Source organism: Solidesulfovibrio alcoholivorans DSM 5433, assembly GCF_000702665.1.
In the GTDB taxonomy this organism is placed as follows: domain Bacteria; phylum Desulfobacterota; class Desulfovibrionia; order Desulfovibrionales; family Desulfovibrionaceae; genus Solidesulfovibrio; species Solidesulfovibrio alcoholivorans.
This window is the reverse complement of the sequence record NZ_JNJA01000005.1, coordinates 52,982-110,652: the sequence shown is the minus strand read 5'-3', so window position 1 is coordinate 110,652 and position 57,671 is coordinate 52,982. Positions and strand designations below refer to the sequence as shown.

The following is a 57,671-nucleotide window of genomic DNA, read 5'->3' as shown; positions in this document are numbered from 1 at the left end:
GCCCTGCGCGGGGAGCTCGCCGCCGTGGCCGCGGATTTCGCCGCCGCCGTCACGGACAAGACCCTGGCCCGGTTCGGCCGCAAACACGCGCACCGCCGCACCGACCTGCTCGCCGCGCCGCCCCAGGAATACCGCGACCGCATCCGCGCCGACGCCCTGGCCAAGCTGCTCGGGGCGGGCATGGACCCGGCCCTGGATCAGTATTTCGTCTATGCCGACCGCAACCCCGCAACGCAAATCCTTTTTCTCGCCTATTACGACGCGGGCAACCGCCGCGTGGTCCTGCTCGGGACGGACTTCATCTCCTCGGGCAAGCTGCGCCCGGGCGACGACTCGTTCCTCACGCCGCTTGGCGCATTCGAGCATCTGCCCGACCACTGGGGCTACCGTGCGGAGGGCACGAAAAACGCCAAAGGCTGGCGCGGGCTCGGGGCCAAGGGCAGCCGGGTCTGGGATTTCGGCTACCAGCAGGCCCCGCGGCAGTTCCGCCAGGGCGTCTACGACAGCCAGATGCGCCTGCTCATGCACGCGACCGACCCGGACAACGGCGAGCCGCGCCTGGGCGGGCCGGACTCCAAGGGCTGCGTGCGGGTGTCGGCGGCGGCCAACGCCTTTCTCGACCGCCGCGCCATCCTCGACCGCCACTACGAAAAGATCGCGGCCGAGGAAAAAGACCGCGACATGTGGCTGCTGCGCGCCGACCGCTCTCCCGTCGCCCACCTGGGCAGCTACCTCGTGGTCGGCGATTCGGCCATTTTAAGCGCGGCGCGCGCCGAACCGCAAACGGCCCCTACGCCGCAATGACCGCGCCGGGCTCGGGCAGCGCCGCCGCCGCCAGGCCGCAGTCCCGAAGCATCCGGCGAATCTCCTCGCCCCGCTCCCGGCGCAGTTCGCGGCGCACGTGGACCACGGCGAGCGCCGCGGCCCCGGCTTCGCGGGCAAAGGCGATCGCCTCCTCCACCGAACCATGCCCCGGCACGCCCGCGCGGATGCCGTAGGCCTCCTGGATAAGCACGTCGCAGCCCCTGGCCAGTTCCCGACAGTCCACCGTCGGCGCGCCGTCGCCGCCGTAGTAGAGCGCCTTCTCGCTGACGCAAAGACGCAGTGCCAGACACGGCGCGCCATGCCCGGTCAAGGCCGCCAGCGCCGGGAAGCCGGCCAGGGAAAAGCCTTCGCCCGGGGAGACGCTCGTGGTTTCCACGGCGAAACGGAGCTTGGCGCGCAGGTTCGGATAGGCCATGTCCAGCACCGCGCCGTACTTCGCTTCCGTTCCCGGGCCGCCGCAAACGGCCAGGGGGCGCGTGCGGCCGGACTCGTGCAGCCGCGCCAGAAGATAGGGCAGGCCGAAATAATGATCGCCGTGGAAATGGGAAATCCACACCGCGTCCGGTCCGGCCTCCCGGTCCGAGGCGGCTACGCCCGGACAGGCGAAAAAGGCGGCCGCCGCGGTGAAGCCGCAATCGAGCAGCACACTGGTGCGCCGCGCCGGGCCGCGCCCTTCCACGAACAGGCTCGTATTGGGCAGGGTTTCGTCAAAGGCCTCGCCCACGCCGACAAAGGTTACGCGCACGGCCGTCCCCCTTCTTGCCTATTATCGGGTTTTGCGACAGATTCCAGGCTCGTAGCACAATACCCCATCTTCAAGCGCAAGGAGCGGCCATGCAGCGGCGCGTCACGCAGATCGAAAGCATCCGGGTGCTGGCCATGGCCGGCATCTTCTTCTACCACCTGTGGACCGTGCTGCCCGAGGGCGGCGCGCAAAACCCCTTCGGGCCGCTGCTCGGCGACGTCATGAGCCAGGGCTACCTCGGCGTGGTGGTGTTCAACGCCATCACGGGCTTCGTGCTGACCCTGCCCCACGCCGACCCCGGCGGCAAGCCGCCCCTGGCTTTTTTCGACTTCTTCCGCCGCCGCTTCGGACGCATCGTGCCCCAGTACTACATTTCCCTGGCCCTGTGGAGCCTCGTCGCGCTCGTGGCCGGGACCATGCCCTTCGCGGCCCTTTGCGCCTGCGTCGGCGAAAAGATCTTCTTCGTCCAGACCTTCGACCCGGCCCGGTTTTTCTGCCTGGTGCCGGCGCTTTGGTGGATGGGGCTGCTCGCCCAGTTCTACCTTGCCTTTCCCCTGCTGCTGCGGCTGTTTTGCGCCTGGGGGCCGCGCCGTGCCGCCGTCGCCTGCCTCTGCGGCTCCTGGGGGCTGTGGCTCGTGCTGGCGCTTGCGGCCAAGGCAAACCACACCGCCGCGCTCTTCGACTACATGTTCTACTTCAACCTGCCCTACCGGCTGCCGGAATTCGTCCTGGGCATGGCCTTCGCCATGGCCTGGAAGGCGCGCGCCGCCTCGGGCGAAGGCGTCGAACCGGCCACGGGCGTGCCGGCGTCCTGGCGCATGGCGTTCGCCGCCCTGGCCTATTTCTCCCTGCCCCTGGCCATCCTGTTCAAAAGCGCCCTGCCCATGCCCTTTGCCCACATCCTGCTGACGGCCGCCTGCGTGGGCGTGGCCGGGACGCTTTTTTCCTGGCCGCGCATGGCCGCCTGGGGGGCGAAGCCGGCAATGGCCGCTACCGCCGCCGCGTCCTACAGCTTCTATCTGCTGCACCAGCCGCTGCTCGGCTACGGCGCGGACGCGCTGCGCACGCACATGGCCCCGTTTGCGGGCATGGTTGTTTTGTGCTGTGCGAGCCTGCCGCTCTCGGCCGCGCTCGCGCGCTGGCAGGACAGGCTGGTGGCGTATCTGGAATCGCGGGGCAAGGCGCGCGAGGGGCGCTAGAAAGGACTGGAAGCGAAAACCTGCACGTAATTCGGCGAGGGAGGATTCCCGCTCGTCGGCCCGAAACAGGCCACGAGCGCCAGGGAGCCCATGTCCAGCACATAGGATTGATAGGTGGGATAGTCGCTCGTGGCGCGATAGATGGCTCCCGAACCGCTCGCGCTCCCATCCGTGCCGGAGTAGGAGATGATGTCCTGGACATCGCGCATATCGAGCATGTTGTTTGCCGTCAGCTTGGACTCGAACAGGGTTTCGTAGCTGGCGAACCGCTTTTCGTTGGAAGCCGCCCCGGTAAAATTGTCCGTCGTTCCCGGCAGCATGAAGGCATTCACGGCCACCAGGGTACCCGGATAGTCCCAGGTCGTGCCGTCGCGCAGGACCGAATCGTCATGGCGAAGCCCCTTGGCCTCGGGATGTTCCAGGTCGTTTTCCAGGACGGCGGCAGTGTTTTCATCGGCGAGAAACCCGATGTAGGAATGGGTGTTCTGCTGGTTGAGAAGATAATAGGCCACGCCATCCAGCGTGTCGCAGTGTTCCAGCGCATAGCGCATGTCGGCAAGGTATGAAGTGGCCCCTTCCGTCGTAAAATATCCCTGTTGCATATCGCTGTCGAGCACCGCCCCGGAGATGTGCTTTTCGCTGAAGGCCGAGATGGGGAAAAACTGGCCGAGAATCCCGATCCCCACGATATCGTACGTCGCATCGGCATTGTCATACAACTGCACGTTGTGCAGCTCCGAGACGCCGGGCATGTCGTACCAATCCAGATTGCGCCCGACAAGCGTCGCCCCCGTGGCCGAGACGTCGGCAGAGACGGCCGTCGCCGAGCAGCTGCCAGGATCGATGACGTCATGCACGACCTCGAACAACAACAACTCGTTGGACGACAAAATGCCGTCGCCCAACTTGTCGATGGGATAATTGAAGACGGTCGTCATGCCGAGCAGCTCTTGAACATACTGTTGCGGCATGTCCGCAATGAGATTTTTCGCCTGGGAAACAAGCGTCGCGAGCTGCGGGTGATCCGGCGCGGATTCCACGGAAAGAAGCAGAAAATTGTCGATGATGGCACCGTAGGTCGGCTTGCTTTCAACAATCGCTTGCGCGTACGCCTGTCCTACCTCAAAATGGCTGCCGCTTGTGAAGTCAAGTGTCGTCTTGAAATAAAGACCATCCACGTCCTCAATCGTGACGAGCGAGGAATCTTGAGACATGGCTCCCCTCCATGAAACTTGCAGCACCGCCTACATGTGATAGTATGAATATCCTGCGATACTTGAGGAGAAAACGCAAGACTGAACGCACGAACAAGACTCTCCATGCGTCCGAAAAGCCCCAACCAGGCGGATTTGCGTAGGATTCACATCGGAACTGCATGACCGCGCACTCACGCTCCCGGTGGTGCACAGGGAGCCGCAGCCCCACGCCCCTTATCCCCTCGTCGGGGAAGGTCCGGGAGGGGATCATCCCCTCCCGGCCGCCGGAGGCATCTTTTTCCTTCTTCCCCCTCTCCCCTGGCATCCTCCCGTCAGACGTCGCGCATGGACGCGGCCTCGGCCGCGCGCGTCTTGGCGGGCGCGGCGGCGTCGCGGGGGTATTCCCGACCGAAGAGCTTGCGATAGAGTTTGCGCCCTTCTTCGAAGCCGGGATTGATGGCCAGGGCCTTGTCCACGCTGACCTTGGCCCGTTCCGTGTCGCCCATGAAGTAATAGGCCTTGGACATGTTGAAGTGGATGTTCTCGTCGTCCGGGGTCAGGGACAGGGCCTGCTCGTAGGCGTGCAGCGCCCCGGCCAGGTCGCCGCTCTTGCGCAGCTTGACGCCGAGGGAGTTGAAGGGGTTGGGCGTGTTGGCGTCGTACTTCAGGATCTCGATGAAAAGTTCCTTGGTCTCTTCCATGTGGTTGAACTGGGCATGGATTTCGGCCGCCTTTTGCAGGTAGCGCTTGAATTCTTCCAGCTCGCCCTTGCCCTTGTAGGCATCGGCCAGGCCCTTGTAGGCCTCGGCGAAAAGGTCGTTGATCTTGATGGCTTTTTTAAACGCGATGATGGCTTGGCCGTACTTCTGGCGCACGAGGCAGCGGCAGCCCATGTCGTAGTACTTCTGGGCCATGTTCTGTTCGGAGATGATCTCCTCGAAAGCCTCGATGGCGTCGTCGAAGTTGCCCATGGCCACCATTTCCCGGGCGTCCTCGATCTGCTGGCGCTCGATCTCGGTCACGCGCTCCACCTGGCAACCGCGCAGCACGTGCTTGGCAAATGTCTCCTCGGAATAGGGGCGCAGGATGTAGCCGGCGCAGCCCACGGCGATGGCGTCGAGCACCTTGTCCCGCTGGCTCTCGGCCGTGACCATGACGATGGGCACGTCCTTGAGGCGCAGGTCGCGGCGGGTCAGGCGCAGAAACTGGATGCCCTCCATGTCCTCGAGCTGGCTGTCGAGGAGCACCACATCCACGCGGTTGGCGACGAGGAATTCCATGGCCTTTTCGCCCGAGGCGAACTGCTCCACGCGCCGGGGCCGGAAAGAGGCCAGGGTGCGGCGGTCGCGGCGGGCGTTTTCCTCGTTCTTGCTGACGATGACCACGGTGTCGAACAGGATGGGGGAAAAATCCATGGCGCGCCTCGTTGCCCGGTCAGGAGGCCCCGGGGGCATAGCGGTCGTGATACCACGCGGTGAATTCGCGCATGGGGGGGGTGTCGGGAAGATGGGCGAAGAGCTCCCGGACATGGCCGCGCCGGAAAAAGAGCCGCATGGTGCGCGCGTGGTACATGTCGTTGACCCAGCTTAAAAGAAGCAGGACGAAGTCGTTGACCGTCTCCATGTCGCCGTAATCGCCGATGCGCCCGGCCCGGATGTCGGCGACGATGGCCGGGTTGTAGCGCTCCGGCGCGTCGGGCAGGCCGAAGACCACCACGTCGTCCTTCTCGCCCGGCGTTTTGAAATGCTCGAGCATGACGCGCACGATGTCGATCTTGTCGGCGTCGCGCACGATGCGCGCGAGCGCGAGCCCCTCGGCGTCGTCGCCGCGCAGGAGCGTCCTGGGGAGCGAACGGCGGTTGTGCGCCACGATGGCCATGCGCACGAGACGGCGGTCCCGCGCGTCGAGGCCGTCCAGGCCGCCGCCCAGGCGCAGGGCGATGGTCCCGAGGATCGCGTGGTTGGCGCTTTTCGCGTCGCGAAACGTCTTCCAGCGACGGTACTGGGGAAAGCGCCCCGTGTCGTGGACGAGCCCTGCCACGGTGGCCAGATCGGTCAGGCGCGGCGAAAGCCCGAGTTCGCGGGCCTGTTCCCGGGCCTCGGCCATGACCAGCAGGCAGTGCTGCCGCTTGAGCTCCAGCCGGGCCGCGTCCAGGGGATCGTCCATGTCTCCCTGGCGGACGAAATCCTCGAACCAGTCAAGGGTCCGCGCGATCATGGTTCGCGCCGCCCGTCGCCTTCCCGGTCGTCCGGAGCGCCGGGGCGCGTCGGGTCTTCGGGATCGGGCTCGTCGAACTCCTTGTCGCGAAGCGGCCCCCCCGGCCCGAACAGATACCGCAAAAGCCAGGCCATGCCGCCGAGGATGGCGAGGATGAAAAGCCCCTTGAGGACCACGGAGAGCAGCCCCTCCTCCAGGCCGGGGCCGAACGGCCATGTCTCGTGCCAACGCGGCGCGACGTTGCTCGCGGCGAAAAAGACGTAATCAAGTCCCAAACCCATGTATTCGCTCCGTGACGCGCGAGGTGCGCAAACCGTTTTTTTACGCGCCTTCCCGCCTCGTGGCAAGCCGCGCTCCGGCTTGCCGGCCGACGCATTGCCTTTTCCCGCCGTTGGGCCTAGAAAAAGGCGTATTGGCGGCCGCGCCGGCAGGACCGCCGACAACGGCCCGCCACGCGGGTAACGGCGCCCCAAGCGTTCCAGGGAGGCTTTGATGCGTGTGCTCGTAGTCGAGGATGACTTCACCAGTCGCAAGATCCTCCAGAAGATTCTCGGCCCCTACGGCGAAGTGGACATTGCGGTCAACGGACTCGAAGCCGTCCAGGCCTTCACCCAGTCCCTGGACGACGCCAACCCCTACGACCTTGTCTGCATGGACATCATGATGCCGGAGATGGACGGCCAGACGGCCCTGCGCTCCATCCGCGCCATCGAAAAGGAGCGCGGCATCGTGCCGGCCAACGAAGCCAAGGTCATCATGACCACGGCCCTGGACGACCCGAAAAACGTCGTGGAAGCCTACTACAAGGGCGGGGCCACCTCCTACGTGCCCAAGCCCATCGACAAGCACATGCTGCTGCACCTGCTCAAGAACCTCGGCCTGGTCGAATAGCAGCGGCGTTCCTGGCGCAAAAAGACGAAGCCCCGGACCGCGCGCGCGGTCCGGGGCTTCGCGTTTATGGAGGAGCGCGGGGTTTACGCTTCCTTCTTGATCTTGGACTTGCTCATGGAGAGCCCAATCCCGTTGAAGATGTCGAAGATGCCGAAGCCGTACCACATGGTGTAGACCACGTAGAACACCAGCAGGGCGGTGACCGTGGGGATCTTGGTCATGATGCTCTCGGCCGGGATGCCGTAGAAGTTGTAGGCCGGTTCGATGGCCCGCTGGTTGACCGTGTTGAGCATGTTGGCTTCTTCGATCAGCTTGGCGCGCTGCATGGGCTTGATCATGGCCGAAAGCGTCGCCCACCAGCCCTTCATGGCCTTCTTGCCGTCCATGCCGTAAAAAGCCTGAAGTTGGGTATCCTGGTCCTTGTAGAGTTCGTCCGCACCTTCGAGGATCTTGGCCAACATGGCACCGAGGTCGCCGCTGATGGCCAAGGCTTCGCCCTTGGGCACGGCCGTGCCACCGACCTTGGCGATAAGGACTTGGGCCAACTTCGCGTCTTCGGGCGTTTTAAACTTCACGTCCACACTGAACGGCTTGCCATCGAACTTCTTGGCTTCGGCAGCGACGTTGGGGATGAAGTAGGACGAACCCTTGGACAACTTGTTGAAGAGGTCGTCGGAGAAGTGCAGGCCGTTGACCCCGCCCGGAAAGATCGGCGAGAAGATCAGCAGGAGCACCACCGCGAAGGTCGCCAGCAGCACCATGCCCTTGGCGAAGAGTTTCTTGTCCGTGATCAGCATGCCGTTATCCCTCCTGGCGCAGGGCGCCGATATTGACGATGAACTTGCCGATGACCCAGGCGCCGAAGAGCGCCACCACGATCCAGAACACGATGTTGCCCACGAATTCGATGCCCGACACCAATTCCTTGGACATGTTGATGTACTCGAGCTCCACGAACTTCTTGGGCAGCGTCGCGGCGCGGTTGATGAAGCCCGCGATGATGGACATGGCGTAGAAGCCGCGGATGTGGATGCCCTTGACCACCTTGGTGGTCAGTGCGCCGACCTGGATGCCGAGCAGCGATCCGAGCAGCATGCCGATGGCCAGGGTGTAGAACACGTAGCCGTAGATGGCGTACTGGGCGATGGCGCCGAGGCCCGCAGTGAAGATGATCTGGAGGATATCCGTGCCGACCGTGGTCATGGAGGACACGCCGAAGACGTAGACGAACATGGGAAAGGTGACGAAGCCGCCGCCCACGCCCATGAGTGCCGCCAGGATGCCGACGATCATGCCGCCCGCGGCCACGATCCAGCCGGAGATGCGCTTGCCGCCGGGAACGAAGTCCTCGTCGAAGGTGATCATGGGAGCGACATTGAGGTTTTGCAGCTTAAGCGCCATGCCGGTGGTGCCGGCGGCCGCGCCGCCATGGCCGCCGCCATGGGCGTCACCACCGGAGTCCTTGCGGCTGGCCTTGATATAGTCGAACAGGGCGTAAAAGCCGAGGAAGCCCAGCAGAACCGCGTAGATGGTGCTGATGAAGAACTCGGAGAGCAGCGGGTCCTTGTTGTAGAGGCCCTTGTTGATGGCGCCTCCGACGAAGGTGCCCGCGCCCGAGCCGACCAGGAAGGCGATGGCCAGCTTGACCGAGACGTTGCCGAGCTTTTTGTGCACGGCCGTGCCCATGATGGCCTTGGCGAAGATGTGGAAAAGGTCGGTGCCGACGGCCAGGATGCCCTTGACGCCCGCGGCCATGAGCGCCGGGGTGATGATGAAGCCGCCGCCCGCGCCGATGCAGCCCGTAATGAGCCCGGCCGCGAGGCCGACGGCGATGGAGACCAGGAAGATCTGCGTGGAATAGAACGCCGGCCCGTAGGCGTGCTTGCTTCCGATGAAGTCGCTCGCCTCGACGAAGGACACCGCCAGGATGGGCAGGGCCAGGATCAAAAGGAAAAGGAGCTTCTTTCTGTTTTTGATGATGGACGTGGACACTTCCAGGTCCCACTGGGCATGCGCGACCGACGCCGCTTTCAGGAACTCAAAGACTTGCCTGCCGAACCCCATTTTCACTTCCTCCATGTTTGCGTAGCGCTTCCCGGCCCGCCCGCACGGCGTCGCGCCGCGCCGGTCCGAACCCCTTTCCCCTTGCCGCCCCTGTCCCGTCAGCCGTTGCCGTCCCGAGGCCGCAACACTTCGCGCACCGTGCTTTTGAGGCGCTCGAAATCGCCGCCCTTCTCCACCCGGGCCACGCCGCCCTGCCCCGCCTCGAAACCGGCGAAGCCGTGCAGCACCACGGGCACCTGGGGAAAGGACCGCTCCAGTTGCGGCACAAGGGCCGAGCCGTCGGGACCGCCCATCTCGGCGTCGAGCACGAGAATGTCCACCTTCTCCGCCAGGGACAGGTGCGACAGGACTTCGGCGCCAGAGCCCGCCGTCAAGACGGCGAAGCCCTCGCGTCCGAATTCCCGGCGCAGAAGCTCCCGGATGTTGGCGTTTCTCTCGGCGATGACCAGCGTTGCCCTTGGACGATCCACCACGGTCTCCTGACAAGGTTTGCCCCTGCCATCGCAACTCCCGTGCCAGAAAACCGCAGCGGCAACTCCGTGACAACACGCGGATATCACATGGGAAAAAATGAACTTGCAAGAAAACCCGACACCTCCCTGCCGCAGGGCATGTCAGCATTTTTTACAGTGCGTAAAAACGGAAAGGCGGCAGTGGGGAATCAGTCGGCCTGGCGCACGCGGGACTCGATGCGCAAGCCGTATTTCTCGATCTTGGCCAAAAGCGTGGGACGCGAGAGTCCAAGCAGCCGGGCGGCCTGGCTGCGGTTGCCGCCCGTGGCCGTCAGGGCCTCGCGAATGACCTGCTGGCCGAAGCGGTCCATGAGGTCCTCGAACAGGCTCTCCCGCCCCGAAGCCAGTTCGCGGCGGATGAGCAGCGACACGCTTTCCTCCGGGTCGCCGCCGGAGACGGCGCCGTTGCGCATCGGCTCGTCCAGGGCCTTCTTCACCTCATCGAGCCCAAGCGGCGCGCCGAGGTTGAAGATCAGCGCCTTTTTCACCGTGTTGCCCAGTTCCCGGACATTGCCCGGCCAGGGCTGGGCCCTCAGGAACTCCACGGCGGCCTCGGACGCGCCCGGGTCGGGCTGGCCCATGTCGCGCGCGAAACGGTCGAGGAAGTAGCGCACGAGCAGCGGGATGTCGCCCGGCCGCTCGCGCAGGGGGGGCAGGGAGAGCGTCACCACCTTCAGACGGTAGTAGAGGTCTTCGCGGAAAAGCCCCTGGCGCACGGCGTCTTCGAGGTCGCGGTTGGTGGCGGCGATGATGCGCACGTCCACGGGAATGACCTGCCGCCCGCCCAGGCGCTCCACGTTGCGCTCCTGGAGCAGGCGCAGGAGCTTGGCCTGGATGGTCAGCGGCATGTCGCCGATCTCGTCGAGAAAGACCGTGCCGTGGTCGGCCTGCTCGATCTTGCCCACCTTGCGCCCGGCCGCGCCGGTGAACGCGCCTTTTTCGTAGCCGAACAGCTCGGATTCGAGCAGGGATTCGGGAATGGCCACGCAGTTGATGACCAGAAACGGCTTTCCGGCGCGCTGGGAGTGCTGGTAGAGCGCGCGGGCCACGAGCTCCTTGCCGGTGCCGGATTCGCCGCGCACGAGCACGGTGGCGTCTGTCGGGGCCGCGCGGCCGATGGCCTTGTAGAGCTCCTGCATGGCCGGGCTTCTGCCGACGATGGCCTCGGCCGCGGCTGCGGCGCCCTCCTCGCCCACGGCCACCCGGGCGCGCATGGCCCGGCCGGCGGCCACGGCCTTGTCGATCAGGCGCAGGGTCTCGGGGATGTCGAAGGGCTTCAATATATAGTCGTAGGCCCCCATCTTGGTGGCCTCGATGGCGATGTCCGTGGTGCCGAAGGCGGTCATGATGATCACGGGCAGGCGCGGTTCGATCTCGCGCATGGCGGCGTAGGCCTCGAGCCCCAAAATGCCGGGCATGCGCACGTCCATGACCACCACGTCGGGCAGGGCCTCGCGTACGGCGGCGATGCCGGCCTCGCCCGAGGAGGCGGTGCGCACGTCGTAGCCCTCGGCGGCGAGCAGCCGCTCGAAGCTCATGCGCAACTGGTGGTCGTCGTCCACGATCAGGACCTGTGCCATCCCCGCTCCCCTTCGCACGGAAAAACCATGGTGAACGTCGTCCCGTCGCCGGGCGGGGACTGGATGGTGATCCAGCCGCCGTGTTCCTCGACGATGCGCTTGACGATGGGCAGCCCCAGGCCCGATCCCTCGCCCTTGGTCGTGAAAAACGGCTGGAACACGCTCTCGAACAGGGCCGGGTCCACGCCCGGGCCGCTGTCCGTCACGCGTAGCGCCACGATGCGGCCGTGCGGTTCGAGCACGCCCGACTCTTCGCGGATGCGCAGCCGCCCGCCCTCGACCATGGCCTCGCAGGCGTTGAGCACGAGGTTGACCAGGGCCTCCTTGAGCTGGTCGGGATCGGCGTTTATTTCCGGCAAGGCCCTGGCCCGCTCCACGGTCACCGCCACGTTGTAGGATTCCAGGCGGTGCTTGAGCAGGTTGAGCGTGGTGTCCACCACGGCCGAGAGGCTCACGGGCTGGGCCGTGAGCTTGGGCGGCCGGGCGAACTCCAGAAAATTGCGCACGATGGTGTCGATGTGGCCGATCTCCTCGGCGATGACCTCGAAGTCCTCCTTCTGGGAGGGGTCGAGCTTGAGGCCGCGTTCCAGGGAGAAAAGCCGCATCTTGACCGAGGTCAGGGGGTTGCGGATGGTATGGGCCACGCCCGCGGCCAGCCGGCCGGCCATGGCCAGCTTCTCGGACTGCATGAGGTGGCCCCGGCTCTGCTCCAGGTCCATCTGCGCCTTGTCCACGTCCTTTTCCAGGTCGCGGAACATCTGGCCGATGGCCTTGACCTCGTCGGAAAACCCGGCCAGCGGCTCCTTGCCCCGCTCGCCCCGGGCCAGGCGGCGGATGGGGTCGAGGATCTGCCCGACCAGGACATAGGCCAGAAAAAAGCCCAGGGTGGCGTTAATCAGCACGCCGATCACGGCCACGCCCATGACCATGTTCGTGCGTTCGATGTACACCTCGCCCGTCTCGCGCATGCGCGCCCGGAAGAACTCCTTGAAGCGGTCGCACAGCTCGCGGACGCCGTCGAAATCGTCGCGCACGGCCCAGTGCTGTCCCTTGGCCGCCTCCACCCGCCCCTGCTGATAGAGGCTTATGACGTTGTCCTTGGCCGCGGTGTATTCCTTGTAGGCGGCGTCGATGCCGTCGAGCAGGGCCACGGCCTCGGGCGCGTCCACCTGCTGGCGCATGCGCTCGAGCCACAGCGCAAAGGCGCGGCGGCTCTCGTCGAGCTTGACGAGCCAGGTCGGGTCCTGGCTCAGATAGTAGTAGGTGGCGTAGCCCTTCTGGTTGAGCAGGGCGTTTTCCAGCTCGTGGGCGGAGGTCAGGGCGGCGAGGTCCTTGTCCGCCGTGGCCGTGTAGAGGTCGCGGGCCATGGCCGCGTACCAGACCATGATCACGGGGCCGGCCATGTTGACGCACAAAAGCCCCCCGAGCAGCAGATAGACCTGGGTGCGCAGACCCAGCCGCGCCAGGGCGGCGGAGCCGAAAAATTTCTTCATGGCGGTCATGGGCGGTGGACCTTGCGCCTGCGGCCGGTTTTCTCCCTGCCGGTTCACGGACGCAACAGCCTCTTACCGGGGCGCGGCGGCCGTGGCAACGTCTTCGCCGGCATTTCCCGCGGCGTGGAGCACCCGGGCCAGGGGGCGCAGGAGCCCGACGAGGCACAGCGCCGCGACCAGGGCGATGCCCGACATGAGAGTGAAAAACGCCCCGTGTGGCATGCGCTCCCACAGCCCGCCGAGCTGGCCCGCGCCGAGGTTGCCGCAGAACTGGGCCAGGAACCAGACGCCCATGAACATGGAGACCATGGCCGGTGGCGCGATCTTGGTGGCCAGGGACAGGCCGACCGGGGAGAGGTAGAGTTCGCCCAGGGTGACGAGCAGCGTGAAGCCGATGATCCAGAACATGCTGACCGGCGTGCCGTCCACGGCGTAGAGCGCGGCCGGGCGGACCATCAGCGCGAAGGCGGCGCTTAAAACCACGAGCCCGAGCGCCATCTTGGCCGGAGAGGACGGCTCGCGGCCACGCCGGGCCTGGCGCGACCACAGGCTCGTCACGAGCGGGGTCAGGGCGAAGATGAAAAACGGGTTAAACGACTGGAACCACGTGGCCGGCATCTCCCAGCCGAAAATGCGCCGGTCCGTGTCGTTGTCCACCCAGAGCGCCATGGTGTTGCCCATCTGCTCGTACACGGCCCAAAACGCCACCACGGCCAGGCAGACGGCGACGAAGCCGAGGATGCGGCTGCGATCCGCCGCCGCGGGCCCGGTTTCGCGCGAGCGCCGTTCCGGAACGGCGGACGCGGGCAGCGAGCGGCGGCCGCAAAGATAGATCGCAAGCCCGACGAGCATGCCCACGCCCGCGGCCCCGAAGCCGTAATGCCAGCCCCACAGCTCGCCGAGCGCACCGCACACGAGGGGCGCCAGGAACGCGCCGAGGTTGATGCCCACGTAGAAGATGCTGAAGGCGCGGTCGCGCCGGGCGTCGCCTGGGGCGTAGAGCGCGCCGACCTGGGCCGAGATGTTGGGTTTGAACAGGCCGTTGCCGACGATCAGCAAGGCCAGGGCCGGGAGAAAAAGCGCTTCGAAGGCCATGAGAAAATGCCCCACGGCCATGACCGCGCCGCCGATGACCACGCAACGGTGCGGCCCCAGGCGGCGGTCGGCCAGCCAGCCGCCGAAAAGCGGCGTGAAATAGACCAGCCCGCCGTACAGGCCGTAGACGTGGGACGCGGTCTGCTGGGCGAAGAGCAGATGCTTGGTCATGTAGAACACGAGCAAAGCGCGCATGCCGTAAAACGAGAAGCGCTCCCACATTTCGGTGAAAAAAAGGATGTAAAGCCCCGGCGGATGGCCCAGCAGACCGCGTCGTCCCTTCATGTCCCCCCCCTGGCGTTGCGGGGAAAGCGCCAGTCGCGACCGTTCCCCACCCTGCGCAGGCGACGCTCCGCACCCGTTCCCCGGAAAAAATGCCAGCAAAAAGCCTGTCCTTCAAGGGCCACACCCCAAAAGAAGTATGCATTGTGGCCCTGTTGTGTCTCCGGCCTGTGGCAGACCGCCGGCGCAAGTTTCCGTGGCGATGCCTAGGCACGCAGCGCGCGCGGCGCGCCTTCCCGGCATCCGGCGTTGCCCGCCGCGCAGCTGGCGATGAGGTCCTTGAGCTCCCCGGCCATGGCCGCCAGGGCATGGGCGGCGCGGGACGTCGCCTCCACGCCGGCCACGTTGTCGTCGGCCACCGCGTTGATCTCGGTGATCGCCCGGCTGATCTGCTCCGAGGCGGCGGACTGCTCCTCGGCCGAGGCGGCGATGGAATGCACCTGGCCGCTGGTGGCGTCGGCGTGGCCGACGATGGCCAGAATCGCCTCGCCCGAACGCTCGGCCAGGGCGTTGGCGTCGGACACGGCGGAAACGGCCTGGTCCATGCTCTTGATGTTGCTGCCGGCCGCGTCCTGGATCGCCCGGATGCGCGACTCCACCTCCTTGGTGGCGACCATGGTCTTTTCCGCGAGCTTGCGCACCTCGTCGGCCACGACCGCGAAGCCCCGCCCGGCCTCGCCGGCCCGCGCCGCCTCGATGGCGGCGTTGAGCGCGAGCAGGTTCGTCTGGTCGGCGATGTCGTTGATGACGCCCACGACCTGGCCGATGGATTGCGCCTCCTGGCCGAGGCTCGCCATGTCGGATTTGAGCGACGCGGCGATGCCGTTGACGCGTTCCATGGACGCGCCGGCCTGCTTGACCACGTCCGCGCCGGTGACGGCGTTGTCACGGGTCTGGCCGGCGGTGTCCGCGGCCGCGCCGGCACTGGAGGCGATCTCGAGGATGGTGGAGTTCATCTGGCCGATGGCCTTGGCCGTCTCGTCCACGCGGCGACGCTGGAGCTCCACGCCCGAGGCGGCCTGCTCGGTCTGGGCCGAGAGCTCCTGGGCCGCGCCGGAGAGCCGCCGCGCGATGTCCGCGGCCGCGTCCGCCATGGACTGCATGCGGGCGAGCGTCTCGGCGAGCTCCTCCTCCTTGCGCATGGTCGCGCGCATGGCTTCTTCGGCGGCCCTGGCCTGGCGCGCGGCCTCGGTCTGCTTCTCGGCCACCTGCTCCATCTTCTCCCTGAGGTTGGCGACCATGGCCGTGATGTCGTCGCGAAGCGCGGCGAATTCGGCCTCGAACCGGCCCGAGGGCCTGGCATCCAGATCGCCCGAGGCCACTTGGCGCGAATAGGCCCCCAGGGCCGTGAGCGACCGGGTGAGGCCCCGGATGATCCATAGCACGACGGCAAGCACGACCAGGCCAAGGCCCATCTGCACGGCAAGCAACACCCATTCCACGGCGGCCTGCGCCTCGGCGCGGCGGGCGGCGTAGAACGCGCCGATCTTCTCGAAACGCGGCATGAGCGCCCGGCCGCTTTCAACCATGGCCTCGCCGACCTTCTTGCCCTTGGCCGTGGCCGCCACATAGGCGTTGAAGCTGCGCTGGTAGGCGTCGAGCACGTCCGTGAAGCTCTTCTTGTCCGCCGGGGCGATATCCGGGCTTGCAGCCACCATGGCCTGCAACCGCTTGACCGAGGCGGCCACCTTTTCCACGTAGGAGGCCTCGTCGCGCAACTGCCAGTTCTTCTCGTGACGCCGGATGGTGAGCAGCACCACCTGGAAATCCTTGTCGGTGACGGGCTTGAATTTATCGTCGAGGTCGCGGGCGGTGTGGACGAAGTCGCGCATGAGCCCCTGGTTCTCGTCGAAGCCCTTGACGCGCTCGTTGGTCACGAGCTCCTCGAAGCCCTTGCGGTAGACGGACAGTACGGCCAGGGCGTCCCGGGCCTCGCCGGCCATGGCCCCATCCAGGGAAGCCAGGCGGGAGACGTCGTCGCGGACCTTGTCGGCATGGCGCAGGGCCGGTTCCACATAGGCCGGGTCCATGCGCATGAGGAAATTCTTCTCCTCGCGCCGCGCCTGGAGCAGTTCGAGATAGGCGTTGGCGGCCAGATCCTCGAGTTGCCGGTAGTGGCCGGCGTAGTGTTTGCCGACGCGGTCCGCCGCAAACGAGCACAGAAATCCCAGCACGCACACGCCGAGCAGCACATACAACTTGTTCCGCACGCTCATGAGGTCCCCCCTCGCAAGGCCGGTCGGCTCTCCTGCGGCGCAGAAGAGAAGAGGGCCGCACGGACGCAGCCCGTGGCAAAACCGCCTGCCGTCGCCATTGCGTAACCTGACAAAGCTGCAAGCGGCCTGCCAAAAATCATTTTCCGTAACCGGTTTGACTTGCCACAAAAATCACAACTGCACGTTCCGTGTACTGTCAAGATTTTTTACAATGCGTCAAACCGTACGCATTGACTTGCCCTCCGCCCTTTGACACATGCTAGGGCTATGAAAAGACACCCCCTCGCCACAACCGCCGCGCCGCGCCTGCGCCGCGGCCCCAGGCGGCTGCTTGCGGCCGCGGCCGCCCTGGCCACCGTGCCGCTTCTTCCCCTGCCCGCGCGGGCCGACGCGCTCACAGGCGGTCTGCTCGGCAGCGTTTTCCGCGGCGATCCCTTCACCGGCCCCCGCGTCATCGACCTCGTCGTGCTCGGGCTCGTCATCTTCCTGGTGCTGCGCGCCATCCTGGGGCGGCAACGCCCCGGCGGCGGCAATGCCGCCGGAGGCGGCAACAACGCCGGCGCGGGCGGACGCGACGCGGCCCCGTATACGCGCGACCCGGCCCCCGACGACCGGGGCGACGCCGCGACCCCGCGCGCCAAGCCGGACATGTATTCCAACGCCGCGGCCATGTGGTCCTACCTGCAAACCAAACCCGGCGGCGACCCCGCGCCCGCGCCGGGCACGCCGCCGGCCGCGCCGGGCTCGGACGACGAGTTCCTGGCCGGGGCCAAGCTCGCCTATCCGCGCATCCGCCAGTCCATGGCCAAGCGCGATTTCGACGACCTCGCCGGCTTCGTCGCACCCGAACTCCTGGCCGGCCTGCGCCAGCGCCTGCCGCTTTCGCCCCCGCCCGAGCCCGATATCCTCATCGTCGAGGCGCACATCGCGGACAAGCGCCAGGAAACCGGCCACACCGTCATGACCGTGGACTACGACGTGCTGATCCACGAGGAAAACGCGCCCCACAATACCGACCGCCGCGAGCGCTGGGTCTTCAGCCGCGACGACGGCGCGCCCGGGTCGCACTGGCTGCTTACGGACATGCGTCCGGGGAAGTTGGGATAAAGGGGAATTAGAGAAAGAGAAGAAGAATTGCAGAGGAAGAGGCCTCCGGCGTCCAGGAGGGGCGGCTGCCCCTCCTGGACCTCCCGAAAGGGGGAGAGGCGTTATTCGCCGTAGACGGCCTGGGCGATTTGCGCCGGGAACGCGCCGGACAGGCCGTCCGTGGTGGTGTTGGTCAAAACGACCACGGACAGGCCCGAGGCCCGGTCCATGAAAAAATGCGTGCCGTAGACGCCGCCCCAACTCCAGGTCCCGGCCTTGCCCGGAAACCCCGCCTGGGCCGGGTCCACGAGCACCGCCCCGCCGAAGCCGAACGTGCGTCCCTTGTCCACGAGCCCCACGGGCAGGCCGCCGAGCTGGTCCGTGGTCATCGCCCGGGCGGTTTCCGGGCGCAGCATGCCCCCTCCTTCGCGGCGCACCGCTTCCAGGAACGCATAGTAATCGTCCGCCGTGCCGGACATGCCGGCCCCGCCCGAGGGATAGGCCGCGGCGTCCGTGGCCCGCGCGGGTGAAAAGCGGATGCCCGCCCCGCCCGTCGGCAGGACTTCCGGGTCGGCCATGCGGTGCAGGGGCTGTTTGCCGTGAACGTAGGGCGTGGCCAGCCTTGCCGCGTCCGCGACCACGAACGTCGTGTCGCGCATGCCAAGCGGCCCGGTCACGAACTTTGCCACGGCCTCGGGCAGCGCCAGGTCCGAGGCTTTTTCCACCACCGCGCCGAGCACGTCGATGGCCAGGGAATAACGCCAGGATGTCCCCGGCGCGAAGGCCAACGGCACGCCGGCCAGGCGGCGCAGGTTTTCCGCAAGGCTTATGCCGGGCCGGTCCAGGCCGTCGGACACCCCGGCCCGGACCAGCGCGCCGTCCGGAGGATCGTAAAAGCCGTAGGAAAGCCCGGCGGTATGGGTGAGCAACTGGCGCACGGTGACGACGGCCGGCGCGCCATCCGGCAGGCGCGGCGTGAAATACGGCAGCCAGCGCGTCACGGGATCGTCCAGGGAGAGCGCGCCGGCATCGGCCAGGGCCAAGGCCGTCGCGCTCACGAGCGGTTTGCTCATGGAGGCCAGGCGAAAAAGCGTGTCCACGCGCATGGGCACGCCCGCTTCCCTGTCCGCCATGCCGAAAGCCTCGCGGCACAGCACCTTGCCGTCCCGGCCGACGACGACCACGGCCCCGACGATGCGCCCTTCGGCCACCGCGCGCGCAACCACCGCGCGGACGCGCCCGGCCATGGCCGCATCCGCCTGCCCGGCCGGGGCGCGAAGCGGCGACAGCAGGGCGAACGCCAGCAGGAAAACAAGCCATACATTGCGGAACAAACGGGGCGTCATGGGGCGCTCTCCTGGTGCGACGGGCGTTTCGTTGCGCGCCCCTCCCGCGAGGAACACGTTTCCTGCTTCCGGCACGAGGGGGAAATGCCGCGTGTGCGCTTGTGAGCCGGGGCCGCCGATGATACCAACGCCCCCATGCCGCAACTCCCCGATGCGCTACGCGCCCACGTGGACAAATACTTCCTGCGTTCCCGGCACATTTTAAAGGCCGAGGGCGTCGATCCCGTCGTGACCATGCAGGTCTTTTTCCGGGACGGCCCGGGCGTCTTCGCCGGCATCGACGAGGCCGCGGCACTCCTTCGCGACACATCGGACCTGGCCGCGCACGGCGGCACGCTCCACTCCCTGCCCGAAGGCGCGCCCTACGCGCCGCTCGAGCCGGTCATGCACATCGAAGGGCGGCTGACCGATTTCATCGAGCACGAGACGCTCTACCTCGGCATCATAAGCGCCGCCACGTCGCTTGCCAACGGCCTGCCCGAGCCCGGCCCCGACGCGGTCGCGGCGCGGGCGGCGGCCATCCGCGCCCTCGTGCCGGACAAGCAGCTCATGTATTTCGGCGCGCGCCACTGGCACCCGCGCAGCGAAGAGGCCTTTTGCCGCGCGGCCGTTAAGGCCGGGTTCGACGCCTGCGCCACGGACGCCGGGGCCATCGCGGCAGGGCTTGCCGCGGGCGTCGGCACCATCCCCCACGCGCTGGTTCTGGCCTTTGCCGGCACGTGCGGCCGGGAGCACGCCACACGCGAGGCCGCCCTCGCCTTCGACCGCCACACGGAAGCGGCCTGCCCGCGTGTGGCACTGGTGGATACGTTCAACCACGAGATCGACGACGCCCTGGACACGGCCCAGGCCTTGGGGGAAAAGCTCGCCGCCGTGCGCCTGGACACGGCAGGCGAAATGATCGGCCAGGGCGGTGCACCCGCCGACGGCCGGCCCTACTGGACCGGCACGGGTGTCACCGTGGCCGGCACGCTGGCCGTGCGCCGCGCCCTCGACGCCGCCGGCTTCGAAAATGTGGGCATCGTGCTGTCGAGCGGCTTCGGCAACCCGGAAAAGATCAAGGCGTTCGTGGAAGCCGAGAAGCAATACGGCCGCCTGTTCGAATCCCTCGGCATCGGAGGGCTCTTCCGCTCCTTCGCGGCCACGGCGGACATCGTGCGCGTGGGCGGGATCGACCTGGCCAAGACCGGCCGGAGCTATCGCCCCAATCCCCGCCTCGCCCGCGTCATCTGATCCTGTACTTCTCCCCCCTTTCGGGAGGTCCAGGAGGGGCAGTCGCCCCTCCTGGCCGCCGGAGGCGTTTCTTCCCTCCGCCTTCATCCCTACATCATTGCGCCGCGTCGGGCGCGCCGGAGGCCGGCTCCTGCTGCTGCTTCGCCTGGCCAGGAATCTTGAGCACCGTGCCGGGCTTTAGGTTGTCGGGATCGATGCCGGGATTGGCGGCGATGACGTCGCGCGTGCGCGCGCCCTGGCTGTTGGCCACGCGGGAGAGGACGTCGCCTTCCTTGACCGTGTATTCGCTGTACGGCCCTGCCGGGGCGGCCGCAGGCCTGCCCCAGGCCGTATCCGGGGCCTGGTTCGCGCCCTGGGGCAAGGCGATGGTCGCGTCCGCCTTGAGGTTCTTGTCCGTCAGCCCCGAGTTGGCGGCGGACAAGGCCTCCTCGGTCACGCCGTAGCGCTTGGCGATACGCGAGAGGCTGTCGCCCCTTTTCACCTTGCAGGTCGCCCCCGCGCCGGCGGCGGGCGAGGCGGCCTTGGCCTTGTCCTGGCCGGGAGCCGGGGCGATGCCCTGCTCCTTGGCCGAGACTTCGGTCAGGGGCGCGTAGAAATAGAACACGCGGCCGCTGGAGCCGTCCTTGGCCTGACGGTTGCCGATGAAGGCGTACCCGGGCCAGCTCCAGGCCGCGACCTCGGACGGCCGGCCGGAGGCGTCCTTCTTCTCGCGCACCGCGTCCGGGGGGCCGTACTTGGCTTCGAGGCTGCGCTGCATGGCCGCGGCGGAGCCCGCGCCCTCATAGTCGATCTCGGCGTGGTAGAACTTGTCCTTGTAGAAGGAATAGGTCACATGACGCACGGTCATGCCGCCGAGGTCCTTTTTCTCGCCTTTTTTCTCGTAATGGACGATGTCGCCGTCGCGTTCGGCCTGGGTGAGCCCCGGCACGCTCGCGGCCGGCGCACCCCATTTGACGTCCCGGAAATCCTCGGGTTTTTTCTGCGGGTCGGCGGCAGACGCCGGCAATGCGCCGGCAACGAACAAGGCAAGGCCTGCAAGAAAGGCGGCCAGTGGTCGCTTGGACATGATCGGATAAGCCTCCTGATGCTCTCTCCCCCCAATACCCCCGAAGGCCGCCGGGGGGCAACACCCGCCTCGCTGGCGCTTTGCCCACCTTCCTGGTAGGAGACCAGGCAGAGGCAGCCATGAGCGAATACGTGGAACATGCGCAGACCGGAACGAGCGTGGGACGGGTGGAAAAGCGGTTTTTCACCTTCGCCGCGCCGCCGGACGTCCTGACCGTGGAATCGGGCCGTACGCTCGGCCCCGTGACCCTGGCCTACGAGACCTACGGCACGCTCAATGAAACCGCATCCAACGCCGTGCTTGTGCTGCACGCCCTGACCGGCGACTCCCACGCCGCCGGTTACTACGACAAAGCCGACGCCAAGCCCGGCTGGTGGGACCTCATGATCGGCCCGGGCAAGCCCATCGACACCGAGCGCTACTACGTCATCTGCTCCAACGTCATCGGCGGCTGCATGGGCTCGACCGGCCCCTCGTCCGTGGACCCGGCCACGGGCCGCCCCTACGGGCTGTCCTTCCCGGTCATCACCATCGGCGACATGGTGCGGGCGCAAAAGCGTCTGGTGGAGCACCTGGGCGTTGCAAAACTCCTGTGCGCCATCGGCGGCTCCATGGGCGGCATGCAGGTCCTCGAATGGGCCGTGCGCTACCCGGACATGGTGCGCTCCGCCGTGCCGCTGGCCACCACCACCAAGCACTCGGCACTGGCCATCGCGTTTAACGAGGTGGCGCGCCAGGCGATCATGGCCGACCCCAAGTGGCAATGTGGCGACTACTACGACGGCGAGAACCCCGGCCACGGCCTGGCCGTGGCGCGCATGATCGGGCACATCACCTACCTCTCCGACGAATCCATGCGCCAGAAGTTCGACCGCCGGCTCCAGGACCGTTGCGAGATCTCGTTCAATTTCGAGGAAGCCGATTTCCAGGTGGAATCCTACCTGCGCTACCAGGGCCAGAAGTTCGTGGACCGCTTCGACGCCAACTCCTTCCTCTACGTGACCAAGGCCGCGGACTACTTCAACCTGGAAGCCGCGCACGGCGGTGGTTCGGCCGTGTCGGCCTTCGCCAAGGCGCGTTGCCGCTTCCTCGTGGCCTCGTTCTCCTCGGACTGGCTCTACCCGACCTACCAGTCCCGGGCCATGGTGCAGGCCATGAAGAAAAACGGCCTGGACGTGAGCTTCGTCGAAATCGAGGCGAAATGGGGCCACGACGCCTTCCTGCTCCCCAACGCCAGGCTGTCGGGCATGCTCGAGAGCTTCCTCGACCGGGCGGCCGCGGACGCGGCCAAGGAGGCCGGCCATGCGCTATGACCTGTCGCTCATCGCCTCCTGGATCGAGCCGGGCTCCAAGGTGCTGGACCTCGGCTGCGGCTCGGGCGATCTGCTGCACATCCTGTCCGTGGACAAGGACGTGCGCGGCACGGGCATCGAGGCCGAAGAGGGCAAGGTCACGCGCGGGATCGAAAAAGGCCTTTCCATCCTGCACGGCGACATCAACGAGGAAGTCCGGGACTACGCCGACGGCAGCTTCGACTACGTGATCCTGTCCCAGACGCTGCAACAGGTCTACGACCCGGCGAGCCTTATCCGCGAGATGCTGCGCGTGGGGCGTCGCGGCATCGTGAGCTTTCCCAACTTCGCCTACTACCGCATCCGGGGCCAGCTGCTCTTTCGCGGCCGCGCGCCGGTCTCGCGGGAACTCCCCTACGAGTGGTACGACACCCCCAACATCCGCGTCATCACCATCCGCGATTTCCGGCGCTTCTGCCGCAAGGAAGGCTTCGTCATCGCGCGCGAGACGGCCATCAGCACGCCGCACCACCACGAAAAGGGCATGGTCGTGAAGTTTTTTCCCAACCTGCTGGCCACCTACGGCATGTTCCTGCTGCGTCGGCGGGAAGGGTAGAGAGCCGGGGAGAAAGAGGGAAGAGGCTCCGGCGTCCAGGAGGGGCGACGGCCCCTCCTGGACCTCCCGAAAAGGAAACACCGGGCAAGTCCTGGCCGGGACGGCCGCCGGGTTACGAGGTGTGCATCTTGTAGGCCTGCTGCGCCTTCAAGGTAAGATGGGCGTGGCCGCCGTCACCAACCAGCAGATCATTGCCGGAACCGCCGACCAGCAGATCGTTGCCGGAGCCGCCGACCAGCAAATCATTGCCGGAGCCGCCGACCAGCAAATCATTGCCGGAGCCGCCGAGAAGGATGGCTTCGCTGTTGCGGATCAGGGCGCGCGTGACGTTTTGACGCAGGCCGGCAGCGGTGCGCAGCCCCGTGAGGCCGGCATGCACGTAATCCTTGCCGCCACCAACTGCAATATGGAGGGACGTGCCGACGCGGCTGCTGTCGTTGCCGCCGGAGGTGTCGATATTGGCCTGCGCGCCGCCTCCCGCGACGGCGGTGCCGATCCAGCTCGAATGGACGCTGTCGTTGCCGCTTCCGGTCCTGATGTTGGCCTGCGCCCCTCCGCCGCTGACGGCAGTGGCGATCCAGCTCGAATGAACGCTGTCGTTGCCGGCCCCGGTGTCGATGTTGACCTGTACGCTGCCCCCGGTGACCGTGGTGCCGATCCAACTCGCATCGATACTGTCGTTGCCGTCTCCTGTATCGATATTGACCTGTGCGGCGCTTCCGCCCACCGCGAGGCCGATCCAGCTCGCATGCACGGCGTCGTTGCCGTCGCCCGTGCCGATATTGACCTGTCCGCCGGCAAGACCGATGTAGGCGGCATCGATGCTGTCGTTGCCGGCCCCGGTGTCGATATTGACCTGCCCGTCGCCCACGCCGATATAACTTGCCTTTATACTATCGTTGCCTGCGCCGGTATCCAGAGTCAACGGCGAGACGGCCCCGTTCAGTGTGCCGGCTTGCAGGCTGTCGTTGCCTTCGCCCAGGGAGATGCTGCCGCCAAGGACGGTGCCTTTGACCACGACGGCGTCGTTGCCGTCGCCGCTGTCGATGTTTGCCATGACGCCGTTGCCGGCCACGATGATGGTGTCGTCGCCCGCACCGCCGCTGATGCTTTCGGCACCGGCCTCGCTCAGGTCGAAGAGGGTGTCGTCGCCTGCGCCGCCGCGCAAGGCGGACGGGGTGAGGCCGATGATGATGTCGTCGCCGTCGCTTTCCCTGCCGGGCGCATAGGCGGCGAGGTGCAGGGCGCCGCTTGCATCCTCGTTGAGGATGGCGTCGCCGTGCAGCAGGAAGGTTTGCCCTTGCGTGGCGTCATTGCCGGCAATGGTCACCATGTAGCCTGAGCGGGGTGCGCCATTGCCCGTATCCGCGGCGGCAGAACCGTATTTTTCTACGGTCACCTGCCGCCCCGAGGCTGTTGTGGCCGTGCCGACAAGAGTGGCGCCCCCCTGGGGCCGGTCGATGCCCGTTGCCACGGTTGCGTCGCTCGTCACGGATTGGGCTGCGGCGGCTGCGGTCGCGGCAAGTTGCCGGGCTTGGTCGGAAAGGACGACGGTATCGCCGGCGGCTGCGGGGGACGCGGCGTGGTCGGACTCGGCCTGCTTCGCAACGATAACGGCTGAGGCTTGTTGTTTCGCGGCTGAAGCGGATGGCTCGGATGCCGGCGCCTGGAGGGACGAAACAAACTGGAGCGCTCCTGTTGGTTCGGACACGGATTCCTCCTTCTATGCCTTCTTCATGACAGCGCAGCGGGAAGATGCAGTGCATATCAGTTTTCATGCATTACTCAATACACAAAATGCTCAAACATGACTCCGCATTCAATCAATTATACGTTCTTATTTCACCCGAGGTTGCGGCCTTCATTTTCTATATACATGCAGCCACACATTCATAGAAAACCTATCGACCAGGATCGTTCATATGTTTATGGCCATCGAATGAGAAAAGTGAACCAATACTGGCTGGTCTGGGAGAAATGAAGGTGTTCGAGAGGGGAAGCGACGCCCGGTACGCCGTGTCGCGGTGGGCAAAAAGGGCGCGACCCGCTCATGCGGCGTCGCGCCCTTGGGGCGGCGGCGCAGGCGATGCGCCGCGTGAGGCGTGCCCATCTTCCTGCAAGAAAAAGGAACCTCCTCTCGGATGCGGCTCCTCGAAACGCGCCGGGAGGGCGGTTGGGAAACGGCCCTACTCCGGTTGCGCAGCCTCCAGGTGGTTCCAGGGCGTGTCGCAAATCGGCGCGAACCCCCGGGCCTGGGCTGCGGCGTCGAGGTGGATCAGGGACGCCGGGGCGGCGTCGAGGTCCGTGTCCGTCGTGGTCTCCACACGATTGAGCACGATCAGGTAGTGCCCGCAGGTCCGGCAGGCGTGGATGCGTTCGCGGTCGCGGCCGGCCGGGAACAGCACGTCGAGCTTTTCCTGCTCGCCCTCGCCGCAGGCCACGCACTTGAGCCTGGGGAAACGCCACTGATGGCCGCACAGCGCGCAGTGGAGATAAAGCCTCCCCGATTTGGCCACGAGAAATTCCGAAGGTTCGCGCTGCTCCTTGAGCATGCCGCAGTCCGGCGGTCCGCCGCAGACCGGGCAGGACGGTTTTTGCCACAGCACGTCGTCGGCCATGGGCGAAAGCGTGCGCGCCCTGGCCCGAAGCGTCGCGGCAAGGGCTTCGCGCGCGCAAAAAACCAGCGCGCCGGGGGCGATGTCCATCTCCTGCGCCAGCGCCTCGATGTCCGCCTCGCCGCCCATGGCCAGGGCCGTCAAGAGCGGCGCGGCCAGGCGCGGCCCCATGGCCAGGGCCTGGGCCAACACGGCGGCGTCCTTGGAAAGCGGCGGGAAAAGTTCCGCCAGGCGCGGCAAAAGCAGGCTCGCGGCGCGCAGGAAATCCGCGCCCAGGTCCGCCGGGCCGACATCGGCCAGAAGCGGCGCGCCGGCGGCGAAACGGTCCGGATCGTAGAGCACGCCCACCGGGGCGTCCGGCAAGGCTTCGGCGACCTCGCGGCGAAGCCGCGCCAGGGTCGTGAAACGCGCGATGACGTCGGCCAGTTCCGCCGGCGGCGGGACATCGGGCAAGTCGGGGGACGTGAGGGTCATGTCCGGGGGAATGCGCATGGGACGTCCTTTTGTTGCGAAACGGCCGCGCGGCCGCCACTGGCAGATGGCAGCCGCGCGGCAGGGAGTCGAATCCGGTTCGTGTTCCGTTCGGGAATGGCCTTACGGGGTTGCACCAAGAAACCTGCGGCCTTCCTCTTCCTCGCTCCGGGCGCAGCCATGACGGCGGCGTCGCCCTTGCGGGAGGTCCAGGAGGGGCCGTCGCCCCTCCTGGCCGCCGGAGGCGTTTTCCTGCCCCTTTTGCCTCCCCCTCCGCTCAGCCGCGCATCCGGGTGACCGGCCGGGCCAGCATGGCCAGGAACGCCTGGCGCGACATCGGGCCCTGGGGGGCCTTTTCGGGCACGCGGCGCTCGGCGTATTCATAGTAGAGGTTGCGCGGCTCGGTGACGAGGTAGATGACGCCGAGGTAGTCCTCGTCGAGGAGTTGCGCCTTGGGGTGCGACTCCTTGACCTTGGCCAGGGTCTGCTTGGCCAGGGCCAGCATATCCGCGCGCTCGCCGAAGTTCATGGTGCCGGTGCAGCAGGTCTTCACGCATGCGGGCAGCATGCCGGCCTGCTGGCGGTCGATGCACCAGTCGCACTTGGTGAGCATGCCCGAATCCTGGTCGCGCACCGGGATGTTATAGGGGCACACGTCGTGCACTTCCTGGGCCTGGTCGATGGTGAGCTTTTTGGTCAGGTCCGTGTAGAGCACGGCCCCGGTGGCCTCGTCCTGGATGATGGCCCCGGGCACGTAGGCATCGGCCGCATCCTTGCAGGGCGGATTGATGCAATGGCGGCACTGGTCCGGAAAGAACAGCCAGACCACGCGGCCGTCGATCTTGTGCTCGGAAAAACGCACGATCTTGAAGTTAAACGGTGTGAACGTCGGCGGGTTCTGATGCGTGCCGGTCTGTTTCGTCGGCACGGCCTTGTGCTGGTGCCATTCCTTGCAGGCCACCTGGCAGCCGCGGCAGGCCGTGCAGCGGGAGGTGTCGATGAAAAAGGTCTTGGGCATGGCGCGCTCCGTATAAGTCCGGCCGGGGACCGCAAGGCCCCCGGCCGGGACGCGTGTTAGCGGTACAGTTCCGTCACCTTGTCGGCCTTGCGCACGTTGACGAGGCAGGCCTTGTACTCCGGAATCGTGGTGTTGGGATCGCCGACCGACACGGTGAGCCGGTTGGTGGCGTCGCCGACTCCGGGCGTGGTCCAGCCGAAGCAGAACGGCATGCCCACGAGGTGGACGGTCTTGCCCTGGACGGTGAGCGGGGTCATGCGCACGGTGACCATGGCGATGGCCTCGACCTTGCCGCGCAGGCTCTCGAGGACGACCGGATCGCCGTTATTGATGCCTTTCTCCTTGGCCAGCTCCTGGCTCATCTCCACGTAGAGCTGGGGTTCGGCCTCGAGCAGCGGCGGGGTGTTGCGCGTGTCGCCGCCGCCGCACCAGTGCTCGGTGAGGCTGTAGGTCGTCAGCACGATGGGATAGCGCGGGTCGCCGGGCTTGGCGAGCACGTCCATGTCGCTGTCGATGATCTTGATGCACGGGTTGTGCATCTGTTTGGAGAACGGGTTGGTCGTGACCGGGGTCTCGGCCGGCTCGTAGTGCTCGGGGAAAGGCCCGTCCACGCGGCCGGGGCCGTAGAGCTGGCCGTGGCCCTCGGTATGCATGATGAACGGGTACTTGCCCTTGGGATCGGCCATGGGCGGCCACGGGCCGTCGGGGATGTCGCCGACCCACTTGCCGTTCTCCCAGACGATGACGGTCTTGGCCGGGTTGAACGGCTTGCCGTTTAGGTCCACCGAAGCGCGGTTGTAGATGATGCGCCGGTTGACGGGCCAGGCCCAGGAGTAGTTCGGGTAGAGCCCGATCTTCGCCTGCAGGGGCGTTTGCGAGTGGTCGCGCCGTTTGGCCAGGTTGCCCGCGGGCCCGTAGCAGCCGGTGTAGAGCCAGTTCATGGACAGGGTCGAGCCGTCGTCGCGCAGGAAGGCGAAGCTCGCCACCTGCTCGCCCTTCTTGTAGCTCTTGTCGCCCACGGTGACGTCGCGGGTGTACCAGCCGTTGATCTTCTTCGCGATCAGGTCGGCGTCGTATTCCTTGTACCAGTCGAGGTTGACGATGGGTGCCGGGAAGGCGCCGCCTTCCTTCTTGTACAGGTCGATCACGCGCTTGGTGATCTCGACGACCATCCAGCCCATGGGCTTGCTGACGCCCATGGGTTCGTAGCCCTTGTAGTGCCACATGTGCCAGCGGCCGGAGTTGGACGTGGTGCCGTCCTTTTCGCCGCGCTGGCAGGAGGGCAGCAGGAAAACCTCGGTCTTGACGTTTTTCGGGTCGTAGCCCGGTTGCCGCCAGAAGGCGGCGGTCTCGGTCTCGTGCGCCTCGCCCACGACCAGCCAGTCGAGGTGGGTCAGCGCCTTGCGGATCTTGTGCGTGTTGGGCATGGACTGGGCCGGGTTGTGGCCGTAGATGAACCCGCCCTTGATCTTGTTCTTGTACATCCGGTCGAAGATGTACAGGCTCGCGTAGTCCACGCCGGGCTCGACCTTGGGCAGCCAGCCGTAGCCGAACTCGTTTTCCGCCGTGGCCGCGTCGCCGAACCAGGACTTGAGCAGGCTCGCCATGTACTTGGGCCTGTTCTGCCACCAGTTGGCGCTTTTCGGGTCGTGGCTGACCGGGGTGTTGGCCTTGTTGTAGTCCGCGAGCGTCGGCCACTTGGTGTTCGGCACCGCGTTGTAGCCGGGCAGGATGTGCCACAGGATGGCGTGGTCCGTGGAGCCCTGGACGTTGGGCTCGCCGCGCAGGGCGTTGACGCCGCCGCCGGCCACGCCGATGTTGCCTAAAAGCAGCTGGATGATGCCGGCGCAGCGGATGTTCTGCACGCCCACACTGTGCTGGGTCCAGCCCAGGGCGTACATCATGGTGCCGGCCTTGTCCGGTTTGCCCGTGGCCGTGTAGATCGAATAGACCTTTTCCAGGTTGTCCTTGGACACGCCCGTGATCGACGACACGGTGTCCATGTCGTAGCGCGCGTAGTGCTTCTTGAGCAGCTGAAAGACGCAGCGGGGGTCGGCCAGCGTCTTGTCGCGCTTCGGCACGCCGTTTTCGTCCATGGCGAAGGCCCACTTCTTCTGGTCGTAGGTCTTGGTCGCCGGGTCGAAGCCGGAGAACAGCCCGTCCTTGAAGTCGAAGCCGTCGCCCACGATGAAGGCGGCGTTGGTGTATTCCACCACGTAGTCTTTGTGGTAGCGCTCGTTTTCGATGATGTACTTCATCATGCCGCCCAGAAACGCGATGTCCGTGCCGGAACGAAGCGGCACGTGGAAATCGCTGCGGGCGGACGTGCGGGAGAACTTCGGGTCCACGTGAATGACTGTGGCCCCGGCGTCCTTGGCCTTCAGCACCCATTTGAACGAGATGGGGTGGTGCTCTGCCGCGTTGCTCCCCATGATGAGGATGGAGTTTGCGTTTTTGATGTCAATCCAATGCTGGGTCATCGCGCCGCGTCCGAACGACTCTGCCAGAGCCGGTACAGTGGGCGAGTGTCAGATACGGGCCTGATGGTCGAAATGGACGACCCCCAGGCCTCTGAGCATTTGGTGACTGACGGCGCATTCCTCGTTGTCCATCTGGGACGTGCCGAGCTGGAAGATGGATTCGACCCGGTTGACGGTCTGGCCCTTCTCGTTTTTCTCCATGAAGTCGCGGTCGCGGGTCTCCTTGACGCGCTGGGCGATGCGGGAAAGGACGAAGTCCCAGTCCTTTTCCTCCCATTTGTCGCTGCCGGGGGCCCGGTAGCGGGGCTTGAGAATGCGGTGGTGGCTCACGTGCATGGCGTGGAAGGCCGCGCCCTTGGGGCAAAGCGCGCCTTCGCTGATCGGATAGTCCGGATCGCCTTCGGAGCTTAAAAATTTGCCGTCCTTGACGAACATGAGGATGCTGCAGCCGCAGGAGCAGAAGGGACAGGTGGATTGATATTCCTTCGCCCCCTCGATGCGCAGCTTCGTGGCGTACGCCGCCGCCGGACGGGGATCGAGCCCGAGGTCCCTAAGCCCCAGGCAGGCCAGCCCGGCCCCCGTCAATTTCATGAACCCACGTCGGGAAATGCCCATACCGCCTCCTTTTTCCGGTTCCGCAAACGCCGGGCGGCCTTCCGTCCGGCGTACGAACTTATGTCTAATCAGGCACACTACTTTCCTAGAAAAGGGGTGGGGAGGGGTCAAAGGAATCCGAATTGCTTGAGCTTTGGCACTAACCGTCACGGTTTTTCCAAGAAAAATACCCCACTAGGGGCGGGTTTTTGCCCTAAAAACCTATTAAGCTATTTTAAATACAATCAAAAAATTCGACAACCCGATCGAAGTTTCCGTGTCTTTGCCGCTGCCACCGCCGGTTGACGGGCGCGGGGATTGTTGGCACGCCAAAGGCGCTTTTGCCGGCCGCCCGATTCGCCCGGGACGCGCCGGCAAGGAGTCGTCATGGAACATGTTTCCGCTTTCGCCGAGGCCGTGGACCGGCTGCGCCGCGAACGCCCCCATGTCCGGGCCTTCGTCGATCCGTTCCTCGGCTTGCTGCTGGCCCGGGAGCCGCTGGTGGCTGTGTTGCGTGGCGCGGATGCGGCGCGGCCGGCCCCGCGGCCGGACCCGGTGCGCCTGGCCCAGGGCGCGTGCCTGGAGGCGCGCGACGAGTTTCCCCTGCACGGCAGCGACCTGGAGCGCGCCTTCGAGGTGCTCCAGCCGGCCCTTGCGGCGGGTTTTCGCGACGTGCGCGGCGACCTCGCGGTCATCGCCCGCACGGCGCAGGTCCGGCAGGGATTCGTGGAGCAGGCGGCCCGGGACTGCCTGCGCGACAGGAGCCAGGGTCTGATCCGGGCGGCCAACGGCATCGGAGTGGACGCGCGCGTGCTCGTGTTCTGGATCACCGAACTGCTCGCCCCCCTGGCCATGGCCCGGGGCCGGCGTCTGGCCGGGGCGGTGGCCGAGAGTCCCTGGAACCGGGGCTATTGCCCGGTGTGCGGCTCCTGGCCGGGGCATCTCCGGCGCGACGCCTCGGGCGGCGTCATGACCTGCTCCTTTTGCGCCGCGACCTGGCGCTTTACCCGGCGGGAATGCCCGTTTTGCGAAGCCCCCGGCCCCTCGGCGCAGGTCTATGCCGTGCCGGGCTTCGACAGCGAGCGGGTCGTGGTCTGCCGGCGCTGCAACCACTACCTGGCCGAACTGGCCGACGAGGCGCTGGCCGACTACCCGCCCGAGGCGGCGGGGCTGGCCCTGGCTCCCCTGGAACTGCTCGCCCGCCAGCACGGCCACCAACCCGCCGTCATGGACTGGCGGCAGATGCCCTGGGCCTGAACCGCCTTCCAGCCGCGCCACAGACCGTCCGCTCTCCGCCCGCAGTACCGGCCGGCTTGCGGCCGGCATCCGGTGAAGACAAGACCGAATTTTTTTTCTATACTTATTTCCTGGCCATGCGGCGTCGCAGCCGTCGCGCCGCTTGCGGCCGTTCTCTTCCCCTCACCTCCGGACACGAGGAGCCTCATGCGCGAAGTCAAAACCGCCACATTGACCTACGGCGAAAAATCCCTGGAACTGCCCGTCACCGTGGGCAGCGAAGGCGAGGTCGGCATCGACGTCACCTCCCTGGAAAAGGAGGCCGGGCTGCTCTGCTTCGACCCCGGCTACGGCAATACCGGCTCCTGCCTGTCGTCGATCACCTTCGTCGACGGCGAAAAGGGCATTTTGCGCTATCGCGGCATCCCCATCGAGCAGTTGGCCGAGAAAAGTTCGTTCATCGAGACCGCGATGCTGCTGATCTTCGGCAAGCTCCCGACGGCCGAAGAACGTACGGCATTTCGCTCGCTGCTGTCCGAACACGAGCTGCTGCACGAAGGCTTGCTCCATCATTTCGACGGGTTCCCGCCGGGCGGACAGCCGATGGCCATTCTGTCTGCCGTCATCAACTCGCTCGGCAACTACCACCCCGAACTGCTCGAAATCCAGACCATGGACGACTTCATGCTGGCCGTGGGCAAGCTCGTGAGCAAGGTGCGCACCATCGCCGCCTTCAGCTACCGCAAATCCCTGGGCCTGCCCTTCATGTACCCGGACCCCAACCTCAGCTATTGCCGCAACTTCCTGCACATGATGTTCTCGGTGCCCAACCGCGACTACGAGCCCACGCAGCAGGCCGTTTCGGCGCTGTCGCTCTTTCTCGTGGTCCACGCCGACCACGAGCAGAACTGCTCCTGCTCCACGGTGCGCATGGTCGGCTCGACCCAGGCGAACCTCTTCGCCAGCGTCTCCTCGGGCATCTGCGCCCTGTGGGGGCGGCTGCACGGCGGGGCCAACGCCGCGGTCATCGACATGCTCGAACAGATCCTCGCCGGCAAGCACAGGGTCAAATCCTTCCTGGAGCTGGTCAAGCGCAAGGAACGACGGCTCATGGGCTTCGGCCACCGCGTCTACAAGAACTTCGACCCCCGGGCCAGGGTGCTCAAAAAGGCCGCCCACGACCTCGTCTTCCAGTCCGGCAAGAGCGACCCGCTCATGGACATCGCCCTGGAACTGGAGGCGGCCGCCCTTTCCGACGACTACTTCAAGAGCCGCAAGCTCTACCCCAACGTGGACTTCTATTCCGGCATCATCCTGCGGGCGCTCGGCATCCCGGTCAACATGTTCCCGGTCATGTTCGCCATCGGCCGCATGCCGGGCTGGATCGCCCACTGGCGCGAGGAAAACCGCGACCCCACCACGCGCATCCACCGGCCGCGCCAGGTCTACATCGGCCCGCCGCGCCGGGCCTACGTGCCGCTCGACCAGCGCTAGGGAAGAGAGAGGGGAAAAGGGTAAGAGAAGAGATAAAGAGGCCTCCGGCGGCCAGGAGGGACAGTGTCCCTCCTGGACCTCCCCAACGGGGGCAACGCCCTTTTGCGAAAGGCGCAGCCTATCCGTTCGGCCCGAAACGATTTATCCTATCGATTGGCCAGTAGAATTACCGCATGGTAAGGATGGAAGGTCGCGGGCGGGAGCCCAGGCGACGCCCAACCATGCAACAACTCCGCAGCCTGCTCGTCTCCCTCTGGGCCTACCGGGCCGTGCGCGCCGCCCTGGCCGTCGCCTTCATCGCGGCGGGCGTCCTCAAGCTCGCCGACGTGCGCGCCTTCGCCCTGACCATCAAAGCCTTCGCCATCCTGCCCACGGACATCGTCTACCCCGTGGCCGTGGCCCTGCCCGTGCTCGAGATCGCGGGCGGCCTCCTGCTCTTGTGCGACGCGCCCGGCGGCCTCGCCGTCATCGGCGGGCTGCTGCTGCTTTTCATCGGCGTCGTCGTCAACGCCATCCGCCAGGGACTGGACATCGACTGCGGCTGCTACGGCCCGGAAGACCCCGAGGGCCAGGTCTATCACGGCCTGTGGCCCACCTTGTGGCGCGACCTGGCCATGCTCGCCGGCGTGGCCTACTGCGCGGCCTGGAGACGCCTCCGCGGCAACGGCCGCAAAACCTCAACCCCCGGCAAGGAGCACGCATGCGCACCGTCAAACTGATCCCCACCCTGGTCGTCCTCGCTGTTTTCTGCCTGGCCCAAACGGCCCTGGCCGACAAGTTCGAAGACGAGACCGCCAAGGAGAAAGAGGCCGTCAAGCTCGTGCGCGACACGCAAAAGGGCGGCTACGGCCTGGTCTCCACCGAAGAGCTCAAGAAGTGGCTCGACTCGGGCAAGAAGATGGTCATCGTGGACACCATGCCCTACGAGGACAGCTACAAGAAGGAGCACATCCCCGGCGCTGTCAGCTTCGTCTTCCCCATCCCGGACATGGAGAAATGGGACGCCAAGGAAACCGGCGGCAAGACCGAGGCGGACTACGCCAAGCTGCTCGGCCCCGACAAGGACGCGACCATCGTGGTCTACTGCGGCTTCGTCAAATGCACGCGCAGCCACAACGGCGCGGTTTGGGCCAAAAAGCTTGGCTACAAGAACGTGGTGCGCTACCCTGGCGGCATCTTCGCCTGGAAGGGCGCCGGCTACCCTGTGGAAGCGGCGAAATAAGGGACCGGAGCACGCCTCCGGCGGCCAGGAGGGGGCTCCCCCCTCCTGGACCTCCCGATTCCGGGAAAACCGCTGGTTCGTTGCGAGTCGTACGCATGCTGTTGTTTGATTTCTTCCGTCGCAATTCCCTGCCGCGAATGCCCGCCCCCCAGGCCGCGGCGCATGCGCCCCAACCGGACCGCCCGGCCCGCGAGGAGGCCCTGGCGCAGGCCGTCGGCGAAAAAGCCTCCGCCCTTTTTTCCCACCGCAAGCTGTTGTGCGCCGAGGCCATCCTCGTCGCGGTCAACGAGAGCTTCGGTTCGCCCGTCAGCGAAGAACAGGCCGTGGGCCTCGCGGCCGGTCTGACCGCCGGGCTCGGCGACCGCGGTTGCCTGTGCGGGGCCATAGCCGGGGCCTGCCTGGCGGTGGGGGCGCTTTGCGCCAAGGGCGGCCACGCCGCCACGCGCGCGGCCGTGCGCCGCGAATCCGCCGCCATCCACGAGGCGTTCACGCGGCGCTACAAATCCGCCTGCTGCCGGGTGCTCACCAAGCCGGTCAAGGACGACAAGGCGGCCCACAGCGCGCAGTGCGCGGAGCTTACGGGCTTCGGGGCGCAGCTCGCCGTGCGCGCCGTCCTGCGCCTGCGCCCGGAACTGCTCGACTGCCCGGAAGCGGACCTCGGCGGCCAGGGCCGCCTGTGCGGCCGCATCAAGTGGCTGCTGTCCTTTTTCTGCCGTTAGACCCGCCGCAACGTACGCAGGGGGGAAGTCTCCGGCGGCAACGGGCTCACACCCTTTTGAATCCCGATACGGCTTTCACTCCGGAGCGCATCCTGCGCGTACCCCCATGCCCGGGGATCGCGGCGAACGGCGCACACGAAACCTTCCTAGAACATTCGCTTTTTCCAGTTGCCGGCATCGCCCCTTGCCCCGGCCGTCCGGCGGCGGTATTGCCGGCCGCAAGGAGCTAACCGCCATGCATCGTTGCGTCCGTTTCCCCCTGTTTCTGCTCTGCTGCCTGCTGTGGGCCAGCCAGACGCCGGCCCAGACCCTCTCCCCCGAAGCCCGGCGCGATCTGTCCGTTCTGGCCACCGTCTATCCCGGCGTACTGCGCGCCATCGAGGTCGGGCCGGGGGGACGCGCGACGGTCGTGCTCGCCGACGGCACGCGCCTGCCCTACGACGACGGCCGGGCGCGCACGCCCGAAACGTCCGTGGACGACCCCGACATCAAGACCATGCTCGCCCAACCCTATCCCCTGGGCCCGGTCACGAGCGAACCGCCGCTGTGGTTCTCGCCCGGCCGCCAGCGCGCGCAGGCGCTTTTCTTCGCCCTCTACGGCCACGACCAGGCCGCCGTGCGTGCGTCCCTGAAGCCGGTGCGCTTTTTCAACCAGTCCATCCCCTTCAACACCCGCCAGGGCGCGGCAGACGCCTTTTCGCGCGTGGCCACGCGCCTGGAGACGCTTGCCGCCGCCGATCCCGGCATCCGCAAATTCCTGCTCCCGGCCTCGGGCGGCATGGTCTGGCGCGTGATCGCCGGCACGGACAGGCTCTCGGCCCACAGCTTCGCAGCGGCCGTGGACGTGAGCCCCCGGGGCAACCCCTACTGGCGCAACCTGCCGCGCGGCAAGAACATGCTCGCCGTGCGCCGGGCCTTTCCCCAGGCCGTGGTCGCTGCGTTCGAGGCCGAGGGTTTCATCTGGGGCGGCAAGTGGGCGGAGTTCGACCTCATGCACTTCGAGTACCGGCCCGAACTGATCCTGCTGGCGCGCCTGGCGCGGGGCGAAACGCCGCCGCTGGCGTCCATCGACGGGCTGCTGCGGCCGGCGCGCTGAGCGTTTTCGCCTCGCGCACGGCGACATCGCCGGGCAGCGCTTTTGTCACGTGTGCGACATGCTGCATACTTTTTTTTAATTCATATCCTCTACTTCTCCCCCCATACCTTCGCCGTAACACCCTTGAATCACGTGAAAATTTTGGCAAACCCCATTGACGTCGCGTGCAAGGCGTGATTTACTGCGACAGGGAACACGAAATCCGGCTGGCAGATTTTTTGATCGCCGGCAACGGGTCGGCGGGCATGCCGCCAGTCGGCCCGATGCGCGCGCACGAGGGATGGAGGCGACAGGCCCGATGCGTCATGGCTGCGGGCGTGTCCTTTTTGAAAACAAAGGAGGACGTTTATGAACTTTTCCGTGGGTCTTGGCAGGGATGATGCGGAAAAACGGCTCGAGCAGAACGGCGTCTCCCGCCGCGACTTCATGAAATTCTGCGCCACGGTGGCGGCGGCCATGGGCATGGGCCCGGCGTTCGCGCCCAAGGTGGCCCAGGCCTTGACGGCCAAGCGCCGCCCCTCCGTCGTGTGGCTGCACAACGCCGAATGCACCGGCTGCACCGAAGCGGCGATCCGGACCATCAAGCCCTACATCGACGCACTGATTCTCGACACCATCTCCCTGGACTACCAGGAAACCATCATGGCCGCGGCCGGCGAAGCCGCCGAGGACGCCCTGCACAAGGCCGTGGAATCCCCGGACGGATTCTACCTGGTGGTCGAGGGCGGCCTGCCCACCATCGACGGCGGCCAGTGGGGCATGGTTTCCGGCCATCCCATGCTCGAGACCACAAAGAAGATCGCCCCCAAGGCCAAGGGCATCATCTGCATCGGCACCTGCTCCGCCTTCGGCGGCGTGCAGAAGGCCAAGCCGAATCCCAGCCAGGCCAAAGGCGTGGCCGAAGCCCTGGGCGTCAAGACCATCAACATCGCCGGCTGCCCGCCCAACCCCATCAATTTCGTCGGCGCCGTGGTCCATGTCCTCGAAAAGGGCCTCCCCGAACTCGACGACAACGGCCGGCCGAAGATCTTCTACGGCGAGCTCGTCCACGACAACTGTCCGCGGCTCAAGCATTTCGAGGCTTCCGAATTCGCTCCCTCCTTCGATTCCGAAGAGGCCAAGAAGGGCTTCTGCCTCTACGAACTCGGCTGCAAGGGTCCCGTGACCTACAACAACTGTCCGAAAGTGCTGTTTAACCAGGTGAACTGGCCCGTCCAGGCCGGCCATCCCTGCATTGGCTGCAGTGAGCCGGATTTCTGGGACACCATGACCCCCTTCTACGAGCAGGGCTAGCAAGCCCCGCTTCGTGACGGCCAGTACCCGGAACCCTTCAAACAGCAGCGAACGCTTCGTGACGGAGGAAGCACATGGCTGAGAGCAAACCCACGCCGCAATCCACCTTCACCGGACCCATCGTGGTCGACCCCATTACCCGGATCGAAGGTCACCTGCGGATCATGGTCGAAGTCGAAAACGGCAAGGTCAAGGACGCCTGGAGCTCTTCCCAGCTCTTCCGCGGCCTGGAAATCATCCTCAAGGGCCGCGACCCCCGCGACGCCCAGCACTTCACCCAGCGCGCCTGCGGCGTGTGCACCTATGTCCACGCCCTGGCCTCCACCCGCTGCGTGGACGACGCCGTCAAGGTCAACATCCCGGCCAACGCGCGCATGATGCGCAACCTGGTCATGGCCTCCCAGTACCTGCATGACCACCTCGTCCACTTCTACCACCTGCACGCCCTCGACTGGGTGGACGTGACCAACGCGCTCAAGGCCGATCCGCAGAAAGCCGCCAAGCTGGCCGCCTCCGTGGCCCCGGCCCGTCCCGGCAACTCCGCGGCGACCCTCAAGGCCGTCCAGGACAAATTGAAAGCCTTCGTCGAGTCCGGGCAGCTCGGCATCTTCACCAACGCCTACTTCCTCGGCGGGCACAAGGCCTACTACCTGCCGCCCGAGCTCGATCTCATCGCCACGGCCCACTACCTGGAAGCCCTGCACATGCAGGTCAAGGCCGCCAGCGCCATGGCCATCCTCGGCGGCAAGAACCCCCACACCCAGTTCACGGTCGTGGGCGGCTGCTCCAACTACCAGGGCCTGACCAAGGATCCCCTGGCCAACTATCTGGCGCTTACCAAGGAAGTCTGCACGTTCATCAACGAGTGCTACATCCCGGATCTGCTCGCCGTGGCCGGCTTCTACAAGGACTGGGGCGGCATCGGCGGCACCACCAACTACCTGTCCTTCGGCGAGTTCGCCACGGACGAGAGCTCGCCCGAGAAGCACATGGAGAGCTCCTACTTCCCAGCCGGCCTCATCACGGGACGCGACCTGGGCAAGGTGGACAAGGTGGACCTCGGCGCCATCTACGAGGACGTCAAGTACTCCTGGTACGCCCCCGGCGGCGACGGCAAGCACCCCTATGACGGCGTCACCGATCCCAAATACACCAAGCTCGACGACAAGGACCACTACTCCTGGATGAAGGCCCCCCGCTACAAGGGCAAGGCCATGGAAGTCGGCCCCCTGGCCCGTACGTTCGTCGCCTACGCCAAGGGACAGCCGGAATTCAAGAAGACCGTGGACATGGTCCTCGGCAAGCTGTCCGTGCCGGCCACGGCCCTGCACTCCACGCTCGGCCGCACAGCCGCCCGCGGCATCGAGACCGCCATCGTCTGCGCCAACATGGAGAAGTGGATCAAGGAAATGGCCGACAGCGGCGCCAAGGACAACACCCTGTGCGCCAAGTGGGAGATGCCCGAGGAGTCCAAGGGCGTCGGCCTTGCGGAAGCCCCCCGCGGCGCGCTGTCCCACTGGATCCGCATCAAGGGCAAGAAGATCGACAACTTCCAGCTCGTCGTGCCCTCGACCTGGAACCTCGGTCCCCGCGGCGCCCAGGGCGACAAGAGCCCGGTCGAAGAGGCGCTGATTGGCACGCCCATCGCCGATCCCAAGCGTCCGGTCGAGATCCTGCGCACGGTCCACGCGTTCGACCCCTGCATCGCCTGCGGCGTGCACGTCATCGAGCCCGAGACCAACGAGATCCTCAAGTTCCGGGTTGTCTAAACCCCGTCCCTTCGCGTAATCGGAGAACCCGGCTTCGGCCGGGTTCTCCATTTTCAGGGAGGTTTCATGCCCGATTCCCCGCAAAAAATCCTCATCCTCGGCGTCGGCAACATCCTCTACACCGACGAGGGCGTCGGTGTGCGCGCCGTGGAACAGCTGCTCGCCACCTATGATTTTTCCGACAACGTCACGCTCATGGACGGCGGCAACCTGGGGATGCGCCTCATGGAGCCGCTCATGGCCTGCGACTACTGCATCGTGCTCGACGCGGTGCTCGGCGGCGACGCGCCGGGCACGGTCTACCGCCTCACGGGCGAGGATCTGCGCAAGTCCCTGGCGTTCAAGGACTCCATGCATCAGTCCGACCTCGTGGACACGCTCATCTACTGCGAACTGGTCGGCAAGCGGCCCGATACCGTGGTCATCGGCATGGAACCCTTCGATTTCAAGAATATGGCCGTGGAGCTTTCCCCTGACGTGGCCGCGCGCGTGCCGCACATGATCGAGGTGGCGCTCGCAGAACTCGCCGCCGCCGGCGGCACGGCCACGCCCAAGTGCGCATGTAATAACGGGTAGGGAAATGCCTCCGGCGGCCAGGAGGGGCGGCGGCCCCTCCTGGACCTCCCGAAAGGGGATACCGACGCGCGTGCCCCTTGCCAATGAAGCACGACGGGAATACCAGGAGGCGACTTCGCCGAGCCGCCGTATGTCGGCGCAAGGGGAAAGCCTCCCGCCATGCCTTTGCTCACGCCCGAACCGAAACGCCGCGACTGGATTCCGGTCATCCTGCTCGCGGTCGCCGTCTTCGTCTTCAACACCACGGAATTCGCGCCCATCGCGCTTTTGAGCGACATCGCCGCGGACTTCGGGATCACCACGTCCGGGGCCGGCCTGCTCGTCACCCTCTACGCCTGGCTCGTCGCCCTGCTCTCCCTGCCGCTCATGCTCCTTTGCGCGAACATGGAGCGGCGCACGCTGCTGCGAAACGTCTTCCTCGTCTTCGTCGCCAGCCACGTCCTGTCGGGCCTCGCCGCCAACTTCCCGGTCCTCATGCTCTCGCGCGTCGGAGTCGTCTGCGCCCATGCCGTGTTCTGGGCCATCACGCCGCCCCTGGCCCTGCGCATCGCGCCGGCCGGCTACGGCGCGCGGGCGCTCGGCATCCTCTCCGCCGGCTCGGCCCTGGCCATGGTTCTCGGGTTGCCGCTCGGGCGCGTCATCGGGCTTTCCCTAGGCTGGCGCGCGACTTTCTGTGCATCGGCGGCCTGGCCCTCGTGGTCATGGCGGCGCTCCTGCGCCTGCTGCCGACGCTGCCCAGCCGCCACGCCGGCAATCTGCGCAGCCTGCCGGTCCTGCTGCGGCGGCCGGCCCTGACCGGCCTCTACATCCTGACCGCCCTGCTCGTGACCGGCCACTTCACGGCCTACACCTACATCGAGCCGTTCATCCTCAAGGTGGCCAGGGGCAGCGAGAACTTCGCCACCATGACCCTGCTCCTGTTCGGCCTTGCCGGCATCCTCGGCTGCGTCGTCTTCGCCAAGGGCAACGACCGGCATCCGACCGCCATGTACCTTGCGCCCGTCGCCCTGACCGCCACGTGCCTGCTGCTGCTCCTGTCCGCCGCCGCTTCGCCCGCTTCGCTCCTTGGCGTGTGCGTGCCCTGGGGCATGGCCATGGCGGCCTTCAACCTCGTGTTGCAGTACCGGGTGGTCCAGGCCGCGCCCGACGCCACGGACATCGCCATGGCCATGCAGTCCGGCATCTACAATGTCGGCATCGGCACGGGCGCGTTTCTCGGCGGGATGACAGCCGACGGCCTCGGCCTGCCCTTCGTCGGCATCGTTGCCGGAGTCATCGCCGGGGCGGCCAGCCTGTGGAGCGTGGTCTGCCTCAAACGATTCTAGTCAGGGGGGAGCGCCTCCGGCGGCCAAAGGGCTGCGCCCTCTGGACTCCCATTCCGGTTTTTGTCGCATCAAACGGTTCCCGGAAGGTCCTCTTTGCCCTAGGCGTAAAAAAAGCGGCCGGGAGCTTCCACTCCCAGCCGCCGCAAGCGTCTTTCTTCTTCCGCAATACCTTCCCGAGCATCGGCCCATATGGCTCACAGCCAACCTAGCCCCTTCACGGGAGTCCAGAGGGCGCAGCCCTTTGGCCGCCGGAGGCTTCTCCCCACCCCATCTCTCCCGCGCTACATATTCGGCCGGGCGCGGACGGTGCGCACGGCTTCGCGCAGCATGAGGCGGACCGTCTCGTCGGTCACGGGCTCGTCCATGATCAGGGTCACGGCCTGGACGTAGCGCGCCGGGAGCATGTTGAGCGTCAGCGCGTAGATATCTTCGATGTCCGTCCGGTTGTAACGGTAGTCCGGAAACTCGGCCAGCACCTCGGGGATGAGGTTGATGACCCGCTCCTCGTTCCTGTTGCGGATGGAATGAAAATCCAGCCCAAGCGCGACGTAATCCATGCCCCCTCCGCCCGACCGGTTTTGCCTTGACTCTATCTCGGCGCGGAAATTTTGCAACTCAATTTGCCCGGCTCATGGCCGAGGTGCCACTTCCAGGCCGTATCCACGACGGCTTCGATATCCATGTAACGCGGCGTCCAGCCGAGTTCCCGGATGATCGCGCCGGAATCGGCGTAGAGCCCAGGCGAATCTCCGGCGCGGCGCGGCCCTTCGACCACGGGCACGGGCCTGCCCGAAACCTTCTCCACGGCCTTGATGACTTCGCGCACGGAGTTGCCCGTGCCGGTGCCGAGGTTGTAGGTCGCGCTCTTGCCGCCATCCAGCAGCCGCCGCAGGGCCAGGATGTGGGCGTCGGCCAGGTCCGTGACGTGGATGTAGTCGCGAACGGCCGTGCCGTCCGGAGTCGGGTAGTCGGTGCCGAAGATCTGCACCTGGGGAATGCGGCCAAGGCCCGCGGCGACGACCAGGGGAATGAGGTGCGTCTCGGGATCGTGGTCCTCGCCGATCTCCCCGTCCGGGTCCGCGCCGGCGGCGTTGAAGTAGCGCAGCGCCGTGTAGGTCATGCCGTAGGCCGCGTCGAAATCCTTGAGCATCTGCTCGATCATGAGCTTGGTCGTGCCGTAGGGGCTCATGGGGCGCGTGGGATGGTCCTCGGTGAGGGGAACGCGCTCGGGCGCGCCGTACGTGGCGCAGGTGCTGGAAAAGACGATGTGGCGGCAGCCGGCCTTGCGCATGGCCGAAAGCAGGGACAAGGAGCCGGCCACGTTGTTGCGGTAGTACTTCTCGGGATCGGTGACGGATTCGCCCACGTAGGCGAAGGCGGCGAAATGGAGTACGGCTGCGGGCTTGTATTCGGCGAAGACCTCGTCGAGCTCGCCGCGATGGAGGATGTCCCCGCGCACGAGCGGTCCCCACTTCACGGCCCAGTCGTGGCCGTACACCATGTTGTCGAAGGTGATCGGGGTAAAGCCTGCCGCCTTGAGTGCCTTGCAGGTATGGGAGCCGATGTAGCCCGCGCCGCCGGTGACGAGGATGTTGGTTGCCATGGAGCGTTCTTCCTTGAAGGGTTGTTACTTGTCGGCAAGGACCGCCGCCACGGGCGCGGCCCCGGTTTTCGGAGCGCCGCCTTTCCCGGCCGGCGCGCCGAGCGTCATGGTCATGCCGCGATAGAACGTGATCGCCTCGATGCGCAAGGCCAGCTTCTGGCCGGCAGTCAGCTTTTCCACGCCGAGCAGCCTTGCCGGCAACGCCAGTTCCAGGGCGATGTGCGGCAGCGGCTTGTCGAGCACCTGCATGACGCCCTGGGTCTCCAGGGCGGCGAGGCTGCCGTCGGCGGCCACGGCGTAGAGCCGGGGCGCCAGCTCGAAGCGGCCCGGGTACTTGGAATGGGGACGCGGCACCAGGCACAGGGCGAAGTGCTTCATGCCCGCGCCGGCGTCCACGTCGAGGTTGATGCGGTAGCTCTCCGAAGGCGGGAATTCGCCGTCGTGGGCCAGCAGGTAGAGGTCGGCGTAGTTCTGGGCCAGATTGAAGAGGTTGAGGCTCTCCGGGCTCCAGGACATATGCACGTCGCCGAAGGGGACATGGGGCGCGGGCACGGTGAACCAGGGCAGGCGCGTACCGGCCTTGTCCGGCCAGTCGGCCAGTGAATCGTCGCCCACGACCACCGGCGTTTTGGCCCGTGCGAGGGGGATGACCGCCGGCATGGGCGGGGTCTTCCTGCCGCCGCTTGCGGCGTGCAGGGCCGGGACGTCGCGGTTGGCGGCGGCAAGGGCCGTGACGAGCCCCTCGTAGGGCGCGTTGCGGATGTCCACGAGGCCCATGTTGAAATTCTCGCCGTCGCCGCGCCCGCCCGAGGGCTCGTCGTAGTACTGGAACCAGTGGATGCCGGCGATGTTCGGGAAGGCGGCGAAATTGCGCACCGCGGCCGCAGCCCCGGCCGCGCGTTCGGCCTGCGTCTGTACGTGCATCAAGTGGCCGTTGTTGACGTTGCCCGAACGGTTTTCGTTGGCGGCGAAGAAGAATTCCGAAATGAGCACCGGCGTGTCCGTGAGCCTGGCCAGGCCCTCGAAATAGTACGGGGCCACCCAGCCGTCGGGCGTGTCCACGTTGTAGTTGGTGGAAAGGACGTCGAGGTGGCCGCGCGAGGCCAGCACCGCGTCCTGGTTGTAATAAAGCGGCAAACGGTCGCCCATGACGAGGCGGTCGGGATCGGCGGCCTTGAGCGCCTTGTAGACCAGCTCGTAGTACCTGCCGGCGCACACGGCGGTGAAGCGCTCGATGAGCGTGATGCCGTGCCCGCCCGGGCGCAGGTGCAGTTCCGCCCGGCCCTTCTTGAGGTCCTCGAAGCCGTTCACGCCCTTGCCGGGCACGAAATCGACCAGCAGCCTGCGCCAGTCGCCCTTGTAGTGGTCGTAGACCATGCGCCACAGCACCTGCTTGGTGTACACGGCCCACTCGTTGCCGAGATACCAGCGGAAAAGCGGCGCGTTCCACCAGCCGACCTCGTTGTCCGTGAAGTAGCCGATGACCGCAGGGTTGTCCTTGTAGGGGGCGGTGATCTCCCTGGCCTTGGCCGTGGCGATGGCCTGGGCGTCCGGGGCGAAGGGGTCGAACCAGTGCAGGCGGCTCAAGCGCCCAAGGTCGATCTCCGGCACCAGCGGCAGGGTCATGGCCGTGGTCGGATCGGACCAGCCGCCCCGGGTGTTGAAGCCCCAGGCGTAGAGGCGCTGTTGCGTGTCGGCGGCCCAGGCGGCCAGATCGGGATAGGAATCCTCCCAATAGTAGCCATGGCCCCTGTAGTGCTTGTCGCCGCCGTTGACGGTGTCCGCGCCGATGGAGAAAAAGGGTATTGCGCCGCCCGGCATGGTCAGCCACCATGCGCCGTCCCGGCGCGCCGTGCCGAAGCCGCCGGCCAGGGCCGCGACGCTGGACAACGCGAGCCAGAGCGCGACCGTAGCCGGGATGATCCACGGCGCGCGGCCGCGATGGCAACCCGAGCCGAACCTGTCACAGGACGAAAACACCCTTGCCGCCATCCGAAGGAACATGTGCTTCATAGGAGATATGGAGGGTTAGCGGTGGAGTCGTGGGCGCATCAGCGCAGGGCGTCGGCCAGGAGTTTCGCGAGCACCGTGTCGGAATCGAAATAGCGCGCGGCAAAGGCCTTGGCCGCCTTGGCATGGCGCGGCCAATCGGCGCGCACGGCCTCGATGCCGGCCAGGGCCCCGGCCTCGTCGTCGAAGGCGACAACGCCCTCACCCACGTCCATGAAGCGCGAATAGCCCGTGTCCTGGACCACGGCCGGCCGGCCGGAAGCCAGGTAGCAGGCCGTGCGGCAGGAAAACCAGCCCGAGCGCGTGGCCACGTAGGCGTTTTTGGCGGTGGAGAATTCCGCGAAGCTGTCCCAGATGTAGTCCCGGTAGACCCAGGGCGTCTGGGACATGGAAAACCCGTCGCGCAACTTCCAGCCCTTTTCCTCAAGCAGCTCGCGGGGCGGCCGGCCGCCGCCAAGCGCCAGTTCCAGGGGCGCGGAGGTCTTTTGCGGCAGGTCGAGCATCTTCTCGAATTCCATGTTCTTGCCGCCGTACTGCACGCCACCGACAAGGGGTCCCTTCTGGGCCGGCTGCCAGGAAAGCACGGTGGTGAAGGCGTCGCGCGCGGGCGTCTCCGGCGCGCCGGCCCAACTCTCGAGCACGATGGGCTGGCGCGTGGGAATCCAGTCCACGATGCCCTTGGGTACGGTGCAGAAATCCTCATTGATGTTTTCCCCGAAAGAGAAAAACACGTCGTGGCGGCGCATGTTCTCGATATTGCGCTTCTCCTCGTCCGTGGCCGTGCCGTCGAGGAACTGGGGAAAACTCGACTGGGTGTAGAGGGGGTCGGAGTCGATGAGCACCTTGACGGGAATTTTCGCGTAGGCCTCGCGCAACTGGCAGGTCGTCGAAATGTTGAAAAAGACGTCGGCGCGCTTAACCACCGCGGCGAGTTCCTCGGCGGACATGCCCCAATGGCGGTCGTCGGGGCCGATGACGCAGAAGCGCTTGGCGAGCCCGGGGTCCAGGGCGGCGACGTAATCGCCCAGGTACTTCGTATGGTAGGTCAGATCGTCGACGAAGGTGACATTGAAGGGATCGTAGGCCCAGCCGCCGGTGTCCTCGAGGTAGTAGACGTCGTGGCCCAGGCGGTAGAAGCCGTGCAGGTACTGGATGTAGTCCCAGGCCACCCCGCCCAGCGGATACGTGGCGGCCAACCCCGAAACGATGATCGTGCGCTTTTGCATTGCGTGAGCATCCTTGTGTGGAAACCGGGGGAGGGAACCCCTTTTTTCAAAAAGGGGTTCCCTCCCCCGGACCCCCACCTTCCCGAAAAACTTCAAAGGGGGGGGCATAGTCGTTACCGCGTCGCGGCCTCTGGAAAATCCGGCACCCGGCGGCCAAAGCCCGCCAAAAGTTTTGGGAAGGGTCCAGGGGAACCTTCTTCAAAAAGGTTCCCCTGGCCGCCGGAGGCATCTTCTCGTTACTGCTTCTTTCCCGCTTCAAAAAACAGCTTCTCGCGTTCGCGGATGTCGGCCGCGCCGATGAAGCGGAAGTATTCCTCGAAATCGACCATGGTGTCCGGGCCGGCGAAACCGGCGCTCGTGCCATGGGCTTTAAGGTGTCCGGCCCAGGCCCGCAAGGCCCGCACGGCGGTAAAGACCGAGGCGCACGGGTAGGCCGCGACGGCGTAGCCCAGTTCCTGGAGTTCGGCGGCGGACAGAAACGGCGTGCGCCCGCCCTCGATCATGTTGGCCATGCTCGGCACGGGCACCGAGGCGTTGACCTTGCGCATGTCCTCGACGGAGGTCACGGCCTCCACGAAGACCATGTCCGCGCCGGCCGCGGCGTAGAGCTGCGCCCGGCGGACGGCTTCGTCCAGGCCGTGGACGGCGGCCGCGTCGGTGCGGGCCATGATGACGAAATCAGGGTCCTGGCGCGCCCAGAGCGCGGCCTTGAGCTTAGGCAGGTATTCCTCGACCGTGACCACGGACTTGCCGGCCATATGGCCGCAGCGCTTGGGATAGGTCTGGTCCTCGATAAAAAGCGCGGCCGCGCCCAGGCGCTCCGCCTCGCGCACGGTGCGGATGACGTTGTTGACGTCGCCGAAGCCCGTGTCGATGTCCACCATGACCGGCACGTCCACCCGGGAGACGATGTGGGCGTAATGCGTGAGCATCTCGGTGGCGGTGAGCAGGCCGATGTCCGGCAGGCCGAGCAGGCTGCCGGCGGTGCCGTAGCCGGCCACGGCCAGGGCGGAAAACCCGGCCTCGGCGATGGCCAGGGCGGACAGGCCGTCGTGGGCCACGGGCAGCATGAGGAGTTCCGGGGCGTTGACCAGTTCCCGAAACCGCGTGGTCTTCTTCACGAAAGCCTCCTGATTGCGCGAAGTTCCCGCCCGGACGGACCGGCGGCAGCGCCGCTTCCGGAAAAACCGGCGCTGCGTTTCCCGGGAAGCCAGCCGTGCGGCACGGGCAGGCGTTTGCCGCAGACTACCCTTGCGGCATTCCTTGCGTCCGCACGAGGGGACGCCGGATGCCGGCCGAGCGTGCGCCCGCGCTTCCCCACGGCGTCCCGGGCAGGGACGCGGCAGGAAAAAGCGGGCGGCGCGCAACGGTGTGTTTAGGCGCAAAGGGGCTTGGGCGGCAACTTCTCGGGGCGGCCCTTGCCCATCTGGATGGCGTGCAGGCGGGCGAACTCGCCGTTTTTGGCCATGAGCTCGTCGTAGGAGCCCATTTCATGGATGCGCTGGTTCTTGATGACCAGGATCACGTCCGCGCGGCGCATCATGGACAGGCGGTGGGCGATGACGAAGGTGGTGCGGTTTTCCATGAGCCGCTCCAGGCCTTCCATGATGAGCGCCTCGGTCTCGGCGTCAAGCGCCGAGGTGGGCTCGTCGAGGATGAGTAGCGGCGAATCCTTGAGCAGGGCCCGGGCGATGGCCAGGCGCTGGCGCTGGCCGCCGGAGAGGTTGGCCCCCTTCTCGCCGAGAATGGTGTCGTAGCCCTCGGGCAGGCCGACGATGAAGTCGTGGGCGTTGGCGAGCTTGGCCACCCGCTCCACTTCCTCGCGCGTGGCCTGTTTTTTGCCGTAGGCGATGTTGTCGTGCACGGACATGGGGAAGAGCTGCGTTTCCTGGAGCACGATGGCGATGTTGCGGCGCAGGCTCGTCAGCGACACGTCGCGCAGGTCCTGACCGTCGATGACGATGGCGCCCTGTTGCGGATCGTAGAAGCGCAGCAGCAGACTTATAAGCGAGGTCTTGCCGGCGCCGGTCTGGCCGACCACGGCCACGGTGGAACCGCCCGGGCAGACGAAATCCACGTCGTTTAAGACCATCTTCTCCGGGGTATAGCCGAAGCTCACGTGGTCGAAGCGCACCTCGGCCTTGGTGATGGCCAATTCCGGGGCGTCGGGCTTTTCGGGCACGGCCTCGTCCACGGCCAGGATGTCCATGACGCGCTTGGCCTGGGCCATGGAGCCGCGGATGCTGCCCACGGTGACGCTCAGGCTATTGAGCGGCGTGTACAGGGAGGCCAGGTAGGCAATGAACACAAGCAGCTCGCCGGTGGAAAGCAGGCCGTCGAGGACGTGGCGCACGCCGATGTAGAGCACGAGCGCCGTGCCGGCGGCGGTGATGCCGGAAACCAGCCAGCCGTAGAGGGTCTGCAAGGCGTAGAGCGACAGCTTGCGGTCGAAGGAACGCTGCGATTCGGCCACGAAGCGGCGCTTCTCCTCGTCCTCGCGGCCGAAGGCCTGGACCAGGGTGATGGAGGAGAAGATGCGCTCGACGATGGTGTAGACCTGGGATTCCTTGAGGTACGACTCGGTGGTCAGGTCGCCGATCTTGCGCGAGACCCTCGAGATGGCGATGAAAAGCAGCGGAATGACGCACAGGGCGTAAAGCGTCAGCTCCGCGTCCATGCGCAGGCAGACCACGAGCATGCCGACCAGCAGGGCGGCGCTGGTGAGCGTGGTGAAAACGCCGTTCATGAGCAGCGCCTGCACGGCGTAGGTGTCGCCCATGACGCGGTAGATGAGGTCGCCCGTGGGCCAGTTCTGGTGGAAGCGCAGGGACTGGCGCTGGAGATGGTCGAACAGGTCGCAGCGCAAATCCTGGACCATGTCCTGGCCCATGCGGATGGTCAGGTAGTTGTTGCACAGCTGCACGAACCCGACCAGGAAATGCACGCCGACCAGCATGCCCACCACGCTTGCGAGCTGCACGCCGAGCGGAATGGCGCTCAGATCCGGCTGCCAGCCGAGGATGTCCAGGGGCTTGTGCCCGATGATCTGGTCCACGGCCAGGGTCAGCGGCCAGGGTTTGAGGAGCTCCATGGCGCTGGCCAGGCCGACCAGACCGAGCCCCAGGAGGAAGAGGAGTTTGTAGGGTTTCAGGTACCCCAGCAGCGTGCGAAACATGCTCATGGCGCGAGTCCTTGCGGGGCGAGCCCCGCTCCGGGGCGGCTGCCCCGGTTCCCCCGCAGGGGCGGAAAAAAAACCGTGACGCGCCGCCCCGGACCCGACCGGGCCTGGGGCGGCGCATCGGTGACGCAGCTTACGCGGCCTCTGTCTCGACGGCGGACGCGGCGGCGGCCGCCGGGACAAGGGCCGGTTCCTCTTCCTCGACGACCGTTTCGGCCGTGCGCGGCTTGACCACCTTGGCCACGCGCTCGTCCTTGGGCTCGGTCAGGGAGCAGCCGGGGCGCGTGATCATCACGTACTGGGTGATGGTGGCGACCAGGGAGGCGGCGCGGTAGAGGCCCGCGACCATGGCCCCGACCAGGCCCACGGCCACCGCTCCGGCGGCGACGGCCGCCAGGGGATGGAGGAAGGCCAGGGTGCCGGCGGTTACTGCGCTCGCGACCAGGACCGCCACGGAGAGCCCGGAGGGCAGCACCGAGCCGGCCATGCGCACGAACCGCTTGTCCCCGCCGTGGTTTTCCACGGTCGCGCGCAAGCGCGCGGTGGTCAGGCGGCCGGCCTTGACCGAGAGGTCCCAGGGCGGCGTGGACGAGGAGGCGGCGAAGCCGCTGTCGAGGGCATAGGTGACGCCAAGCGTGCGCAGCAGGCCGATCACCGCGCCAAGCAGCTCGTCGCGCTCCAGGCCCTTGTTGTTCCAGAAAAAGCGGTGGAAGGACATACGGTGGGCGAAAAGGCCGCCGGTCGCGGCCAGACGGCGCAGCAGCCCGACCTTGGGCAGGTCGGCCTCGTCGCAGGCGGCGGTTTCGACCATGGGCAGCGGGCACGCGCCCACACCCGCGCCGCGCCTCACGCCCCAAAGCGTCTTGTAGCGCGTCCAGCCGCGAAGCACCGGCTGGGCCAGCGTCAGGCCGGCGATGGTCAGGCGCGAGGCCATGTTGTCGTGATTTTCCGGCAGGCGCGCCTTGCTCACGCGGTAGGCGACGAAGGCGATGGTCGTCGCGGCCATGGCCAGGCCCGCGCCGCCGGCGATCAGGCTGAAGGGAGCCGCCAGCATGCAGGCCACGGCAACGAACATCCATTCCATGGAGAGCGGCAGGTAGGCGGCCAGGCTGCCCTTGGGCTCGTACAAGGTCTGGAACAGCCCCATGCCGAAAGCCCCGTGGTAGACGATGGGCCGCGCGGCGAGCAGCGCGCCGGAGATGTCGCCGTAGATGCGGCCGGCCCAGCGCGAGTTGCCGAGCATGTTGAAGCGGGCCTTGTGCTTGGGCAGAAGCAGGGCCTCGGCGCGGCCGTAGCCTTTCTGCTGCTTGAGATAGGCCGAAACGGTGTTGCGGCGGTGGTGCCAGACGAACATGGCCGCGGAGAAGCCGATGGTGTGGCCCTGGTCCTGGAGCCGCCAGCACACGTCCACGTCGTCGCCGGCCGCGCGGTAGGTGGCGTCGAAGCCGCCGATGGCGGCCAGATGTTCCTTGCGGTAGGCCATGTTACAGCCGGGGATGTGCTCGGCGATCTCGTCGGTGAGCAGCACGTGGGTCGGCGCGCCGGGCGAGACGGCGACGCAGGCGGCGGTGCGGTTGTCCTCGGGCGGGGGCAGGTTGGGGCCGCCCACGGCCACGAAGCGTTTGTCGGTGAAGGCCCAGGCCATGTAGTGCAGCCAGTGCGGGTCCACGTAGCAGTCGGAGTCGGTGTAGGCCACGATCTCGCCCCGGGCGGCGTTCATGCCGACGTTGCGCGCGGCGGACAGGCCCAGGTTCGGCTGGTGGATGACGTGGATGTAGGGCGCGGCCGCGGCGTGGCGATCGGAGATCGCGCCGGTTTCGTCGGTGGAGCCGTCGTCCACCACGATAACCTCGAAGTGGGGGTAGTCCACCTTGGCGAAGGAGGCCAGGCAGCCGTCCATGGTCGTGGCGGCGTTGTAGGCGCACACGACCACGGAGATAAACGGCGGATTTTCCGGCAGCATCGGCAGGCGCTGGCGGTAGACGTCGGCCACGGCCTGGTAGGCGGGCTTGGGCTTGCGCGTCTCGGTCACGACGCCGAACTTCCAGTCCTCGATGAGGTGGCCGCCGGTGTACCATTCGTCGGTCCAGGCGAAGACCATGGTGCCGGAGACGCCGAGCTCGTAGGCGGCGCGCAGCTGCCAGGAGAGCGTCTCGGCCACGTGCTCCTCGTCGTTGCGGATGGAGTCCATGCCGAATTCGGACAGCACCAGCGGCAGTTCGCCGGCCACGTTCTGCAGGCGCTTGACGTAGGAGCGGAAGGCCTTCTCGTCGTGCAGGTAGACGTTGACCGAGAGGAAATCCAGGAACGGCAGGCGCAGGTATTCCGTGGAGGGGTAGTTGGCGTAGGTGACCATGCCCTCGGGGTCTTCCTCGCGCACGATGGCGGCGAGCTTGCCCAGGAACTTCTCGACCTTGCCCGCGCCGTGCCAGCGCACGATGTGGCTCGGGATCTCGTTGCCGATCAGCCACGCCAGGATGGCCGGATGGCCGGCAAGGGACGCCACGGCGTCGCGCACGGTCTTCTTGATGTCTTCCTTGACCTCCCACTGGTCGAGGAAGCACAGGTGCTCCGGCCAGGGGATGCCGATCATGACGCGGATGCCGTGGACGGCGGCGATGTCCAGAAAATGGCGGGGCGGCACGTAATACACGCGGATCGAGTTGACGCCGGCGCGGCGCATGAGTTCGAAGTCGCGGTGGACGGTGTCGTCCTCGGGAAGGGGTTCGCCCCGGGAGTTTTCCGGGAACGGCCCGTAGGTGACGCCCTTGATGAAGAACTTGTCCTCGCCGGCGAACAGGTAACGGCCCTTGGCGCGAACGCGGGGCAGGGTCTTCTCGCCTGCCAGTCCTTCTTCGATCTGAAACATAGTTCCCCTTCTCCTCGGTGTATGGCGCTTTTCGCGGGATTCGCCGTCCGGCCCCTGCGGGCGGTTACGACGGCGTACGGTGTCTCTCTAGCGGCTGTCCTTTACAACTCACCGGAATTCCTTGCGAACACCAATTCGTTCACCTTCCGGCGGGCGGCCTGCGGGATACCGAATAGCAATGGGCGTGCCAAAGAGAGAAAGGCAGGCGACAGGCCGGTTCCACGGCCGGGCAACGAAGGGCGGGAGGCGGCGGTTACGAAAATTGCGCACGTGATTACGGTATCGTAATCGGCGGGGAGGGGAATCGGGGGTAAACGGCGTCACAGGCCACTTTGCGGCATATGTGCGGTCGCATCCCGCGGCGCCGCGGCAAGCGGCTTCCGCCTGAAACGGACGGGGCAAGGAATCTGCAACCGGAATCAGGGAGCGCAGGGAAGCCTGCCGGGGACAATGCCCACGCCCGCCTGCGGCCCCTCCCGCAACCCGCTACAACAGACCGGCGACGTGGCCGCAGGTGGCTTCGAGCAGGCCGAGCAGAATCCGGGTATTGGGCGCGACGGCGGCCGCGTCGCCGGCCTTGGCCGCCATTTCCAGGTCATAGGAGGCCTGGCGCAGGGGCTCGGCCAACATGGTGCCGGCCACGCCCTTGAGGGAATGGGCCTGATGCGCCAGGCGGCCCATGTCGCCCGCGGCCAGGGCGGCTTCGAAATCCGCCCGGCGGCCGGGCGTTTCCGCGACGAACACGCGGAAAATCTCGGCGAGCAGCTCCTCGTCGTCGTCGAATCGCTGCCGCAACCGGGCCAGATCGACCAGGCCGGCGCTTGCGTCGTCCGTTCCCATGCCCACCTCTCCTGTATCTGCATCCCGCCGCAGCGACTCATGAGGATTTCTCCTCGAAACCTCGTGGTAACGCCCAGTGCCGGCGTCGTGTGCCCACCCGGCGCAGCCCCTCCCGGCCGCCGGAAGCGTCCCCTACCCCTTGCCCCCGGGCCCGGCCAGGACCGGCGGCAGGAAGAGCGTGATCACGCAGCCCCCTCCGGGCTGGCCGGCGGCCTCCACCGCGCCGCCGAAATCGTCCACGACCTTTTTGACCATGGCCAGGCCCAGGCCGTATTCGCAGTGGTCGCCCTTGTAGAAGGGACTGAACATGTTCTCCAGGTGCTCGCGCGTCGCACCGCGGCCGGAATCGGCCACGCGCAACCGCACCCGCTGTCCGTCCCGGTCGGCGGCGACGGACACGAGCCCGCCGTGGGGCAAGTCTTCCACGGCGTTTCGCAGCAGGTTGACCAGGCACTGCTTGAGCAGGGCCGGATCGAGGGTCACGGCCGGAAGCCCCGGCTGGATGTCCAGGCTCAAGCCCACGCGCCGCGTTTCGGCCTCGAGCCCCACGGTCTGCACCGCCTCCCGCGCCACCCGCTCCACGTCGGCCTGGCCCACGACCGCGCCCACGGGCCGGGCGAATTCCAGAAACTGCTTGAGCAGCGCCTCCATGCGCGTGAGCTCCTCGAGCACGATGCCGGCCTTTTCCTTGGCGGACTCGGGCAATCCGTCCATCAGGGACAGCCGTCGGGCGAAGCCGCTCGCCGCGAACAGCGGGTTGCGGATCTCGTGGGCGAGGTAGGAGGAGAGCCGCCCCACCGTCTCGATGCGCTCGGCCTGCCGGGCGCTGATCTCGCCCATGGTGCGGTCGGTGATGTCGCGGCGAAAGACCACCACGTGTCCCACCTGCCCCGAGGTGTCGCGGATGGGGTAGGTGTAGGTGCGGTAGTAGCGCAGCCTGCCGTCGGCGCCCACGGCGGTGTGCAGGCGTTCGGCCTTCTCGCCCGTGGCCAAGGCGGTGCGGAAGGGACCGGTCGGATCGTCGGGGTCGCACAGCGGTGGGTCCTCGGACGAGGCGCGCAGCTCCCGGCAGTCGCTGCCGATGAGGTCTTCCTTGGCGCGCCCAAGGCGCGCGACGACGTTGCGGTTGAGGTCCACCACCCTGCCCGAGGCGGCGATGAGCGCGATGTCCTCCTGCACCTCGTCCACGATGGCTTCGAGCAACAGCTTCTGGTGATCGAGGCGGCGGCGGCAATGCGCGCCCACGGACACGGCGCTCGACAGGGCGCAGAGAAAAAACGAGGCCGTGCTGTCGATCAGCGAGGCCCCGGGCGGCATGTCGCGGTAGAGAGTACGGTTGTCCAGGCTGCTTAGCAGGGCGACGACGAGGTTGATGTGCGGTGCGTGGGCGAAAAGCTCCTGGTAGGTGGCGAAAAACGGCACCCCGGCCAAAAGCGGCGAGCGCCGCCTGGGGTCGCACGGCTCGATTCCGGCGACGCCGGCCAGACGCATGGGGGGCAAAAATTCGCGGAACTCGTCGCCGGCGACGATCTCGAGGATCGTGTCGAAGCCCGGACCCGCGCCGACCACGCCGACGAGGTACTCCCGGTCCTCGGCATCAAAAACGCAGTAGGCGTCATCGTGGGGGCGCGGCGCGTCGACCATGCGGCAATCCTTTAGCGGGTCAATCGTGTTCGCGGTCCGTCAACATGGCATAAAGCTCCTTGACGGTCCATCCCGAAAGCCGCATTGCCGCACGCCGGGCGGCCTCGCGCGGCTTGCCCCCGGCCGCCGCCTCCTCGGCGAGCACGGCCCTTGCCGCGGCCTCGTCACAGCGCCCGAGCGCCCCTGGGCCGACGACCACCGTCACCTCGCCCAGAAGCTCCAGGTCGCGTCCGGCGAATTCCGACAGCCTGCCGGGCAGGAATTCCTCGAACGTCTTGGTCATCTCCCGGCAGAGGACGCATTCGCGGTCGCCAAGGGCCGCGAGCGCCGCGGCCAGGGTGTCGCCCAGGCGGTTCTTGCGCTCGAAAAAGACCAGCGTCGCGCCCGTGGCCCCAAACCGGGCGAAGAGCTCCCGGGCCTCGCCCGCGCTTCGCGGCGGAAACCCCAGAAAGCTGAAAGGATAGGGCGCAAGTCCGGCCGCGGAAAGCGCCGCGGCCACGGCCGACGGCCCGGCCACGGGCGAGACGGGGTGGCCCGCCTCCCGCGCGGCGCGCACGATGCGGTAGCCCGGATCGGCCAGGAGCGGCGTGCCGGCGTCGGAAACGAGGGCCACGTCGAGGCCTTCGCCGAGCCAGGCGAGGACCTGTTTGACGCGCCCTTCCTCGTTGTGCTCGTGGGAGCTCATCAGCCGGCGGGCCGTGACGCCGCAGGCCTTGAGCAGCATGCCGGTGCGGCGTGTGTCCTCGGCCAGGACCACGGCCGCGTCGGCGAGCGTCGCCGCCGCGCGCGGCGAAAGGTCGGCCGGGTTGCCAAGGGGCGTGGCGACGATGAAAAGCGTGGCCTTGCGGGTTTCCAACAAGCAATCCTCCACGCCCCGTGGTACAGGCAGGCGCGCGCCGCGGCAAGGCCCGGCCATTGACAAGCCCCGGCTTTGGGCTACTTTATCGCCACTCCAACACGCACACGGAAGACGGTAGACGCCTGCAACACCCAGGCATCCCCACCGCTTTCGTGTGAAATGCATTGCGCCGATCCATGACGCGCCACTGCGCCTGGAACGACAAACAACACGAAACGCGAGGACTGGTCATGCCGCAACAGGTCGTCATCATCGGAGCCGTGGCCCTTGGCCCCAAGGCCGCCTGCCGCTTCAAGCGGCTTTCCCCGGACAGCAAGGTCGTCATGCTCGACCGCGACATGCGCATTTCCTACGGCGGTTGCGGCATCCCCTATTTCGTCTCCGGCGAGGTCAGCGAAGTGACCGCCCTGCAATCCACGGCTTTCCACATGGTGCGCTCGCCCGAATTTTTTGGCGAAGTCAAGGACGTGGATGCCCGGCCGCAAACCGAGGCCATCGCCATCGACCGCGCGGCCAAGACCGTCACCACCCGTCACCTGCCGACCGGCCGCGAAGAGCAGCTCCCCTACGACAAGCTCGTCATCGCCACGGGCAGCTCGCCGCGCAAGCTCCCCATCGCCGGACTCGACCTGCCGGGCGTGCACGCCGTCAACAACCTGGAGGCCGCCGAGGCCATCAAAAACGCCGTGGCCGCCGGCTCCGTCGGGTCCGTGGCCATCATCGGCTCGGGATTTATTGGCCTGGAGATGGCCGTGGCCTTTGCCGACATGTGGGGCCTCGACGTCACGGTCATCGAACTCTTCGACCAGATCCTGCCGGGCGTGACCAGCCCGACGCTCGCCGGCATGGCGCAAAAGCACATGGAGGAAAAGGGCGTCGCCTTCCGCCTGGCCGAGCAGGTCAAGGCCATCGAGGGCGACGGGAAGGCCGAACGCGTGGTCACGGACAAGGGCGTGGTCGAGGCCGACCTCGTCATCGTCTCCGTCGGCGTCGTGCCCAACGACGCCCTGGCCAGGGATTGCGGCCTGGAAGTCTCCCCGCGCGGCGGCATCGTCGTCGACGAACACATGCGCACCTCCGACCCGGACATCTACGCCGGCGGCGACTGCATCGTGGTCAAAAACCTCGTCACCGGCCAGCCCATGTACCTGCCGCTCGGGTCCATGGCCAACCGCCAGGGCCGCGTCATCGGCGACAACCTCGCCGGCGGCGATTCGGTCTTTCACGGCGTCGTCGGCTCCTGGTGCGTGAAGCTCTTCGACCTCGGCGCGGCCGGCACGGGGCTGACGCTCGCCGCTGCCAAGCGCGCCGGCATCGACGCCGTGTCCACGCACATCACGGCCGTGGACCGGGCGCATTTCTACCCCGAACACGCGCTCATGTCCCTCGAGCTCGTGGCCGAGCGCGGCACGCGCCGGGTCCTCGGGTTGCAAGGCCTGTCCGCCAACGGCGACGCCGTGGTCGGCAAGGTCAACACCGTAGCCGCCATGCTGCCCTACGCACCCAAGGTCGCGGACGTCTCCAACGTCGAAGTCGCCTACTCGCCGCCCTTCGCCGCGGCCATGGATATCCTCAACACCGTGGCCAACGTGGCCGACAACATCCTCTCCGGCAAAAATAGCGGCATCACCGTCGACGAATTCGGCGAGCTCTGGAAGCAGGCCGACCTCGGCGACGCCTACATCCTCGACTGCCGCGAGACGCTCCAGGGCGAACCGCTCGTGCAAAAGCACCCCGGCCGCTGGCACAACATCCCGCAAGGCCAGCTGCGCCACCGCCTGGCCGAGGTGCCCCGCGACAAGAAGATCGTGCTCATGTGCAACACCGGGGCGCGTTCCTACGAGGCCCTCATCACCCTGGCCCACATGGGCTTCGAGCAGGTCGTCAGCGTCGAAGGCGGCATGGCCGCCGTGAACGCCGCCGGCATCGACGTGTAAGGGGAGAGAGCGGGGCGGAGAAAAGAGAAGAGGAATGCCTCCGGCGTCCAGGAGGGACCGAGGGCCCCTCCTGGACCACCCCGAAGGGGGGGCTGGCAGCCGAAGACAAGCATGTTCGGCGAGCGAGAGGTGAAAAACCAGAAGGAGGGCCGGTCGCGAGACCGGCCCTTTTGTTTTGCGCGGGCCTGGATCGGCAGCGTCCGCGGTCCTTATGCGGCGATTTCCGTCGTTGTCGCGCCGACACGCGTTCCCTGATCCTGCCGCCGCGTCGCTTCGTGAAAAAAGTCCCAGTCTTCGGAAAATCTTCTATGCCGGGCTTGATTCGTACGATTATTTTGAGTATAACTCTTTCGTGTTACTTTTAATTTATTCATAACATCTAGGGCAGAAAAGAATTCCTGTCCGTCGCCTGGTCCGGGAGGCCCCATGTCCGCCGCCGCCGCGCCGCACGCCATGCGTTCCCGCCTTCCGGCCGGGCTCTCCTCCCCTGCCCCGATTTCCGCCAACCCACCCGCAAGGGGAACCCATCAACCCGTCGGAGGTCGCCTATGAGCCGCATCGAGATGGAAAAAATCTTCTACGACCAAACCGTGCCCCCCCCGGGCACGAATCTGGACAAATCCCTCATCGTCCAGGTCGACGA

General features: G+C 66.6%; 47 protein-coding genes and 1 pseudogene (2 of these 48 running past the window's edge). 19 read left to right on the top strand and 29 right to left on the bottom strand.

What is annotated here, in order from left to right; all coding sequences use genetic code 11:
* Window positions 1-804 carry the 3' portion of a L,D-transpeptidase family protein gene (locus Q368_RS0111140; RefSeq protein ID WP_029459151.1) on the top strand. 237 nt of this gene lie to the left of the window's left edge, so the window shows 804 of its 1,041 coding nt (coding positions 238-1,041); its start codon lies beyond the left edge, outside the window; it ends in the stop codon at window positions 802-804.
* On the opposite strand, the gene Q368_RS0111135 is transcribed toward Q368_RS0111140, so the two are convergent.
* Window positions 791-1,570 carry an MBL fold metallo-hydrolase gene (locus tag Q368_RS0111135; RefSeq protein ID WP_029459150.1) on the bottom strand — a complete coding sequence of 260 codons (780 nt, stop codon included), beginning with the start codon at window positions 1,568-1,570 and terminating at the stop codon, window positions 791-793. The two genes, Q368_RS0111140 and Q368_RS0111135, sit on opposite strands and share 14 nt — an antisense overlap.
* 89 nt (window positions 1,571-1,659) lie before the next feature.
* Here Q368_RS0111135 and Q368_RS0111130 point away from each other — a divergent pair, with 89 nt between their 5' ends.
* Complete coding sequence (locus Q368_RS0111130; protein ID WP_029459149.1) at window positions 1,660-2,769, top strand: acyltransferase family protein; 1,110 nt, start codon at window positions 1,660-1,662, stop codon at window positions 2,767-2,769.
* Here the strand turns inward: Q368_RS0111130 and Q368_RS0111125 are convergent.
* The 4 genes from Q368_RS0111125 to Q368_RS0111110 form a co-directional block, all read right to left on the bottom strand.
* Entirely contained in the window at window positions 2,766-3,983 is a 1,218-nt protein-coding gene (locus tag Q368_RS0111125) for a C45 family autoproteolytic acyltransferase/hydrolase (protein WP_029459148.1), read from the bottom strand. The two genes, Q368_RS0111130 and Q368_RS0111125, sit on opposite strands and share 4 nt — an antisense overlap.
* A 314-nt stretch (window positions 3,984-4,297) precedes the next feature.
* Window positions 4,298-5,380, bottom strand: coding sequence for a tetratricopeptide repeat protein (locus Q368_RS0111120; protein ID WP_029459147.1), 1,083 nt, complete (start codon window positions 5,378-5,380; stop codon window positions 4,298-4,300).
* 19 nt (window positions 5,381-5,399) lie between these two features.
* Entirely contained in the window at window positions 5,400-6,182 is a 783-nt protein-coding gene (locus Q368_RS0111115; RefSeq protein ID WP_029459146.1) for an HD domain-containing protein, read from the bottom strand.
* A complete protein-coding gene (locus Q368_RS0111110; protein WP_029459145.1) occupies window positions 6,179-6,463 on the bottom strand; it encodes a hypothetical protein in 285 nt (94 codons plus the stop codon). Before Q368_RS0111110 ends, Q368_RS0111115 begins: the two co-directional genes overlap by 4 nt.
* Window positions 6,464-6,674: 211 nt before the next feature.
* On the opposite strand from Q368_RS0111110, the gene Q368_RS0111105 reads away from it, so the two are divergent.
* On the top strand, window positions 6,675-7,073 hold the full coding sequence (locus Q368_RS0111105) for a response regulator (protein ID WP_029459144.1): 399 nt from the start codon (window positions 6,675-6,677) through the stop codon (window positions 7,071-7,073).
* Between the two features lie 83 nt (window positions 7,074-7,156).
* On the opposite strand, the gene Q368_RS0111100 is transcribed toward Q368_RS0111105, so the two are convergent.
* The 7 genes from Q368_RS0111100 to Q368_RS0111070 form a co-directional block, all read right to left on the bottom strand.
* Window positions 7,157-7,870 (bottom strand): hypothetical protein, encoded by a 714-nt coding sequence (locus tag Q368_RS0111100; RefSeq protein WP_029459143.1) that lies wholly within the window; start codon window positions 7,868-7,870, stop codon window positions 7,157-7,159.
* A 4-nt stretch (window positions 7,871-7,874) separates the two neighbouring features.
* Window positions 7,875-9,137, bottom strand: a complete 1,263-nt coding sequence (locus Q368_RS0111095) for a sulfite exporter TauE/SafE family protein (RefSeq protein ID WP_029459142.1) — start codon at window positions 9,135-9,137, stop codon at window positions 7,875-7,877.
* Between the two features lie 98 nt (window positions 9,138-9,235).
* A complete protein-coding gene (locus tag Q368_RS0111090; protein ID WP_029459141.1) occupies window positions 9,236-9,607 on the bottom strand; it encodes a response regulator in 372 nt (123 codons plus the stop codon).
* A 191-nt stretch (window positions 9,608-9,798) separates the two neighbouring features.
* Entirely contained in the window at window positions 9,799-11,229 is a 1,431-nt protein-coding gene (locus Q368_RS0111085; protein WP_029459140.1) for a sigma-54-dependent transcriptional regulator, read from the bottom strand.
* Window positions 11,214-12,731: an ATP-binding protein gene (locus Q368_RS0111080; protein WP_029459139.1), complete on the bottom strand. Its 1,518-nt coding sequence runs from the start codon at window positions 12,729-12,731 to the stop codon at window positions 11,214-11,216. The genes Q368_RS0111085 and Q368_RS0111080 overlap by 16 nt, the downstream gene beginning before the upstream one ends.
* A gap of 63 nt (window positions 12,732-12,794) precedes the next feature.
* Window positions 12,795-14,102 (bottom strand): peptide MFS transporter, encoded by a 1,308-nt coding sequence (locus Q368_RS0111075; protein WP_043785722.1) that lies wholly within the window; start codon window positions 14,100-14,102, stop codon window positions 12,795-12,797.
* 203 nt (window positions 14,103-14,305) lie between these two features.
* Window positions 14,306-16,315, bottom strand: coding sequence for a methyl-accepting chemotaxis protein (locus Q368_RS0111070; protein WP_052360115.1), 2,010 nt, complete (start codon window positions 16,313-16,315; stop codon window positions 14,306-14,308).
* Window positions 16,316-16,582: 267 nt separating this feature from the next.
* On the opposite strand from Q368_RS0111070, the gene Q368_RS0111065 reads away from it, so the two are divergent.
* Entirely contained in the window at window positions 16,583-17,422 is an 840-nt protein-coding gene (locus Q368_RS0111065; protein WP_029459136.1) for a hypothetical protein, read from the top strand.
* A gap of 101 nt (window positions 17,423-17,523) precedes the next feature.
* Here Q368_RS0111065 and Q368_RS0111060 read toward each other — a convergent pair whose 3' ends face one another.
* Entirely contained in the window at window positions 17,524-18,747 is a 1,224-nt protein-coding gene (locus Q368_RS0111060) for a serine hydrolase domain-containing protein (protein WP_052360114.1), read from the bottom strand.
* A gap of 135 nt (window positions 18,748-18,882) precedes the next feature.
* On the opposite strand from Q368_RS0111060, the gene Q368_RS0111055 reads away from it, so the two are divergent.
* Window positions 18,883-19,980, top strand: a complete 1,098-nt coding sequence (locus Q368_RS0111055; RefSeq protein WP_029459134.1) for a beta/alpha barrel domain-containing protein — start codon at window positions 18,883-18,885, stop codon at window positions 19,978-19,980.
* Window positions 19,981-20,074: 94 nt separating this feature from the next.
* On the opposite strand, the gene Q368_RS0111050 is transcribed toward Q368_RS0111055, so the two are convergent.
* Window positions 20,075-21,046, bottom strand: coding sequence for a LysM peptidoglycan-binding domain-containing protein (locus tag Q368_RS0111050; protein WP_029459133.1), 972 nt, complete (start codon window positions 21,044-21,046; stop codon window positions 20,075-20,077).
* Between the two features lie 119 nt (window positions 21,047-21,165).
* Here Q368_RS0111050 and metX point away from each other — a divergent pair, with 119 nt between their 5' ends.
* Window positions 21,166-22,359 (top strand): homoserine O-acetyltransferase MetX, encoded by a 1,194-nt coding sequence (gene metX / locus Q368_RS0111045; protein WP_029459132.1) that lies wholly within the window; start codon window positions 21,166-21,168, stop codon window positions 22,357-22,359.
* Window positions 22,349-22,954 carry a methionine biosynthesis protein MetW gene (gene metW, locus Q368_RS0111040; protein ID WP_029459131.1) on the top strand — a complete coding sequence of 202 codons (606 nt, stop codon included), beginning with the start codon at window positions 22,349-22,351 and terminating at the stop codon, window positions 22,952-22,954. The genes metX and metW overlap by 11 nt, the downstream gene beginning before the upstream one ends.
* A 112-nt stretch (window positions 22,955-23,066) precedes the next feature.
* On the opposite strand, the gene Q368_RS27280 is transcribed toward metW, so the two are convergent.
* The 4 genes from Q368_RS27280 to fdnG form a co-directional block, all read right to left on the bottom strand.
* On the bottom strand, window positions 23,067-24,665 hold the full coding sequence (locus Q368_RS27280) for a calcium-binding protein (protein ID WP_156955689.1): 1,599 nt from the start codon (window positions 24,663-24,665) through the stop codon (window positions 23,067-23,069).
* A 475-nt stretch (window positions 24,666-25,140) separates the two neighbouring features.
* Window positions 25,141-26,061: a formate dehydrogenase accessory protein FdhE gene (locus Q368_RS0111030; protein ID WP_029459129.1), complete on the bottom strand. Its 921-nt coding sequence runs from the start codon at window positions 26,059-26,061 to the stop codon at window positions 25,141-25,143.
* A gap of 256 nt (window positions 26,062-26,317) precedes the next feature.
* Window positions 26,318-27,058 (bottom strand): 4Fe-4S dicluster domain-containing protein, encoded by a 741-nt coding sequence (locus Q368_RS0111025; protein WP_029459128.1) that lies wholly within the window; start codon window positions 27,056-27,058, stop codon window positions 26,318-26,320.
* Window positions 27,059-27,114: 56 nt separating this feature from the next.
* Window positions 27,115-30,153, bottom strand: a complete 3,039-nt coding sequence (fdnG, locus tag Q368_RS0111020; RefSeq protein ID WP_156955688.1) for a formate dehydrogenase-N subunit alpha — start codon at window positions 30,151-30,153, stop codon at window positions 27,115-27,117.
* A gap of 366 nt (window positions 30,154-30,519) precedes the next feature.
* On the opposite strand from fdnG, the gene Q368_RS0111010 reads away from it, so the two are divergent.
* The 10 genes and pseudogenes from Q368_RS0111010 to Q368_RS27400 all read left to right on the top strand — a co-directional run bounded on the left by Q368_RS0111010 (window position 30,520) and on the right by Q368_RS27400 (window position 40,862).
* Window positions 30,520-31,389 (top strand): formate dehydrogenase accessory protein FdhE, encoded by an 870-nt coding sequence (locus tag Q368_RS0111010; RefSeq protein WP_029459125.1) that lies wholly within the window; start codon window positions 30,520-30,522, stop codon window positions 31,387-31,389.
* Window positions 31,390-31,575: 186 nt separating this feature from the next.
* Window positions 31,576-32,862, top strand: coding sequence for a citrate synthase (locus Q368_RS0111005; RefSeq protein WP_029459124.1), 1,287 nt, complete (start codon window positions 31,576-31,578; stop codon window positions 32,860-32,862).
* 221 nt (window positions 32,863-33,083) lie between these two features.
* Entirely contained in the window at window positions 33,084-33,581 is a 498-nt protein-coding gene (locus Q368_RS0111000) for a MauE/DoxX family redox-associated membrane protein (protein ID WP_052360113.1), read from the top strand.
* Complete coding sequence (locus Q368_RS0110995) at window positions 33,563-34,084, top strand: rhodanese-like domain-containing protein (RefSeq protein WP_029459122.1); 522 nt, start codon at window positions 33,563-33,565, stop codon at window positions 34,082-34,084. The genes Q368_RS0111000 and Q368_RS0110995 overlap by 19 nt, the downstream gene beginning before the upstream one ends.
* A 95-nt stretch (window positions 34,085-34,179) precedes the next feature.
* Window positions 34,180-34,803, top strand: coding sequence for a C-GCAxxG-C-C family protein (locus Q368_RS0110990; RefSeq protein WP_029459121.1), 624 nt, complete (start codon window positions 34,180-34,182; stop codon window positions 34,801-34,803).
* Between the two features lie 235 nt (window positions 34,804-35,038).
* A complete protein-coding gene (locus Q368_RS0110985) occupies window positions 35,039-35,899 on the top strand; it encodes a M15 family metallopeptidase (protein WP_029459120.1) in 861 nt (286 codons plus the stop codon).
* A gap of 348 nt (window positions 35,900-36,247) precedes the next feature.
* Entirely contained in the window at window positions 36,248-37,192 is a 945-nt protein-coding gene (locus tag Q368_RS0110980) for a hydrogenase small subunit (RefSeq protein ID WP_029459119.1), read from the top strand.
* A gap of 74 nt (window positions 37,193-37,266) precedes the next feature.
* The gene (locus tag Q368_RS0110975; RefSeq protein WP_029459118.1) at window positions 37,267-38,961 is read left to right on the top strand and encodes a nickel-dependent hydrogenase large subunit; all 1,695 of its coding nucleotides are present in this window, start codon (window positions 37,267-37,269) and stop codon (window positions 38,959-38,961) included.
* Window positions 38,962-39,027: 66 nt separating this feature from the next.
* Complete coding sequence (locus Q368_RS0110970) at window positions 39,028-39,537, top strand: HyaD/HybD family hydrogenase maturation endopeptidase (RefSeq protein ID WP_029459117.1); 510 nt, start codon at window positions 39,028-39,030, stop codon at window positions 39,535-39,537.
* 159 nt (window positions 39,538-39,696) lie between these two features.
* A pseudogene (locus tag Q368_RS27400) lies at window positions 39,697-40,862 on the top strand (sugar transporter).
* 281 nt (window positions 40,863-41,143) lie between these two features.
* Here Q368_RS27400 and Q368_RS0110960 read toward each other — a convergent pair.
* The 10 genes from Q368_RS0110960 to rsmI form a co-directional block, all read right to left on the bottom strand.
* Window positions 41,144-41,419, bottom strand: coding sequence for a late competence development ComFB family protein (locus tag Q368_RS0110960; RefSeq protein WP_029459116.1), 276 nt, complete (start codon window positions 41,417-41,419; stop codon window positions 41,144-41,146).
* A gap of 32 nt (window positions 41,420-41,451) precedes the next feature.
* Window positions 41,452-42,465 carry a UDP-glucose 4-epimerase GalE gene (gene galE, locus Q368_RS0110955; RefSeq protein WP_029459115.1) on the bottom strand — a complete coding sequence of 338 codons (1,014 nt, stop codon included), beginning with the start codon at window positions 42,463-42,465 and terminating at the stop codon, window positions 41,452-41,454.
* A gap of 24 nt (window positions 42,466-42,489) precedes the next feature.
* Entirely contained in the window at window positions 42,490-44,445 is a 1,956-nt protein-coding gene (locus Q368_RS0110950; RefSeq protein ID WP_245611327.1) for a hypothetical protein, read from the bottom strand.
* A 71-nt stretch (window positions 44,446-44,516) separates the two neighbouring features.
* On the bottom strand, window positions 44,517-45,701 hold the full coding sequence (locus tag Q368_RS0110945; protein ID WP_029459113.1) for a hypothetical protein: 1,185 nt from the start codon (window positions 45,699-45,701) through the stop codon (window positions 44,517-44,519).
* A 236-nt stretch (window positions 45,702-45,937) separates the two neighbouring features.
* A complete protein-coding gene (locus Q368_RS0110940; RefSeq protein WP_029459112.1) occupies window positions 45,938-46,822 on the bottom strand; it encodes an isocitrate lyase/PEP mutase family protein in 885 nt (294 codons plus the stop codon).
* A 254-nt stretch (window positions 46,823-47,076) separates the two neighbouring features.
* A complete protein-coding gene (locus tag Q368_RS0110935) occupies window positions 47,077-48,882 on the bottom strand; it encodes an ABC transporter ATP-binding protein (protein WP_029459111.1) in 1,806 nt (601 codons plus the stop codon).
* 130 nt (window positions 48,883-49,012) lie between these two features.
* Window positions 49,013-51,748, bottom strand: a complete 2,736-nt coding sequence (locus tag Q368_RS0110930; protein ID WP_029459110.1) for a glycosyltransferase — start codon at window positions 51,746-51,748, stop codon at window positions 49,013-49,015.
* A gap of 486 nt (window positions 51,749-52,234) precedes the next feature.
* Window positions 52,235-52,588 (bottom strand): Hpt domain-containing protein, encoded by a 354-nt coding sequence (locus Q368_RS23085; RefSeq protein ID WP_043785714.1) that lies wholly within the window; start codon window positions 52,586-52,588, stop codon window positions 52,235-52,237.
* 132 nt (window positions 52,589-52,720) lie between these two features.
* On the bottom strand, window positions 52,721-54,232 hold the full coding sequence (locus Q368_RS0110920) for a sensor histidine kinase (protein ID WP_029459108.1): 1,512 nt from the start codon (window positions 54,230-54,232) through the stop codon (window positions 52,721-52,723).
* Between the two features lie 19 nt (window positions 54,233-54,251).
* A complete protein-coding gene (gene rsmI, locus Q368_RS0110915; RefSeq protein WP_029459107.1) occupies window positions 54,252-55,091 on the bottom strand; it encodes a 16S rRNA (cytidine(1402)-2'-O)-methyltransferase in 840 nt (279 codons plus the stop codon).
* A gap of 230 nt (window positions 55,092-55,321) precedes the next feature.
* Between rsmI and Q368_RS0110910 the strand changes: the two genes are divergently transcribed.
* Window positions 55,322-57,028 (top strand): FAD-dependent oxidoreductase, encoded by a 1,707-nt coding sequence (locus Q368_RS0110910; RefSeq protein WP_029459106.1) that lies wholly within the window; start codon window positions 55,322-55,324, stop codon window positions 57,026-57,028.
* Window positions 57,029-57,237: 209 nt separating this feature from the next.
* Here Q368_RS0110910 and Q368_RS25620 read toward each other — a convergent pair whose 3' ends face one another.
* Window positions 57,238-57,483 carry a hypothetical protein gene (locus Q368_RS25620; RefSeq protein ID WP_156955687.1) on the bottom strand — a complete coding sequence of 82 codons (246 nt, stop codon included), beginning with the start codon at window positions 57,481-57,483 and terminating at the stop codon, window positions 57,238-57,240.
* 93 nt (window positions 57,484-57,576) lie between these two features.
* On the opposite strand from Q368_RS25620, the gene Q368_RS0110905 reads away from it, so the two are divergent.
* Window positions 57,577-57,671 carry the 5' portion of a [FeFe] hydrogenase, group A gene (locus Q368_RS0110905; protein WP_029459105.1) on the top strand. Its footprint extends 1,171 nt past the window's final position, so only the first 95 of its 1,266 coding nucleotides appear in the window; it begins with the start codon at window positions 57,577-57,579; the stop codon falls past the right edge of the window.

Bases quoted from the DNA above. Each gene is read 5' to 3' on its own strand.
- metW (WP_029459131.1), top strand. From the start codon at position 22,349: ATGCGCTATGACCTGTCGCTCATCGCCTCCTGGATCGAGCCGGGCTCC.
- Q368_RS0110960 (WP_029459116.1), bottom strand. From the start codon at position 41,419: ATGGATTACGTCGCGCTTGGGCTGGATTTTCATTCCATCCGCAACAGG.
- Q368_RS0111025 (WP_029459128.1), bottom strand. From the start codon at position 27,058: ATGCCCAAGACCTTTTTCATCGACACCTCCCGCTGCACGGCCTGCCGC.
- Q368_RS0111105 (WP_029459144.1), top strand. From the start codon at position 6,675: ATGCGTGTGCTCGTAGTCGAGGATGACTTCACCAGTCGCAAGATCCTC.
- metX (WP_029459132.1), top strand. From the start codon at position 21,166: ATGAGCGAATACGTGGAACATGCGCAGACCGGAACGAGCGTGGGACGG.
- Q368_RS0110980 (WP_029459119.1), top strand. From the start codon at position 36,248: ATGAACTTTTCCGTGGGTCTTGGCAGGGATGATGCGGAAAAACGGCTC.
- Q368_RS0111125 (WP_029459148.1), bottom strand. From the start codon at position 3,983: ATGTCTCAAGATTCCTCGCTCGTCACGATTGAGGACGTGGATGGTCTT.
- galE (WP_029459115.1), bottom strand. From the start codon at position 42,465: ATGGCAACCAACATCCTCGTCACCGGCGGCGCGGGCTACATCGGCTCC.
- Q368_RS0111120 (WP_029459147.1), bottom strand. From the start codon at position 5,380: ATGGATTTTTCCCCCATCCTGTTCGACACCGTGGTCATCGTCAGCAAG.
- Q368_RS0110930 (WP_029459110.1), bottom strand. From the start codon at position 51,748: ATGTTTCAGATCGAAGAAGGACTGGCAGGCGAGAAGACCCTGCCCCGC.
- Q368_RS0111055 (WP_029459134.1), top strand. From the start codon at position 18,883: ATGCCGCAACTCCCCGATGCGCTACGCGCCCACGTGGACAAATACTTC.
- Q368_RS0111080 (WP_029459139.1), bottom strand. From the start codon at position 12,731: ATGACCGCCATGAAGAAATTTTTCGGCTCCGCCGCCCTGGCGCGGCTG.
- Q368_RS0111115 (WP_029459146.1), bottom strand. From the start codon at position 6,182: ATGATCGCGCGGACCCTTGACTGGTTCGAGGATTTCGTCCGCCAGGGA.
- Q368_RS0111110 (WP_029459145.1), bottom strand. From the start codon at position 6,463: ATGGGTTTGGGACTTGATTACGTCTTTTTCGCCGCGAGCAACGTCGCG.
- Q368_RS0110975 (WP_029459118.1), top strand. From the start codon at position 37,267: ATGGCTGAGAGCAAACCCACGCCGCAATCCACCTTCACCGGACCCATC.
- Q368_RS0111095 (WP_029459142.1), bottom strand. From the start codon at position 9,137: ATGGGGTTCGGCAGGCAAGTCTTTGAGTTCCTGAAAGCGGCGTCGGTC.
- Q368_RS0111130 (WP_029459149.1), top strand. From the start codon at position 1,660: ATGCAGCGGCGCGTCACGCAGATCGAAAGCATCCGGGTGCTGGCCATG.
- Q368_RS23085 (WP_043785714.1), bottom strand. From the start codon at position 52,588: ATGGGAACGGACGACGCAAGCGCCGGCCTGGTCGATCTGGCCCGGTTG.
- Q368_RS0110910 (WP_029459106.1), top strand. From the start codon at position 55,322: ATGCCGCAACAGGTCGTCATCATCGGAGCCGTGGCCCTTGGCCCCAAG.
- Q368_RS0111000 (WP_052360113.1), top strand. From the start codon at position 33,084: ATGCAACAACTCCGCAGCCTGCTCGTCTCCCTCTGGGCCTACCGGGCC.
- Q368_RS0110985 (WP_029459120.1), top strand. From the start codon at position 35,039: ATGCATCGTTGCGTCCGTTTCCCCCTGTTTCTGCTCTGCTGCCTGCTG.
- Q368_RS0111065 (WP_029459136.1), top strand. From the start codon at position 16,583: ATGAAAAGACACCCCCTCGCCACAACCGCCGCGCCGCGCCTGCGCCGC.
- Q368_RS0111060 (WP_052360114.1), bottom strand. From the start codon at position 18,747: ATGACGCCCCGTTTGTTCCGCAATGTATGGCTTGTTTTCCTGCTGGCG.
- Q368_RS0110945 (WP_029459113.1), bottom strand. From the start codon at position 45,701: ATGCAAAAGCGCACGATCATCGTTTCGGGGTTGGCCGCCACGTATCCG.
- Q368_RS0111030 (WP_029459129.1), bottom strand. From the start codon at position 26,061: ATGCGCATTCCCCCGGACATGACCCTCACGTCCCCCGACTTGCCCGAT.
- Q368_RS0111010 (WP_029459125.1), top strand. From the start codon at position 30,520: ATGGAACATGTTTCCGCTTTCGCCGAGGCCGTGGACCGGCTGCGCCGC.
- Q368_RS0110990 (WP_029459121.1), top strand. From the start codon at position 34,180: ATGCTGTTGTTTGATTTCTTCCGTCGCAATTCCCTGCCGCGAATGCCC.
- Q368_RS0111070 (WP_052360115.1), bottom strand. From the start codon at position 16,315: ATGAGCGTGCGGAACAAGTTGTATGTGCTGCTCGGCGTGTGCGTGCTG.
- Q368_RS25620 (WP_156955687.1), bottom strand. From the start codon at position 57,483: ATGGCGTGCGGCGCGGCGGCGGCGGACATGGGGCCTCCCGGACCAGGC.
- Q368_RS0110970 (WP_029459117.1), top strand. From the start codon at position 39,028: ATGCCCGATTCCCCGCAAAAAATCCTCATCCTCGGCGTCGGCAACATC.
- Q368_RS0111100 (WP_029459143.1), bottom strand. From the start codon at position 7,870: ATGCTGATCACGGACAAGAAACTCTTCGCCAAGGGCATGGTGCTGCTG.
- Q368_RS0110920 (WP_029459108.1), bottom strand. From the start codon at position 54,232: ATGGTCGACGCGCCGCGCCCCCACGATGACGCCTACTGCGTTTTTGAT.
- Q368_RS0111085 (WP_029459140.1), bottom strand. From the start codon at position 11,229: ATGGCACAGGTCCTGATCGTGGACGACGACCACCAGTTGCGCATGAGC.
- Q368_RS0111005 (WP_029459124.1), top strand. From the start codon at position 31,576: ATGCGCGAAGTCAAAACCGCCACATTGACCTACGGCGAAAAATCCCTG.
- Q368_RS0110995 (WP_029459122.1), top strand. From the start codon at position 33,563: ATGCGCACCGTCAAACTGATCCCCACCCTGGTCGTCCTCGCTGTTTTC.
- Q368_RS0111050 (WP_029459133.1), bottom strand. From the start codon at position 21,046: ATGTCCAAGCGACCACTGGCCGCCTTTCTTGCAGGCCTTGCCTTGTTC.
- Q368_RS0111075 (WP_043785722.1), bottom strand. From the start codon at position 14,102: ATGAAGGGACGACGCGGTCTGCTGGGCCATCCGCCGGGGCTTTACATC.
- Q368_RS0110935 (WP_029459111.1), bottom strand. From the start codon at position 48,882: ATGAGCATGTTTCGCACGCTGCTGGGGTACCTGAAACCCTACAAACTC.